This window comes from Gemmatimonas sp. (genome assembly GCF_036405635.1).
Lineage (GTDB): Bacteria > Gemmatimonadota > Gemmatimonadetes > Gemmatimonadales > Gemmatimonadaceae > Gemmatimonas.
Genome location: NZ_DASWXE010000184.1, coordinates 1 through 41742 on the forward strand (window position 1 = coordinate 1; position 41742 = coordinate 41742).

Below are 41742 nucleotides of genomic sequence, written 5' to 3' on the forward strand. Positions count from 1 at the left end.
ATTGCGCCGCACGAAGTGCCCACGCATGCGCACCAGCGTACCGCGCGAGGCATCGAGGGCGATATCGCCGTCGAAGAGCACCACGTCGATCTTGATATCGCTGCGTGGTTGTACTCTTACCTGCACGATCGGAATGACCCGATCGCCGGCCCGCATGGTGACTACCGTGTCACCACCCGTGAAGCGGTAGTACTGCTCACGGTCGGTGGCCAGCGGATGAATGGCAGGGAGAGTGTCTGAGCCATCGCCTCGACCCACGCGGGTGCGCCCACGGGGGCTGGGGCGCGCGTTGGCGGCTTGCGGACGAATGCGCAGACGGTTGCCGTACAACACCGGGTTGAGCCATCCCGACTGCAGCAGCGACAGCATCGACATGTTCACGCTGAGCTGCTGCGTACGATACCCGCCGATGCGCTGTTCGTAGCCACCGGCGCGGTTCCACTTCATGGTGCTCGCCACCTGCTCGATGGCGGCGACCATCTCGGTGCCCTCTTCGCGGCGCAGCAGTGTGGAGATCTCCGTCTCCACACGCGCGCGGTACGACATCAGACTGTCGGGCAGCTTGTTGCGCTGACTCGCGTCATCGAGCAACTGGCGAAGCGGCACGGTGGCAGATTGCGCGGCCAATGCTGTCGGAAACAGCAGCATGGCCGCGGTCCGCATCACGACCGCGCGCACCGCGCCGCGCCACATCATTTGGCGGCGCCTATCAACTGTACCCGTTCGGCCGCCACACCCCAGTCGTGCATGGCCTGCTCCAGTGACTCCCGCGCTTCGTCGAGCTCTTTGCCCAGCTGCGCCGCCTTCTGCACGCCGGCGGGCGTGTCATACAGCGTGGAGTTGTCCAGCTGTGCACTGAGATCTTCGATCTTGCCTTCGAGCACCGAGACCAGCAGTTCCGTATCGGCCAGCGCCTTCTGTGCGGCGCGCTGTTCGCGGCGCAGGTCGGCCGGTGAGAGACTGGCCACCGGTGACGCCTTGCTGTTCTTCTGCCGCGCCTGCTGCTCCTCGCGTTCACGCTGCTTGGCGGTGCGTTCGGCTTCCTTCTGTGCTTCGGCGCGCGCGCCGGCCCGTGCTTCCTTGTCCTCACGTTCGAGGCGCTCCGCACGCAGCTCTTCCCACTCCACGAAGGTGCCCGGGAACACCTTGAACTCCTGATCCCGTAGCTCCCATACCTGCGTCGCCAGACCGCGCAGCACGGCGCGATCGTGACTCACGATGAGCACACTGCCATCGTACGCTTCCACCGCGTCTTCGAGCACCTCGATGCTCTCCACGTCGAGGTGGTTGGTGGGCTCGTCGAGAATGAGCAGGTTGTTCGTGGACAGCGTGAGCAGTGCCATGGCCACGCGTGCGCGCTCACCACCTGACAACGTGCCGATGGTGCGCTGCACTTCATCGCCGCTGTAGCCAAAACGGCCCAGATGCCCCTGCACCTGACGGCGTTCCCACAACGGTCGCTGGTCGGCGATGGCATCGTAGATCGCGAGGTCGAGCGGCAGGTGGGCGAGGTCCTGACGATAGTACGCTACAGTGGTACTTGGCCCCGTCTTCACTTCCCCGCCAAACGGTTCCAACTCGCCGATGAGCGTTTTGATCAGCGTGCTCTTGCCGGCGCCATTGGGACCCACGAGGGCCACCACTTCGTTGCGCTCCAGCACGACGTTCACATCCTTCACGAGCGTACGCGGGCCTTCAGGAGTCGGCACGCCCACCGTGACATGCTGCGCTTCGATGACACGATCACCACTGCGACTGCCCGCTTCGAGGCGCAGCGCCATGACGCCATCGGCACCAATCGGCGCAGACAGACGCGGCATACGTTCGAGACGCTTGCGGCGCCCCTTGGCTTGCGCCGTGTTCTGGCCGGCGATGTTGCGCGCGATGTAGTCGCTTTCAGCCGCGATCACCTTCTGCTGTTTGTCGAACTGCCGCAGCTGGGTGAGACGGCGTTCTTCGCGCTGCTGCACGAACGATGCGTAACTGCCGGTGTACGCGAACGCGGTGCCGCCCTCGAAGTGCAGCACATGGTCGGCAATCGCGGCCAGGAAAGCCCGATCGTGACTGATGCAGATGACCGTGCGATCGCTCGAGGCGAGGTGCTGTTCCAGCCACGCCGTCGTTTCGAGATCGAGGTGGTTGGTTGGCTCGTCCAGCAGCAGCAGGTCGGACGGCGTGGCGAGCTGACGGGCCAGTGCCACGCGTCCACGTTCACCACCGCTCAGCGTGCCGATGCGCGTTTGCCGCGCGGCGTCGGGATCGAAGCCGACGCCCATGAGCACACTGTCCACCTTGGCGGCCATCTGGTAACCACCGTCGCGCTCGAATCGCTCGAGATCGCGGCCGTAGCGCTCCATCGCGGCTTCGCTGTGATCATGCTCGAGATTGGCCGCCTGCTGAGCCAGCGAGCGTTCCAGCGTGCGCAGTTCGCCAAACGCATCGGCGACGATATCCCACAGCGACTGGTCTTCCGGGAAACGGCGATGCTGATCCATCAACGCCACGCGCAGGCCGGGCATGCGGGCCGTGTTGCCGCGCGTGGGCGCGAGGTCGCCGGTGATGAGGCGAATCAGCGTGGACTTTCCGGTGCCATTGCGTCCAACGACGGCCCATCGGTCACCGGCGGCGACGGTGAACGAGATGTCGCGGAAGATCTCGCTGGCGCCAAAATCGACGCCTGCATTACCGATCGAAATGAGAGTCATGCCTGCTGCGAACCTGCTGAGGGACTGCGAGAATCTGCACTGCGGGATTGATGAGGCAGTTTAATCGAATCCGGAGGTGAATCCGGGTCGGATTCAGTCCACAGTGCCACGAGCGACACATATGCCGTGGCCAGTCGCTGCCGTTCGGCCACGGGCCAGGCCCGCACCCGCGCCATGAAGCGCGCGCGGCGCCACCGATGACGCCAGGCCACTGCCCAATCTCCCAGCCGCGGCGCGAGCAGCAGGAAGGGCACAGCCCACCACGCGCTGATGCCCCCAGCATGGAAACCAATGCCCAGCAGCGCGGTGAGCATCAGGTACCAGATCAGCACCAGGTACAGGCCGGGCAAATAGGTGAGCGCGATCAGGTCGACGGGAGCCTTGGCGAGTTTGCGTGCCAACCGCCAGACGACAGCGAACACCGGCCCGTGAACGAGCCAACCGGCGGCGGCGATGGGCGCGGTCGTCCAGAGCATACCGGCGCCCATTGTGGCGGTGCCTTCGAGCGCGCCCCGCAGGTCGGCATGATCGCGAGCGGAGGTGCCGATGCCGCCAGCGCGTTCGACGGCGGTACTCAGGTCGTCGGCAATCGTTTGCATACGAACCGGAAGCGCCCACGTGCTGCCCGGGTCATCGGGCGCAGCAAGCGCTTCTGCATGACACACGAGTCCGATGGCGTTGGCGAGCGGGTCCCGAGCTCCTTGCCCGGCCGCCACCGCCGCGATCACCCGGTCACGGGCTTCGGCCGCTGACCAGGTCGGCGCATTGCGGGTGACCGCGCGCAACGCCTCGTGCAACGTCGCGGCCAGATCCGCAGCGTGGGCGCGAGGACGGTTCGGGTCCGCCGCACTCTCGGCATCACGCTGACCAGCCATCTGATCCGCGTCCCGCCGCCACTCCCCCAGCGAAAACGGTCTGCCGATCACCGCACAACAGTCGCTGCCCGGGCGATGCGGTGATTCGTATTGCACTCCAAACGACACGATCGTCACATCTTTCGCGCCATCAATGGGATATTCCAGCAGCATCCTCACAACACCGGCACGCGGTTTGCCCACGTACGGCACATTGTGCACGCCACCCTCGGGGAACACCCCCACCGCATGGCCAGCACTCAACGCCTCGGCAACCAGATTCCCCGCCGCGGCGTTCACGGCTTTCATATCCGTGCCCTTCCTGCGCTCGGCCCGGGCATCCCGGACGCGCACCACCGGAATCACCCCCAGCCCTTCATAGATCTTGCGGGCGGGCCAGCTGGACGCCGCCGAGAGCGTGGCGATGTACCGGAGCGGCCGCGGAGTGACGAAGAACCCCTGCAGCACATCGGGCAGGTCATTCGGATGGTTGCCAATGAGCAGCAGCGGTCCATCGGTCGGAATGCGTTCGGCGCCGAACACCCGCACATCGCGGAATGACCAGTGCAGGCAGCGATGGGCAAGACGGTGCACCAGCCAGCGAATGGCGGGCGAGCCTTCCGACGGCGTCTTCGGGGTCGTTGGCGCGGAGGCGCGCGGCGGCCGGGACTCGCTCATGGCGGCGTAAGAAAACGCCGGGTAGCGGCGCTGACAACGCGATCGCAGAATCACGCCATGCGCCTGTTCATGCAGATGTCCACGAAACTGTGCGCGGCACTGCTTCCCATCAGCCTTGGCATGTCGCTGAACGCCGAAGCACAGTCGGTGTCAGCGGCCGATTTTGCGAACCTCGCCCGCTACGAGGCAGACAATGCGCGCCTTGGTGCGCCGGGGCGCGGCGAACAACGCGTGGTATTCATGGGGAACTCCATCACCGAAGGGTGGGTGAGGTACTTCCCCGCCCAATTCCCCAACAAGCCCTATATAGGGCGCGGCATCAGCGGGCAGACCACACCGCAGATGCTGCTGCGCTTCCGCCAGGACGTAATCGCGCTCAAGCCGGCCGTGGTGGTGATTCTGGCGGGCACGAACGACATCGCCGGCAACACGGGGGCATCCACGCTCGGCATGATCCAGGACAACATCGCGTCGATGGCCGAACTCGCAGCGGCCAACAACATCCGTGTGGTGCTTTGCTCGGTGCTGCCGGTGTTCGACTATCGCTGGAAACCGGGCCTCGAACCCGCGCCCAAAATCGTCGCGCTCAACGCGTGGATCCGGCAATACGCGGCCTCACACCGCCATGCGTACGTCGACTATCACACGCCCATGGCCGATGCGCGGCAAGGGCTGCGCGCCGAGTACGGCGCTGATGGCGTGCATCCCAATGAAGCAGGCTATCGCGTCATGGCACCGCTGGTGGAAGCCGGCATCCGCAAGACACTGTCGCAATAGTCAGGCAAACAGCGGGGGGAACACAGATCACACAGATTTGCAAGCAAAACGCACGGATACAAACAATAGAAAAGTTTGTATCTGTGCGTTTGTTGTTTCGATCCGTGTAATCTGTGTTCTTCCCGCTTTTTGTTGTTCCCAGATCAGCGCGGGAACGCCACCATGCTCTCCTGACCGTTGCGACCGACCGCCGCCACACCGAAGAAATAGTTGTCGATGATGACGTTCTGTACGGTGAAGTCGGTCACGTTGCCGACAAAGCGCGAACGGGTCCAGTTCACTTCGCTCGGCTTGCGCCAGTACACGCGATAGCCGATCACATCGGGCGACGGCGAGGGCTTCCAGCGCAGACGCGCGGAAGGCTGCACGGCGCCGGTGATGGTGGCCGAGTCGGGTGCGGCGGGCGCCCAGGCCAGCGAGAGCAGCGTGGCCGCGTCGAGCGCCGTCATCTTCGCAGCGTAGTCGAAGTCCACGCCTTCGAGCACGTCACCATACTTGATGCCCTTGTCGGTGCGCAGGTCCTGATGCTGACGCGTGTAGTCTTCATGCGCTTCCATCAGGCGCACGGCCGCCGCGCCAAGGTTGAAGAACGGTGTGTGGTGCCCACCGCGGCCGTAGCGATCGAGACGATAGATGATCTCGACATCGAGATTGGGGAAATAGCGATCGGCCACCGTGTCGATGTATCGCGCGAGCTGACGCGACGGCGTGTCGAGTTCACCACCGTTCGTGAGAATGCGGCGCAGTTCCGCCGCCGGCGTGTTGGCCGGCAGCCCCGGCGCAAACACACGCGCCTTCGTGTTCTCGTGCACCCCGTCGATGCCGCGTGTATTGCCCACCATGTCGTTGTTGATCACGGCATCGATGCGCCAGCCTTCGGCCTTGGCCACCTTGGCCACGATCTCGCCACCAAAGAGACCCTGTTCTTCAGCCGACAGCGCCACGAACGCCACCGATGCATTGGGACGATGCTTCGACAGCAGACGCGCCGCCTCGAGGATGGCCGCGATACCACTGGCGTTGTCGTTCGCGCCCGGGGATTCCGCTGTGGCATTCATGACATCGGACACACGAGAGTCGATGTCGCCCGTGTGCACGATGTAGCGGTTCGGCTCCGTGCGGCCGCGCAGGATGGCCACCACGTTGACCACGTTCACATCCTGCTTGATACGGCCATTCGGGTCGCCCTTCCAGATTTCCGCCACATACCGCACCTCGAGGCAGCCGTTGCACGCCTTCGAGATCTTTTCGAACTCGGCGTGAATCCAGCGACGGGCCGCGCCAATGCCACGCGTGGTGGACATGGTGTCGGACAACGTGTGCCGCGTGCCGAAGCCCACCAGCGTGCGGATATCGCTTTCGATGCGGGCCACCGACGCCGACGAGACCATCTCGTGGATGCGTGGGTCTTCGGCCGACGGTACGGGCGTGGGTGCTGCGGCCGCAGCCTGGGCACCGAGCACGGCCGGAGTGGACGCGAGGACGAAGGGCGCAGCCGCGGTGAGCAGCCTGCGCAGGGAACCGGAGCGAGTGCCGGAACGGGAGACCAAAGTGCGGAACATGAGACCGGGGTTCTGGTAGGGAGGGGTCGCCGTTCCATCTTATCGCCCCGTACGGGCTTTTGGCGCACCCTCAGGTCCCCTGATCCCGTGCGAGATGACACGTCGACGCTTGTGACGATCGGGATTTTGGCTGAGTTATAGGTCGTGCCCCCGCAGACTTCCCCCCCACCACCCGAGCACGAGGCGGCCTCCGCAGGCGCCGCGCTGTCGGATGCCATGCTGGTCCAGCAGGTGCTGGCCGGCCGTGTGGAGGCGTTTGCGACGCTGGTGGACCGGCATCATGCGCATTGCCTGCGCGTAGCTACCAATCTGCTCGGGAATGCCGACGACGCCGACGATGTCGTGCAGGAGGCGTTCGTGCGGGCCTACCGCCACATCGGACGTTACAGCGAACGCGACCGGTTTCTGGCCTGGCTGCTGCGCATCGTGGTCAACCAGTGCCGCACCCGCGCGACGAGAGAGGCGCGGTACACCGCCCTCGAACCGCATGTGCACGAGGGGCTCGTGGTGGACGGGCCCGATGCCGCACATACCGATCGCCGCGAAGAACTCGCCGTCGCGCTGGCGCAGCTCGCCCCCGAGCAGCGCGAAGCCATCGTGCTGCGCTTCGGCGAAGAACTGTCGTACGACGAGATGGCCACCGTCACCGGCGCCGGCGTATCGGCGCTCAAGATGCGGGTCCAGCGCGCCTGCTCCCGTCTCAGGACCCTGTTGTCGGAGCACCTGTCATGAGCCGTTTTCCGTTTGCCGATTCCGGCGATGCACATGCAGGCGAACCGGCTCCACCGCGCTGGATGACGGAGGCTATGCGCGCGCCCTCTGCCGAGCGGTCGGATGCACGTACCCGCATCATGGCGCGCGTGCAGGCCCTGCCGGTACCACATCGTCTCGTGGCGCCCATGCCCATGGCACGCTGGCGTCGACGGGGCACGCTGTCGGGTCTGGGTGGTGTGATGCTCACCGCCGCGTTCGCGCTCATGCTCACCGTGCGGGAAGGCGAACGCTTCACGCTCGCGTCACGCGTGCACACCGCGGCCCTCGTGCTGGGTGATTCCGCCGTGCCGGTTGCATCGCACATGGCCGATGCGGCGCATGCCCCCACCACATCGGCCACGAGCCGCATTGGGCGTCGCATCAGCGACAGCCTAAGCGCGAGCCTGAGCGCCGGCCTCGGCAACCGCTTGCTCGACACCATGCGGGTGGTGGAGCTGGTCGTGCGCGGCACTGGACTGCAGGACGTCGCCTGGCGCCGCGCCGGCGATGCACATGGACCCGCCCGCACGGTCGCCCTGGCCCGGGTGTCCTCAACTGAATGGCGCGCGCGCACGCTGGTGCCGCGTGATGCGGTGGACGTGACGTTGATCGTCAACGACGTCGCCCTCGCACCGACCCCGGTGACGCCCCCTCTGCCCTGAACATGACCGACAATTCAAGCAGCACCCTTCAGCGGCGTTCACCACTTTCGCCGCTCGGCGGAGCCGCGTGCGCCATCACGCTGATTCTCGCCGGGTTCACCAACTTGTGGTTTGGTGGCGCCGATCTTGCCTCGGTATTGCTCACCGTGGGCTACATGGTGGCCGTGCCTGCGGCACTGTGGTGGTACGGGCACAGTGATCGTTCCGCAGCACCACCGCAGGATCCCCCTCCGTACCGCATGGCGGGAGTCATCAGCGCGCTGGTGCTCGTGTTATATGTCATCACGCTCGCGCCCACCACCGCCATGTGGGATGCCAGCGAATACATCGCCGCGGCCAAGGTACTCGGCATTCCGCACCCACCCGGCAATCCGCTGTTCGTGCTGGTGGCGCACGCGTTTGCGCTCATTCCGTTTCCACTCTCGTATGCCGGCCGCGTGAACCTGCTGGCGGCGACCACCAGCGCCATCAGCGCGGGCATCTGGTTCCTGGTGGCGTACCGCACGTTGCGTGGTTGGCAGCTGCCGAACATGCCACGCCTCGTGATCGCGGCAGCGGCAGCGATATTGGGCGCCACCTGCTTCACCGTGTGGAATCAGAGTGTGGTGAATGAAAAAGTGTACACCGTCGCCATGCTCGGACTTGCCGCATCGGCGTGGTGCGCACTGCAGTGGCATGACGCGCCCGCGCACAGCCGGCGATCAGGCAGTTGGCTGCTGCTGTTCGTGTATATCTGCGCATTGGGCTACACCAATCACCCGGCCGGTTTCCTGCCGCTGCCGGCGTTTGGGGTGTACGTGCTGTGGCGCCGCATCTCCACGTTGATGCAGTGGCGCGTGTTGCTGGCGGCTGGTGGCATGCTGTGCGCTGGCCTCACGGTCTTCTTCTATCAGCCCATCCGCGCGGCGCATCACCCGGCGATGAACGTGGGCGAACCCACCGCCTGCGTTGGCGCCCCGAAGCTCTCCTGCACCTTCAGCAAGGAGACCTACCGCCTGGTGATGGCCAATGTGCAACGCGAGCAGTACGGCGGACACAAGGTGGCCGAGCGACAAGCGCCGCTCACCGCGCAGTTTGGCATGTGGTGGCAGTACTTCGAGTGGCAGATGATGCGTGATGCGGCGCAGTCCATGCCGGTGCTACAGCGCGTGCTCGCCATGTTCGCGCTGGGCCTCGGTCTCTTCGGCGGATGGACCCACTATCGTCGCGATCGCGATTCGTTTGCGTTCTTCGGTCCGCTGGTCTTCACCCTCACACCCGCGTTGATCGTCTATCTGAACTTTCGGTACGGCGCCACGCAGGCTCCGGACCTTGGTGACAGCGTGAACCGCGAAGTGCGCGACCGCGACTACTTCTTCCTGTGGAGTTTTGCCACGTGGAGTGTGTGGGTGGCGCTTGGGCTCGGCACCCTGTGGCAGGCATTGGCCGAGCGTTTTGCGAATGCGCAGCAGCCCATGCGGAGCTGGCTGGTGACGTCCGGCGTGATGCTTGCGGCCCTGGTGCCGTTGGTGGGCAATGCCGGTGCCGCGCCCCGGAATGGCGAAACCTTCACCGCCGACTGGGGGCGTGACCTGCTCGAGTCGGTGTCACCCAACGGCATCCTCGTCACCAACGGTGACAACGATTCTTTCCCCGTGTGGTATGCGCAGCTCGTGGAAGGCGTGCGCCCCGACGTGCGCATTGCTATCACGCCGTATCTCAACGCCGACTGGTTCGCACGGCATCTCGTGCCCGACGTGGCGCAGATTCCGCCCTACATCGAGCTGCAGCAGCCAGCCGTGTTCGAACACGGTGAGATTCGCGCAACCATCCCGCCCGGCCTGCACCTGCGTGACCAGCTCGTGGTGCTGCAGTTGATCAAGAACGAGTTCCCGCGCCGGCCGATTCACTTCTCCGTGGGTGGGTATCCCAACGGCATCGGACTGGAGGACTACGTGGTGAATCACGGACTCACGCAGCGCCTGCTGGAACGAAAGGCCTCGGAGTACCCGGAGTTCGTCCATGTCGCTGGCAACCACGTCGACACGGTCGTAAGTGACTCCCTCTGGACGCAGTACAAGGGTCCGTCAGCAGTGATCGCGCAGGGGCAGTGGATCGACACGCCGTCGGTGGGAATTCCGTATGCCTACGCGATCACCGGACAGCTCGCGGGTTACAGTCTGCTGGCACGCGGCGATTCGCTGAACGCCGAGCGGGTGCTGCTGCGCGCGGATTCCATCGCGCGGACCATCGGCCTCGCGCGCTAGACGTCTGCACGCGGCAACACACGGCTATCGGCGCACGTCAGGGAATCGCTTTGGCCGTGTGTCGGTAGCTGCCGTTGGGCTGCAAGGAAAAGCCGATCTCTCGCACCGGCGTGAGCAGGTTGAGCTGCGCACCGTCGGGACCAAAGAACACGAGATTGTCCCCTTCTTCGTCGCGCATGCTCACCGCCGCACCGGCGCGCACACTCGACACCCAGATGGCCTGGTAGCCCGGCAAGAAGTCCCGCACCACCTGCCCCATCGCACGCGGCAGGCTGTTGTCGTGACTGGCCAGGTAGGCTTCGCGCGCGGTAGTGAAGCGCGCACCGGTGAGCGCCTTCTTCACCTTGGGGTCATTGCCCAGAATGCGCAGGAGCCCGCGACCGGCATTGCTGCTCAGCGACAGATCGGCGATCTGCGTGGCCACCGGAAACGCATACTCGAAGATGCGCTTGGTGGCCACCATGGCCGGAAACGTTGCACTCGTGAGCGTGGTGGACTGGCCATTGAGCTGCCGATCCACGTCGATATCCAGTGTGGTCTTGAAGGCGTAGAACGTGAGCTCACCCAGCAGGGCGTCATTCATGCCCAGCGAGGTGTACACGCCACCGGCGGCTGGCTTGCCGGGCGGAATGGGAATGCTGCACGGCACAGGACGGGGACCGGTCCACCGGTAGTTGTCGTTGGTGCTGCTGCGAAAGACGGTCCGATACTTGTCCGCGCCAAGCCGTCCCTGGTCCGCCGCATCGCCGCTGCGGTACACCCGGGGGGCGCCCTTCACCGCGCGCGTTTCCACCGAAGAGAGGTGATCGCGCATGCACAGATACACAGCTTCGTAGACTTCGCGATGATTGATGGGCACGACGGGCAGCTCCAGCGAGAACGACAGGGTGGCGGTGACGGGTTTCCGATACGATTCTGAATACGGACACCGGTATTTCAAGTGACGTATCTCACGCCTTTCGGATCCACTCATGCGTTCGTACCCACGACTCTCGCGCCGTGTCACGCGCGCGGCCCTGATCGCCTCGTCCAGCGCCCTGTGGTCGACCACCCTGACCGCGCAGGCGCCCGCCGGCATGCGCGGCACACTGGTGGTCACCAACAAGACGCCCGGCACCGCCACCATCATCGATGTGGCGTCGGGACGCACGCTGGCCACGCTGCCCACCGGCCACGGCCCGCATGAAATCGTGCTCACGCGCGATGGAAAAACCGCCATCGTCACCGACTACGGCACCGGTCCACAGCCCGGCAGCACGCTCACTTTCATCGACGTGCCATCCAAGAAGGTCACGCGCACCGCACCGCTCGGTGAATACCGGCGCCCACACGGTCTCGTGCTCATGCCCGGCGATTCCATCGTCGCCGTGACCTCCGAAGCCAATCGCGCCCTGCTGCTCGTGCGCGTGTCCACGGGCGAAATCGCCAAGGTCATTCCCACCGAACAGAATGGCTCGCACATGGTGGGCATCACCGCCGACGGCAAGCGCGGCTGGACGGGCAACATCGGCAGCAACACGGTCTCGGAGCTCGACCTCGTGGCCGGCAAGTCACTGCGCACGATCGCGGTGCCGGCGCAACCCGAAGCCATCAACGTCACACCCGATGGCAGCGAAGTGTGGGTGGGCAGCAATGCCACCGGCTTCGTCAGTGTGGTCAACACGCGAAGCGGCGCGGTGAGCACCGCCGCCGAAGGCTTCGGCTGGCCGTATCGCGTGCTCTACTCGCCCGACAACCGCCTCGTGCTCATGCCCGACCTGCGCAAGGAAGAATTGCGCTTCATCGACCGCGCCTCCCGCAAGGAACTCGGTCGACTCACCCTCACCGGCAAGGCGCCTCAGGGCATCATCTTCTCGCCCGACGGCAAACACGTGTTCCTGTCGTACAGCCAGGGTGCGTCCGTGGCCATCATCGATGTGGCTGCACGAAAAGTGCTCGGCGAGATCAAGGCGGGTGAAACGCCCGACGGCGTGGTGTACACGCCGAACGTGACCACGCCGTAAGCACGACGGTCACCGAGATCGTGGCCGCGATTGCGGCCGCGATCTTTCTTTACGCGAGCCAGTCCTTGAACAGCTTCTCGTCGACGCCCACGCACAACTTGTTCTGCAGGCGCACCAGCGGCTGACGCAGCAAATACGGTTCGTCGGCGAGGATGCTGAGCCATCGCTCCTCGCCGTACATCGCAGTGCGCAATCCGAGCTCAGCGAATCGCTTCGAATCGCGATCGAGAATCGCCTCCACGCCGAACTTCTGCGTGAAGCGCTTGAGCTCCCCGAGCGATGCCGCACGCTCGGCCAAATCCACGAAATGGGTCTTCACACGACGCTCGGCAAAAAACCGGAGCGCCTTGCGTGTATCGGCACTTTTCTTGGTGCCGAAAATCTGGACCTGCAGGTCTGCGGGAGGCATGCGACAATCTTAAAACGGGTAACGTCGTGCAGCACGGCTGCCGGCCTACGCCGGTCAGCGCAGCGCCGTGCGCACCATGAGCTTGAGCCCCGACCACACCTGGTCCACCGCACACACCTTCACGTCCACCCACCCCATCGGTAGGGCGAGCTCGCGGATGATGTCCTCGCTCACATCGGTGGGCATCTTCGATGTCCGCTTGGGCCACGACACCCACAGGACGGCCGTTGGCACGAGCGTCGTGCGCATACGCGCCAGCTGCGCCTCGAGTACGGACTGCTCTGTGACGAAGAGATGTACCAGGCGTGTTTCGGCGGATGCGTCCTCGTCGATCCGCACTCCGGCCGGCATGGGATCCAACAGCTCGAGATAGTGCTCCGGCGGGTTGATGGCCGCGATGTGATCACCCGGCTTGATGCCCAGCTTCTGCACCAGGGGCGTCCCTGAGTACCCATGCGTCATACCGTGACTCCTCGCCGCATTTCTTCCTCGGCAATCACACGTTTGGTGTCATCAAAAGCGCCTTCGCTGCGCGAGACCACCAGCGTGGCCACGCCATTGCCGATCAGGTTGGTGATCGCGCGGGCTTCCGACATGAAGCGATCCACGCCCAACAGCAACGCCACACCTTCCACCGGCACGGTGCGCGTGGCCGCCAGCGTACTGGCCAGCACAATGAATCCCGATCCCGTCACACCGGCCGCGCCCTTGCTGGTGAGCATGAGAATGCCCAGCAACGTGAGCTGCTCGCCGAGGCTCAGGTCGATACCGTATACCTGCGCGATGAAGATGGCCGCCATCGACAGATAGATGCTGGTACCATCGAGATTGAACGAATAGCCCGTGGGAATCACGAGCCCCACCACCGGTCGCGCGCAGCCATATCGCTCGAGCTTTTCGAGCATGCGCGGCAGCGCCGCTTCACTGCTGGACGTGCCGAGCACGAGGAGAATCTCCTCGCGGATATAGCGCAGGAACGGCAGCAGCCGGAATCCAAAAGCGCGGCAGATGAGCCCCAGCACCACGAAGATGAACACGGCCATCGTTGCGTACACATCGAGCATGAGGCGGCCGAGCGGCAACAGCGTCTTGAGACCGAACGCACCCACGGTGTACGCCATCGCACCCAGCGCGCCGAGTGGCGCGACCTTCATGACGATGTGCACGATGCGGAAGAACACCGCCTGCAGGCGCACGAGCAGATCGATGAGATCACGACCCGCGTCACCAACAGCGGTGAGCGCCACGCCGAATAGCACGGAGAAAAACACCACCGGCAGCAACTCACCACTCGCAAACGCGGCCACGACATTGCTCGGCACGATATGCAGCATGAACTCGAGCATGCTCTGTTCCTTGCCCGCCGTCGTGTACTTGCTGACGTCACCGGTGGCCATGGCCGAGATGTCGAGTCCCGCACCAGGCTTCGTCACGTTCACGATGACGAGGCCGATCGCGAGCGCCAGCGTGGACACGATCTCGAAGTAGAGCAGGGCCTTGCCGCCCACGCGTCCGAGCTTGCGCAGATCAGCCATGCTGGCGATGCCATGCACGATCGTGAGGAAGATGATGGGCGTGATCACCATCTTCACGAGATTGATGAACGTGTCGCCGATCGGCTTGAGTGCCTTGCCGGTGTCGGGTGCCACTACGCCGATCAGTACGCCGATGGACACGGCGACGAGGACCTGGAACGTCAGATTTCTGGCGAGACGCGAGAGCACACGAGTGGGGTGTGGGGTTCGGCGAGACGTTCCGGACGGCGGCGCGTGCTCACGTCAGCTTGCGCAAGGCAAGCAATCCGAGACGCACGGTGAGCAGCCCCGCGCACAGCAGGGCCAAGCATAACACGCGCACCATGAAGTCCGCGCTGAACCACTGACCCGCCAGATAGACCGCACTGCCGGTAGCAAGCGCACTCCCCGCGATTACCAGCGGCAGTGAACCCAGGGAATCACGCAGGGTCCACGGCACGATGCCCCGGGCTTCGAGCAACGGGCGCAACACCCCATGCGCCACCGCCGCGCTGAGCACCGCCACCAACAACGCCCCCGTCAGTGCGGCGATGACGCTTCCACTGATGACGGTGGAGGCGCCCGTGGCGTCGGCCAGGGCGGACGCGGAACTCTGGAGGAGGGCGGACATGCCTACATATTGCGGGCTGCTCATGCCTGCATCCACTACCCCAGCTGCCAGTCCCGCCCGCGCGTACCGGGCCGCGTGGTGGCTCCCGGACCCGCACTCTGCCACCATCTGGGGTCGGCTCGGTCGGCGTGAACCGCAGGCACCCACTCATACTGAACGGTGGGACACGCCCGACGGCGATTTTGTGGACCTTGTGCGGCTGCCGGGCGCGCGGGGCGATACCAGCCCCCGACTGCTGTTATTGCACGGTCTCGAGGGCGGGGTGCACTCCCACTACGTGCGGGCGCTTTTCCGTGAAGCCCGAAGCCGCGGATGGGCGGCCGACCTGCTGCTCTTCCGCAGCTGTGGTTCAGAACCGAACCGTCTGCCACGGTCATACCATTCCGGGGAAACCGGCGACCCACGCTGGGTACTGAGTCAGCTGATCGCGGCCTATCCGTCAGCGCCCATTGGACTGGTCGGCGTGTCGCTGGGCGGCAATGTGCTGTGTAAGTGGCTGGGCGAGGATGGCGACGCGCTGCCGCGGCAAGTGACGGGCGCGACAGCGATCTCGGTACCGTTCGATCTCGCCCGTGCCTCGAAGAGAATCGGGCAGGGATTTGGCGCGCTGTACGAACATGTGTTCCTGCGCTCACTCAAGCCGAAGGCGCTGGCCAAGATCCGGCGCCATCCGGAACTCGCCTCGCTGGGTATAGCGGGGGTGCGCACCCTGTGGGACTTCGACGACGCATTCACGGCGCCCGTGCACGGGTTTGCCGACGCGGCCGACTACTACGCACGATCCAGTTCGCTCCCGTACCTCTCCCGTATTGCCCGGCCCACGCTGCTGCTGTCGGCGGTGGACGATCCATTCCTGCCAGCCGACGTGCTGGATGACGTGCGCCAGGCGGTGGCGGCGGCGCCCTGGGTGGAAGCCGAATTTCCGGCGCGTGGCGGTCATGTGGGGTTCACCGCCGGCGCCCGTCCGTGGGCACCATGGTACTACGCGGAATGGCGGGCAGCGGAATTCCTGCGCCCCGGGTTCGAGTCGGCCGCGTTCTAGGATAGGGATAGCCCACATCGCCGGGTGCCACGCTGCCCCGGACCGGTGTTTCTTTTGGGCATATCTGTTGTTCATCCCGTTGTCCGCTGGATCAGGTTCTGGATCAGGATTACTGTCGTGACCGCTGTCGCCCTTGGATTTCTGCTGACCGGCCTCGTGCTCGGGGTTTACGCGATGCTATATGGCACCGAGCGTTCGGTGCAGCCGGTGATCGCTCCGCACGAGCGTCGCAGTGAACACAACCCGGCCGCCGAGCCGTCGCCGACGCTGAACCTCGCCAGTCTGGCGGCGTTTGCGGTGGGGTTCGGGCTCACCGGCTACCTGCTCACGCGCACCAATGCCTGGGCGTGGTACTGGCAGCTGCTGGTGGCACTCAAGGCCGGTGGAGCGGCGTATGCGCTGCAGTCGCTGCTGATCGCGCGGTGGGCCATCCCGGGTGCGCGCGCCGATCATGTCGATGAACGTTTCCTGCTGCAGGGCACGCTGGCGCAGGTCACACAGGGTGTAGCGACCGGTGGTCGTGGACAGCTGCGTTATGCACTCGATGGCCGCGAGTATCTGCTGCCGGCGCAGCACATGGATGGCGGCGCGTTGGAAATGGGCAGCGATGTGGTGATCGATCGGGTGGAGGACGGCGTGGCCTATGCCGAACCGTGGGACGCCGTGGAGCGGCGCCTCTGATGGTCGATGCCGGAGCAACGGGCTGGACGCGGTCAGACGCGATCATTTTCATCGTCGTCATCGCGTCGCTGCAGCTCGCCATGTTCTGGCTGCTGACGAAGGTGTTCCTGGGCATGATCACGGAAGGGGATCGTTGCCCAGTGTGCGACGGTGACACGCATGCCGTGGAGCGCAACGGCTGGTGGCGCGTGATCAGCTTTGGCGAGCGCAATCGCCGGAGCTGGTGTGTGGCGTGCGGTTGGGAGGGCTTGCTGCGACGCAGCGATGCATGGGTGGCGCGTGAGCGGGAGCGTCGACGCGCATGGCGTCAGGCGAACAGCGCACGGACCGAGTCCGCGCGTGCCCGCCTGCGCACATCCAACCAGACGCGTTCAGGACGCTGAGCCGGGCGTGCGCGCGTCCATGGCGAAGAGCCGCAACCACTCGGGCCAGTTGCCACTCAGCTCGAAGAAGTCGTCGAAATAGGCGAGCCCCGATTCCTCGAGCTGCGCAATGAGATCGGTGGCGGTGTCTTCACCAACCAGCGGACCGACCGCAATGAGCTCACCTTCCACACGGAATTCGTCAGGGGTGAGGTTGAGTGCTTCATCGAACTGGGCGCGCGTCAGACCGGCGCGTTCAAAGGCGCTCTTCCGGATGATGAGCGTCGGGGCGGTGTGCGAGAGATTCAGCGGCATGCAGAAAACTACTGTCGGGAGAGGTGAGTTTTGAGTGCTCGGGACACGATCGGATCCGCCTCGGGCGCTTCGTTCGAGAGCTCGTTCGATGTGATCGTGATCGGCGGTGGCCATGCCGGCACCGAAGCCGCCGTGGCAGCGGCCCGCTCCGGCGCGCAGGTGGCGCTCATCACCGGCGCACTCGAACAACTCGGCCAGCTCTCCTGCAACCCCGCCATTGGTGGCATCGCCAAGGGCACCGTGGTACGCGAAGTCGATGCGCTGGGCGGCATCATGGCGCGCGCGACGGATATGGCCACGGTGCAGTTCCGCATGCTCAACCGCGGCAAGGGTCCTGCGGTGTGGGCACCACGCGCACAGTGCGATCGCGGATTGTATCGCCGTGCCATACGTCAATTGCTCGAAGCGCAGCCGAATCTTGTCACCATGCAGGGCATGGTCGCGCGCTTGCTGTTCGACGAAGCAGGTGACCTGAGCAGTGGTGCTGTGCGGCGTGTAGCGGGTGTGGAGACGATGGAAGGTCGTCGCTTTGGTGCGCGCGCCGTGGTGCTCACCACCGGTACGTTCGGGCGCGGCACCATGCACATCGGCACCGACACACGCATCAGTGGCGGCCGCGCAGGCGAAGCACCCTCGGTGCATCTGGGTCAGCAACTCGATGCCGAAGGACTCACCACCGAGCGATTCAAGACCGGCACACCGCCGCGCATCGATGGGCGGAGCGTGGACTACACACGCTTCGACCAACAGGACAGCGAGATCGATCTGTTCGACTATTCGTGGTCGCACTTCTGGACGACACCACGTCGCGATGCGAATGGATCGATGCGCAGTCCGGAGCAGATGCCGTGCTGGCTGGGCTGGCTCGAGGAGCCGGGCACACAGCTCATCGCCAACCATATCAATGAATCGGCGATGTACGGCGGTGCGATTGCCTCACGTGGTCCGCGTTACTGCCCGAGCGTGGAAGACAAGGTCGTGAAGTTTCCCGACAAGTCGCGCCATCAACTCTTTCTCGAGCCCGAAGGTCACGACACGAGCGAGTTGTATGTGAACGGCCTGTCGACGTCCTTGCCGGCACCCGTGCAGCTCGCGGTGCTGCGCAGCGTGGACGGACTCGCGAATGTGCGCATGACGCGACCCGGATATGCGATCGAGTACGACTACTATCCACCCACGCAGCTCTGGCCATCGCTGGGTTCGCGCGCGATTGACGGACTGTTTTTCGCAGGGCAGGTGAACGGCACCACGGGCTACGAAGAAGCGGGTGGCCAGGGTGTGATGGCAGGGCTCAATGCCGCGCGATTCACGCAGGAGCGTGAGGCCATCGTACTGGGACGCGAGTCGAGCTACATCGGCGTGCTGGTGAATGACCTGGTCACGCGCGGTGTGGACGAGCCCTATCGACTGTTCACGTCACGCAGCGAGTTCCGTCTGACGGTGCGGCAGGACAACGCGCTGTCTCGGCTGGGGCCGGTGTCCGAAGCGGCCGGGTTGTGGCAGGACGCCGAGCTGGAGGTGTTGCACACACGTTTGGGTGCGGTGCGGGAGGCGCTGCGGTTGGCCGAGTCGACGAGTATGTCGCCGGCCATTGCCGACCCGATTCTCGAAGCGGCGGGGACGCGTCCGTTGGTGCACGCGGTGCGGGCAGTGGAGCTGGCCCGCCGCAATGACGTGACCCTGCAATCGTTATTCGAAGCGGCCGGTGTGGGAGCCGCGCTGCCGCGCGATGCGGTGGTGGGCGCCGAACTGGAGATCAAATACTCCGGATACTTCGAGCGGGAGCGGATGCAGGCCGATCGGCTGGTGGCCCAGGGAGCGGTGGTACTCTCGCCCTCGCTCGATTATGCGGGGATGCGGACGCTATCGATCGAGGCCCGCCAGAAGCTGGAACGTCTCAAACCGGGAACGTTGGCCCAGGCGAGTGCGATTCCTGGAATCAGCCCGGCCGACCTCCAGAATCTCATGTTGGAATTACGGAGACGCTGATCGCTGAATGTGGAGCGGTTTTTCGCGTGTAGCGCGGCACATCTATATAGATGGTACTGAAGCGAACGGCGGTGTCCCGTGAGGGGCCCGCCGTTTTTGCCTTACGCTAGCTCTGCATATCACAGATATGACATATGTCGTGATTTGGTATAAATGGCTTACTAGTGGGTTAAATATGGCTTGATAGTGACTCATTTTTGTGATCTGCGATTCCGTTTCGTCCCAACAACTTATTGCTGTTGTGGAGCGATATGCGGAGAGCTGTAGATGAAAGCAGGGTCTCGGGATGTACGTTTCTCATGGCGCGGGATATCTGGTCGATTCGGCGAAGAACTGTCGATATCCGGCGCAGGATCTAGCGGCCTTGAAAAGATCACCAGAAACTACTGGCGACGAACTGTCCCTTTAGTGATGCATATCGCGACAGTTGTGCAAGTTTGTCTACCGGTGGCGTCTTACCGGTACAGCAGGAGATTCGTCGGATCTGGTGACACATTCCTGGTGATGGTTGGTAGGATGTGCGGCAGGATCTGTTGTCTCTCGTCGAGTACTCATCCCTCAGGGGGTTTTCATATGCGTCGTATCTGGTCGAAGCGTTCGATGGTCTCCATGACCGCCGCAGGATTTGCTTTGGTTTCGCCGCGTCTGGCAGTGGCGCAGATGCAGCCGGTTCAGCCGCCGCCGGCGATCATGGTGTCAGCTCGGGGCGAGGTGCAGGTGACGCCGGATCGCGCCCGTGTGCAGGTAGGCGTGGAGACGCAGGCCAAGACGGCCGCGATCGCCTCTCAGGAAAACAACAAGAAGCAGACGGCGATCCTGAACGCGATCCGGGCACTGGGTATTCCGGCGTCTCAGATCCAGACGCTCAACTACAGCGTCTCCCCGGTGCAGCGGTACGACGAGAAGGAGCGCCGCACGGTGATCGATGGCTACCGGGTGAGCAACATCGTGCAGGTGGAGACGGACAAGCTGGAACAGGCGGGCCAGATCATCGACGCCGGCCTGACGAACGGCGCCAATCGGGTGGCTGGTCTCGACTTCCTGGTAAAGGATCGCACCAAGGCGCAGGAGGCGGCGCTGGCTCAGGCGGTGGCGACGGCGAAGAAGCAGGCCGAAATCGCGGCGCAGGCGGCCGGCGGTCGGGTGGCTGAGCTGTTGGAGCTGTCGATCAATGAGTACGAACGCCCCGAGCCCCGCCCGATGATGGCGATGGCCAAGGCGGAGAGCTTTGATGGCGGCATGCCGACGCCGGTGGCGGAGGGCACGACCACCGTCTCCGTGAGCGTGATGACGCGCTGGCGCTTCGAGAAGCGCTGATCACATCGCCCAGGAGGGAAGGGGCCCGGTCCAGTGGACCGGGCCCCTTTTCATTGCCAGCCACCGACTGTGTGGGATTCGGTTTCACGTGAAACGGTGTGACCGAGCAGAATGGAGATGGGAGCCGGTCCGCCATTCGACCGTCGCGGCACTTCACAATCCTGTGTCGTCGACAGACATCGCCAACCGCAGAGGAACCCACAGAGCGGAACCGAAAACCACAGTTGCGGCGTTAGCGCGAGGGATCACGGGATCTCGGCCACTGAACCTATTCGGACGCTGCCACGCTCACGCCAACAGAGATGTTGAGGGAGTGTGGAAGCATCAGATCGCTCCACACTCTCCCACAATGGATTGGTTTCACGTGAAACAGTGGCAGAGAATCCTGCCGAACACGGCCATTTGAGGCGCCATCGGTGGGCCATGGCACGGATTGGTGGGGGAAATGGCCGAGCGCCATGGTCACCCGGTGGGGTTCGTCCTATACTTCGCGTCCGCGCGAACCCCCTCTAGCCAGCCCCTGTGGGACGCATCCTCGCTATTGCCAATCAGAAGGGCGGCGTCGGCAAAACGACGTCGGCCGTGAACCTCGCCGCCTCACTCGCCGTCGCCGAACAGCGCACGCTGCTCATCGACGCCGATCCGCAGGGCAATGCCACCTCCGGTTGTGGCATCAGTCGCGATGACTTCACCCTCAACACCTACGATGTGTTGTTGGGCGAGGCATCCGTCGACCAGGCGCTCGTCCGCGCCGTGCAGTTCCGGCACCTCGACGTGCTTCCCACCACGCCAGATCTCGCGGCCGTGGAAGTGGAACTGGTGGATGCGGAGGACCGCGTCACCCGGATGCGCAACGCGCTGGCGCCCATTCGCGATCGCTACGACTTCATCCTGATCGACTGCCCGCCGTCGCTGGGCCTGATCACGCTGAACATGCTCGTGGCCGCCGATGCACTGCTCATTCCCCTCCAGTGCGAGTACTACGCGCTCGAAGGGCTGAGCCAGCTCCTCAGCACCGTGCAGCGCGTGCAGGACTCGGTGAACGACAGCCTCGACGTGGATGCCGTACTGCTCACCATGTACGACGCGCGCCTCAATCTCTCGAGGCAGGTCGCTGCAGACGCCCGCGCGCACTTCGGTGACAAGGTCTTTCAGACGGTCATCCCCCGGAACATCCGGCTCGCCGAAGCCCCGAGCTTCGGAAAGCCCATCGTGGTGTACGACATTGCCTCGGTGGGTGCCCAGGCCTACATGGCCGTCGCGCGCGAAATGATCGACCGCAAGAATCCGCAGGCCTTGTAGGACCAAAGACGTACCTGCGATCTTCCCTCGAACACGGCAGTACTGCCGTCCCTGACACGCCTTCATGACACCGGAACCCCCTCGCCGACTCGGACGCGGTCTCGACGCGCTGCTGGCCCGTCGCGACCCCAAGCCCGCACCCGATACCGCGTCAGCGCCCGCTCCATCGGCTAAGACGACGGCTGCCGGCACCAGCGCGCCCGCAGCGAGTGCTCCGACCACGAGCCACGAACCGGAGCCGGTGGGCGAAGCGGGCACGCTGCGCCTGGTGTCATTGTCGCAGATTCGCGCGAACCCGTTCCAGCCCCGTCAGGAGTTCCGCCCCGAAGAGCTCGCGGATCTCGAAGGCAGTCTGCGCGTGAATGGGCTGCTCCAGCCCATCACCGTCCGCCCCGCTCCCAACGGACAGGGCTTCGAGCTCATCGCGGGCGAGCGCCGTTTCCGTGCCGCCACCCGACTTGGGTGGACCGAGATCCCCGCCCTTGTGCGCACCGTCGACGACAAGACGCTGCTGACGTTGGCGATGATCGAGAACCTGCAGCGCGCCGACCTCGATCCGATCGAAGAGGCTGATGGTTACCAGCGTCTGATCGACGATTTCGGACTGACGAATCAGGAAGTCGCCGACATCGTCGCCAAAGATCGCTCGACGGTGGCCAATGCCCTGCGCCTCCGCCAGCTCCCGGCATCGGTGCGCCGCATGCTGCAGGAGAAGCAGATCTCCGCCGGCCACGCCCGCGCCCTGCTGCCGCTGGTGACTGAGCGAGCCATCGTCGATCTCGCGCGTGAAGTAGTGGCGAACCAACTCTCGGTGCGCGAAGTCGAACGGCGGGTGCAGGCCGGCCGGCCCACGCCGCCGGCCGCTGGCCGCAAGCCGTCCACCGATTCGGACAAGGGGTTGCCGGCCGGTGCTTCGGCCGCGGTGGTCCGCCAGATCGAGGAAAAGCTGCGCCGGAAGCTGCAAACCACCGTCTCACTCAACCTGACGGCCAAGGACAAGGGCGAAGTCCGCATCGCGTTCTTCTCCAACGATGATCTCGAGCGCGTTCTCGAGATGCTGGGCGTATCACTCGAATAGCACTATCAAGCCATCATAGAGGCATACACGATGTTTCGGTCGATTGACAAGCATGCCCGCAAGACGGCACTCGTCGCCGCGGCGCTCCTGCTCACCGCCTGCGGTGGAGACAAGAGCGGCGGCGACACGGCTGCCCCCAAGCTCAAGGTCGCCCTGCTGACGCCAGGCCCGATCTCGGACAAGTCGTGGAACGGAAGCGCCTATGAAGGGCTGCTCCGCCTGCGCGATAGCCTCGGCGCCGAGATCTCGCACATTCAGACGAAGACCCCGGCCGAGTTCGAGGAGAACTTCCGGCAGTACGGGGCGCAGAACTACCGCCTCGTCTTCGGTCACGGCTTCGAATTCCAGGACGCCGCCACGCGCGTTTCGATCAGCTACCCGAACACCATCTATGTGGTGACATCAGGTCGCGTGACCGGCCCCAACCTCGCCGGCGTCGCCTTCCTGTTCGAGGAGGCATCGTACCAGGCGGGCATGATCGCCGGCGCCGTCACGAAGACCAACAAGGTGGGACTTATCGGCGGCACCGAACTGCCGCCGGTGAAGGCCAGCTTTGAGGCGTTTGCGCGCGGCGCGAAAGCGGTGAACCCGAAGGTGGAAGTCGTCACCAGCTTTATCGGCAACTGGGACGACGTGAGCGCGGGCAAGGAACAGGCACTCGCCCAGATCGCCCGCGGCGTGGACGTGATCTTCCAGAACGCCGACGCCGCGGGGCTCGGCGTCTTTCAGGCAGTGAAGGAAAAGAAGGTGCTCGCCTTTGGCACCAACGCAAACCAGAACGACATTGCGCCCGATGTCATCATCGGCAGTGTGGTGATCGACCTGCCCAAGGCGTTCATGATCATTGCCCGCGACGTGCAGCAGCAGGCCTTCGTGGGGCGCGTGATCAACCTGGGCGTGCGGGAAGATGTCGTGCGCCTCGAACTGAATGACGCGCTGGCAAGTCGCATTCCCGAAACCACGCGGGCTGCGGTGGATTCGGTGAGTGCGCAGCTCAAGGCCGGTACCTTCCGCGCGCTGTCCGATATGATTGCCGTCGACAGCTCCACGCCGGTCACGACGCCGATTCCTTCCGCAGGCAAGCCAGCTCCTGCTATCGATCCGTTCAAGCGGTGAGCGTCGAATCGTGAGCACTGAGCGTGGTGCATCGCTGCGCGACATCGTCGCGGCGCTCGATCGCGAACTGCGCATCAGTGAGGTGCCGGACTACGGCGGCGCGGTGAACGGACTGCAGGTGGCCAACCGTGGCACCGTGCACCGTGTTGCCGCCGCCGTCGACGCCTCGCGCGCCACCATCGAACAGGCGGTGGCAGCAGGCGCGGATCTGCTGCTGGTGCATCACGGCTTGTTCTGGAGCGGCGCACAGCCGCTCGTAGGCGTGAGCTACGCGAAGTATCGCGCGCTGTTCGATCACGACATCGCCGTGTATGCCTCGCACCTGCCGCTCGACCTGCACGCGACACTGGGCAACAACGCGCAGCTCGCGCAGGCGCTGGGCCTCACCCCCGATGGCGGCTTTGCACGCTACAAGACCATCGACATCGGTGTGACGGGATCCAGCAATGAACCGACGGCCGATCTCGTCGAGCGGGTGCGCACCTACGCCGCCGCGTATGGTGGTACCGTGCGCACGTCAGTGCCGGTAGCCGGACGCACCACCAAACGCTGGGCGATCTGCACCGGTGGCGGTGCGTCGTCGGAGACACTGCTCGAAGCACGTCTCAAGGGCATCGATACGCTGATCGTGGGGGAAGGTCCGCACCACACCACCGTCGAGGCCATCGAGCACGACCTGTGCGTGATCTATGCGGGGCACTACGCGACGGAGACACTGGGCGTGCAGGCCTTGGGCGCCTGGATCACGGACCGCTTCGATATCCCCTGGTCCTTCCTGAACCTGCCGACCGGATCGTGACCGCACCGACGGGCGAGACTGCGCTGCTTTCGCTCGAACGGCTCTCCCGTCGCTTCGGTGCGGTGCAGGCGCTCGACGAAGCATCGCTGCAGGTGCGCAGCGGCACGGTCCACGCCTTGCTCGGCGAGAACGGCGCCGGCAAGACCACGCTCATGCGCGTGGTGTTTGGCCTGCTGACGGCAGACCGCGGCACGATGCACTGGCGCGGCACGCCATTGCGGGTGCGTTCGCCGGCCCACGCGTTGTCGATGGGCATCGGCATGGTGCACCAGCATTTCACGTTGGTGCCGGCGATGACGGTCGCTGAGAACGTGGCGCTGGGCGGGCATGGGTTGTTCGACCGGGAAGCGGCCGCAGCGCGAGTACGCGATGTCGGTGCGCGCGCCGGGTTGTCACTCGATCCGGCCGCACGCGTGGATGCGCTGCCCGTGGGTGCGCAGCAGCGCTGCGAAATTGTGAAGGCGCTGGCGCGCGACGTCCAGCTGCTCATTCTCGATGAGCCCACCGCGGTACTGGCTCCATCGGAAGCGCGCGAATTGCTGGCCTGGGTACGGCAGTTCGCCGACGCGGGCAACGCGGTGGTGCTCATCACGCACAAGCTGCGCGACGCACTCGCCGTGGCCGATGACGTGACCGTGCTGCATCGCGGGCGCACGGTATTGTCGAAGCCCGCATCGAGCACCACCGAAACCGAGTTGGCAGAAGCGATGTTGGGTGGTGCCGGCGCGTCGACAAGTATTGTCACGCAGGTGATGGCGGCCGAGCAGGACGAGTTGGTGCCAGAGACCGAGTTGACGCCAGGGTTGGAGACGTCCGTGCAGTCTGTGGACGAGACCGTGCTGTCACTGCGTGAAGTGACGTGGCGGGATGGCCAGGGGCTGGTGCGCGTGCACCGCGCCAACATGACCGTGGGTCGCGGAGAAATTGTCGGCATTGCGGCCGTGGAGGGCGCGGGGCAGCACGAGTTGCTGCGCCTGCTCGCGGGACGGCTCACGCCGGAACAGGGCACCGTGGTGCGACCCGCCGACGTGGGCTTCGTACCCGAGGATCGTCATCGTGATGCGCTGTTGCTGGATGCGCCGTTGTTCGAGAACCTCGCTCTGCGCGGCGCGGGCCGACGTCGTGGCCGGATGGACTGGACGGCGTTTCGTACCGCCGCCGCCTCATTGATTGCGCAGTTCGATGTGCGCGCCACCGGCACCACTGTTGCGGCGCGCACGCTTTCGGGTGGCAATCAGCAGAAGTTTGTGCTGGGACGTGAATTGGCCGGCAAGCCGCCGGCGTTGGTCGTGGAGAACCCATCACGTGGTCTCGATTTCAAAGCCACGGCGGCGGTGCAGCAAGCACTGCGCACGGCGCGCGATGAAGGCACGGCGGTGGTGCTCTATAGCAGCGATCTCGATGAAGTGTTGTTGCTGGCCGATCGGGTGTATGCCGTGCACGCAGGACAGGTGATGGAAGTTGTGCCTGACCGCGATGCTGTGGGCCGTGCGATGCTGGGCACGCTGGCCGACGACGCGCCGGAGGCGCTGGGTGACGCCGACCGCACTCCCGCCGGATCGTCGGCATGAAGGGGGCCCGTACACAGGCCGCCGATGCGCTGGTGAGCAGTCCATCAACAGATCCGATTCGGCGTGTGCTGTCCGCCGTGGGTCAGGTGGGCGTGCTGCTGGCGGTGGGTCTGCTGCTGCTCACGGTGCTACTGGCCGCGACGGGGCATGCGGTGGGACCGGCGCTGGCGGCGCTGGTGCGCGGTGCCTTCGGGTCGTGGTATGCGATCACATCGGCGACGATCGTGCGCATGGTGCCGCTGGGTTTTGCCGGACTGGCCGTGGCCATCGCCTTCCGCGCCGGTGTGCTGAATGTCGGTGCAGAAGGTCAGCTGCTCATGGGCGCTGCCATCGCAACGGCACTGGCCCTGCCACTGCATGACACGTCGCCATGGCTGGCGATTCCCATCATGATTGCCGGTGGCGCGGTAGCCGGCAGTCTCTGGGCCATGATCGCTGGCGTGTTGCGCCTGCGGTTTGGGGTGCTGGAAGTGATCAGCACCATCATGCTGAACTTCGTGGCGCTCAACCTGGTTGGATGGCTGGTGCGTGGTCCTTTGCAGGAGCCGCAGCGCATCAACCCGCAGTCGTTGTCGCTGCCGCCATCGCTGCAGCTGCCCGTGCTGATGGAGGGCACGCGCCTGCACGCGGGCGTGCCGCTGCTGGTGGTGACGGCCGCCGCGCTGGGTTGGTGGCTGTTCAACACGGCCAGCGGTTTTCGCGTGCGTAGCGTGGGCGCCAATTCGCGGGCCGCGCACAGCGCCGGTGAAATCGCCGTGGGCTCCACGTTGCTGCTGACCTTCGCGCTGAGCGGTCTGCTGGCCGGCATGGGCGGCGCCGTGGAATATCTGGGTGTCACCTACGCGTTGTATGAAAACTTCTCGCCAGGCTATGGCTACACGGCCATCGCGGTGGCACTGCTGGCCCGGCTGCACCCGGTGGGCGTACTGGGCACCGCGCTGCTCTTCGGCGCGCTCGAAGCAGGCGCCAATGCCATGCAGCGTGATGCCGGCGTCCCCAATGTGGTGGTGACCGTGGTGGAGGCCGTGCTCATTCTGCTCGTGGTAGCGCTCGATCGCTGGCGTGCGCGCTCTGCGGCGGCCACGGGCAGCGCAGGGAGCAGCACATGAGCGCGCTCGACGTGGGCAGTGCCTTTCTCGAGTCGACAGTGCGCACGGCCACGCCGCTCGCCCTCGCCGCACTTGGCGAGTGCGTGAGCGAACGGGCCGGTGTCATCAATATCGGCCTCGAGGGCGCCATCATTGCCGGAGCGCTGGGTGGCACGGTGGCGGCCGGTATACTCGGCGTGGGTGGCGGGTTCGTGGTGGGCGCACTGGCTGGCATGGCCATCGCGGCCCTGTTCGCCTGGTTCACCGTGGGCATGCGCGCCGATCAGATCATCACTGGCACGGCGGTCACGCTGTTTGCGCTGGGACTCACCGGCACGCTGTATCGCTCGGTGTTCGGCGATGCCGGCGTGGCGCTCACCACGCCCACGGCCGGGGATATCGCGATTCCCGGTCTCTCGCACATCCCGCTGATTGGCCAGGCGTTTTTTGCCCAGCCCGTCATGACCTACGTGGCCATGCTGATGGCGCTGCTGCTGGGATGGTGGATGCGCCACACACACGCCGGACTGGCTCTGCGCGCCGTCGGGGAATATCCCGAGGCAGCCGTGGCGGCCGGCATCGCGCCGCGTCGTGTGCAGGCGCTCGCCGTGCTGTTTGCCGGGGCGATGGCTGGTCTCGCCGGTGCCACCCTCGTGCTCGCCCAGGCCGGCACATTCGTAGAAGGCATGTCGGCGGGACGAGGCTTCATCGCGATCGCCATTGTCGTACTGGGGCGCTGGCAGCCGCTGGGTGTTGCGGCGGCCGCGCTGCTCTTCGGCGCCGCCAATTCACTGCAGACCCTGTTTCAGGCGATGGGGTGGGTGGGCGTTCCCTATCAGCTATTCCTCGCGCTGCCGTACGTGCTCACGCTGCTGGTACTGGCCGGCGCGAGCGGACGCGCCGCCGCACCGGCCGCGCTCGGCAGGCGTGACTGAAAACACACCCGCGTGGTGCGGATCGCGACGTCAGCGGCGCACGACGATCAGCCGTATCGTTCTCGAAGGCGTGACCACTCACCAACATCGAACATGACGACATCCCGTACGGCATTCCGTGCGTTCCGGCCGGCCCTCGCGCTGGCGCCGCTCTCCCTGCTCTCGGCCGCCGTGCTGAGCGCACAGTCGGGCAAGCCCGTCACCGACGAAGCCACCGTGCAGGCGACAGCCAAGGCCATCCAGGCCAAGGTGCTGTCCCTCGACACGCACGTCGACATCTCGCCGGCCAATTTCACCGAGTCGGGTCCCAACTACGCGACCAAGCTGCCGCGTACGCAGGTGGACCTGACGAAGATGGAAGAGGGCGGGCTCGCCGGCGCGTTCCTGGTGGTGTACGTGGGCCAGGCGGCGACGCTCGACGAGGCCAGCTTCGCGAAGGCGAACGCGCAGGCCATCGAGAAGTTCGAGGCCATTCATCGCCTCACCGAAAAGATCGCCCCGACGCGCGCGGAAATCGCGTACACGGCGGCCGATGCCCGTCGCATTCATGCGAGTGGTAAGCGCGTGATCTTCATCGGCGTGGAGAACGCGTTCCCCATTGGCAGCGACATCACCAACGTCAAGAAGTTCTACGACCTCGGTGGCCGTTACATGTCGCTGGCCCACAACGGTCACAGCCAGCTCTCCGATTCCAACACCGGCGAGCGTGATGGCGTGTGGCTGCACAATGGCCTCTCGCCGCTGGGCAAGCAGGTCATCGTCGAAATGAACCGCGTGGGCATGATGGTCGACGTGTCGCACCCGTCGAAGGCGTCCATGATGCAGACGGTCGCGCTGAGCAAGGCACCGATCATCGGTTCGCACTCGGGCGTGCGCGCGATCTGCAACCACAGCCGCAACATGGACGACGAGCAGATCGACGCCATGAAGAAGAACGGTGGCGTGATTCAGCTCGTGGCGTTCAACAGCTACGTGAAGTGCGACCCCAAGCGCGACGTGCCGCGTGAGCAGGCGCGTGCGGCGGCCACCGAGCAGCTGCGCAAGGAATTCGGCATCACGGCCACGAGCCGCCAGGAACAGCAGGCGCAGATCCAGGCGCTGCCGAACGACAAGCGCAATGACTATCTCGCCAAGCAGGAAGACATCACCGCGCGCCGCTACCCGAGCGATCCGCCGGCCACGGTGAAGGACTTCGTCGACCACATCGACTACGTGGTGAAGCGCATTGGTATCAATCATGTCGGCATCAGCTCCGACTTCGACGGCGGTGGCGGCGTGGACGGCTGGCGCAACGCGAGCGAGACGGTGAACGTGACGGCCGAACTCGTGCGTCGTGGCTATACGCAGGCCGAGATCGACAAGATCTGGGGCGGCAACCTGCTGCGCGTGCTGGAGCAGGTCGAGAAGGTGGCGGGGAAGAAGTAAGACGTCTCGCGCTGCATAGCTTCTCTTGAACAACACAAAGGGGTGAGGCCATCGCGGCCTCACCCCTTTGTCTTTCTCCACCCGCCGATCCGCTACACCGCTTCGGACAGTGACGTGAAGTTGAAGTCACGCGCGCGAATGGACGGCATCACCACATCGCCGCCCTGTTCAGTGCCGGCGAGGCGTTCGGCGCGTCCAAGCTCTTCGAGGTTGTTGAGCAGGAACAGCGGCGATTCGTTGAAGCGGAAGTTGCGGAGTGCCTTGGTGATCTTGCCATTCTCCACGAGGAACGTGCCATCGCGCGTGAGACCCGTGTAGAGAATCGTGCGTGGATCCACTTCACGCAGATACCACAGGCGCGTGACGAGCACCCCGCGCGTGGTTTCCTTGATCAGGTCGTCCACCGACTTGGTGCCACCGGCCATCTTGAACGTGCTCGGCCCACCCGTGGCCGTCTTGCCTTGCTTCTTCGCCCAGAAGCGTGAGTAGATGAGTTGCTTGAGCACGCCCTTCTCGATCCAGGTCTGCCGACCCAGAGGCATGCCTTCGAAGTCCCACGGGCGGCCGAGCATTTGGGGATCGGCCGGATCGGAGAAGATGGTGACCCGATCGTCGAGGATCTTCTCACCGACTTTGTTGCCACCGCCCTGCTTCACGAACGGGCTGCGTCCTTCGTCGGCGCTGCGCGCGTCGGCATAGTTGCCGATGAGTTGCACGAGATCGCCCACGGCTTGCGGCTCGAGAATCACCGTGTAGCGGCCAGGTTCAATCGCTACGGGATTGCGGGAGAGGCGCGCTTTCTCCACGGCGGTGTTAGCCACGCGCACCGCATCGAGCTGCGACCAGTCGGCGTGATCGGCGGCGGCCCAGCCGGAGCCGGTACCATCGGCCGTGCGTACCGTGAGTGTGTAATTCGCGTTGGTGCCACGATGGTAGGCGAACATGCCCGTGCTGTTACCAATGGCCAGCGCCCCGGCGGTGGTGACCAGATAGCCGGCCGCCTTGAGGTCACCCGCCTTGCGCGCGAGTTCGAGTGCCGTGAGGGCGGCCTTGGCGCGATCTTCGGCGCTGAGATTGGCCGTGCTCTCGAACCACGCGTTCACCGGTGTGTACTGCTGCGCGCCCAACTGCGGCATCGACTCCGGATCGTCCGGTGCAAGCTTTGCGAGACGCTCGCTTTCACGCACCGCACGTTCGATGGCCGCGTCGGAGAGATCGTTGGTGGTGACGACGGCGTGCTTGGGCCCGAATGCGCTCTGAATGCCCAGCTGCGCATCGGTGGTGGAACCCGCGGTGCTGACCTGATTGTCCGCGAAGCGGATGTTGCCGCGTGTGTAGGTGTTCACCTGCACGTCGATCGCTTCGGCCTTGGAGAGCTTCAGCGCCTTCTCGACGATGGCCTGCGCCTGTTCCCGCGTGAGGATGGCGCTGTTGTCGGCATTCGGCATCAGCCCTTCCTCCCCGTGTTGATGACATTGACGTTGCGGAAGCGTGCGGGTGGCGAGCCATGACTCACCGCATTCACCTGCGACGGTTGTCCCTTGCCGTCGAAGAATGAGCCGCCGAGCTGATAGCTGCGCTTGCCGCCGATCATGTCCATGCTGTTCCAGAAGTCCGGCGTACGGATCTGATAGGCCACGTCCTTCAGCACGCCGACCACCTTGCCGCCCTTGATCTCGTGATAGAGCTGGCCGCCAAACTGCGCGTTGTAGCGCTGCTGGTCGATGGAGAACGAGCCGTCGCCCTGAATGAGAATGCCACGGTCGGTGGCCGCGATGAGGTCGTCCATCATGAGATCCTTCTCACCCGGCATGAGCGACACGTTGGGCATGCGCTGGAACTGCACGTTGTCCCACCCCTGCGCATACGCACAGCCGTGTGAGCGCACCGGCCGATTGTTCTTCTCGTACCACCAGCGCAGCCAGGGGGCCTGTTCGCGCGTGGTTTGATAGTCGTTGAACATGCCGTTCTTCACGATCAGGAACTCGTCGGGCTTCACGCCATCGTCGTCCCAGCCGATGGTGGAGAGACCGCCTTCCTGCGAGCGATCGCCCTGCACGTTCATGAGCGACGGACCGTACTTGAGCGTGCCCAGCATCTTGTCGGGCGGCGCGATGAAGCTGGTGCCGGCGAAGTTCGCTTCGTAACCCATCGCGCGATCGAGCTCGGTGGGGTGTCCGATACTTTCGTGAATGGTGAGCCAGAGATTCATCGGGTCGAGCACCAGGTCGTAGCGACCCACTTCCACCGGCTTGCCGGTGAGCTTGGCCGCCGCTTCCTCGCCCCACTTCTGCGCGTTGCCAATGAGATCGTTCTGCAACACGTACTCCCAGCCACGCGCCATGGGCGCGACCATGTTGCTGCGGTTCTGGAAGTCCGTGAAGTCGGCACTCACCGCAGTGATCTGCATGGTGGGCCAGGTGCGCACCGTGTCCTGCTTGGTGACCGTGCCGTCGGTATTGGCGTAGTTGCGCTCGTCCTTCACGAAGAAGAAGCCCGAGAAGATGTACTTCACGTTCTTCGCCTTGAGCGCATTTGCATTGGCCTTGAGCAACAACTCGGCCTTCTGCTCTACGGGAATGTCGAACGGATCCTGCGTGTAGGCGCCCTTCCATACGCCATTCGCGACCACGGGCGCCGGCAGCCATTCGATGGGCTTGGCGCGGGCAATGCGCGAAGCCTTGGCGATGGCCACGGCCTCACGCGCGGCCAATGCGGCACCGTCGGTGGTGAGCAGGCGCGTGGCGGCGAAGCCCCATGTGCCGTCCACCAGCGCGCGGACCCCGATGCCCACGGTATCGGTATCGACCACCTGCTGGATCTGCTGTTCGCGCGTGAACACGAAGTTCTGCCGCTGACGACTGCAGCGCACATCGGCGTAGGTGGCGCCCGCCATCTTCGCGGCGTTGAGGGCGGCGTTCATGAGTTCACGGACATTGGCGATGTCGGTGAACGTCTCGAGCGCGCGCGGGTCGGGCGCGGGTGCGGCCGCGAGCATGCGCGGGATGCCAGCCAGAGCACTGCCGGCCAGCAAGGAGGCACCCATGGACGCGCCGAGGGCGGTTCCGCCCTGCTTGAGGAAATCGCGTCGGGAAGTCATTGGGGAGGGGTGACGGGAACACATGGCGCCGCCAAGGGAGGAAACGGCGGTGCAGACGGCGAGGGCCTTACTGTAGGTTCGGAGACCCGGTTTCGATAGACCGGAGGGGCGAGGCGGTGCCTCAGCGGTTCGTCCCGTCCGTCGATGGGCTCCGTGGCGGGTCCTGAATCCCTCGCCGGCACTGGGCGTAGAGAGGGTATGGACCGCGATCGATGGAAGACTCTGCTCTCGCGCGCATTTGGCGCGTTGTCCGTCATCGCAGCAGCCGGCACAGCGTCGCTCGTGGTGCTCGATTGGCCGCGCGGCGATCACCAGCTGCTGATCTGGGCCACCGCGGCGCACGCCGTCACGACCGCGTTCTGCGCAGCGGCTTTCAAACGCGGCACCCGTTCGGCGGTGGGACGTGCACTGACGGGGTTGCTGGCCTCAGGCTCCGGGCTCGTGGGCGCGATGGCGCTCACCTTTCATCCGGGCAATCGATACTGGCTGATCAGTGCAGGGGCGTTTGCCTTCTGGGTGGTGGCCGCGCGATGGCTCACGTTGCAATTCGACAACCCGGCACCGGACGCAACCGAACCGGGAGTCGCATTGAATGCAGCGAATGCAGCGAATGCAGCGAATGAAACAAACCTCAGTGCCCGTATTGATCCGCCCGCCGAACTCCCCCCTCCTCAACCGCAACAGCCACCCATGGTAAGTCCGGCCGTTCACGACGCGCCGTCCAGGTGAGCGTGATCGGCTCGTTCGCCCGCAACGTGATGGACTGCGTGGCCTGATTGGGCGCGCGCAGCTTGAGATTGTCGGTGCGGAGCGCGATGCGACGCACACCAGCGCCAGTCAGCGTCAGCCGCAACGTGACATCACCGTTGGGCGCGGTGCTGCTCGTGAGTGCAAACGTATTGGCGGCCGCCGACAGCGTGTAGCGCGGCAGCAGATCCTCCATCAACCACAGCCAGCGGTTGTTGGAGTGCACCCACACTTCCTTGTACACATACATGTTCTGCGACGGGTAGTACGGCAGGTCGCTGGTGCCACGGCTCTGCATGCCCACCGGCAACGTGCCCACCATGTCACCCGACGACACGCTGTACTGCTGCGCCCAGTCGTAGCCTTCACCATACATGGTGCTCTGGCTGAACGGATTGCGCCCCACCACCCACTCGGCCTGCCGCGTGGCGAGTTCGAGCCCCTCGCGATCACCGCGCATGCGTGACGCTGCCGACAGGCCCTTCGCCTGCGACAGCAGCACGCCGTAGTTGCCGCGACGCTGAAACCACACGGGGAATGTGCGCAGATACCAGCCGTCACCCATCGACGTGCCGGCCCGCACCTGTTCGGCGTATTCCTTGCGCGACTCGAGATAGCGACCGCCCGAATCGGGCACCTGCACGCTGTCGGCCAAACGATACACGTACGCGGGCAACACCTCGTACGGCGCCGTCACGCGCGACGACTGCTTCTGGTATTCGGCGTAGCGCACCACGGTCGCATACCACGACATCCAATCCGTGTGATCGGGCAGCGCGTCGATGAGTTGCGTGAGGGCCACCACCGGCGCCTGGTCGGCAGCGCGGTGGAACTGGTGAAAGATCGTGTCGCGATCGGGGCCGGTGTAGAAGAACCCGGCCAGCGGCATCGTGCTGCCCACGCGTGCCACCTGCTGCGACGCCATCACGGTGCGCGCGAGCTCCACGGCCTTGTCGCGATACTGGGCCTCGCGGGTGGCACGCCACAGCTCGATCGACGCCGTGATACCAATGCCGGCCAGCTCCATGCGCGACGCCGAAAACGCCGGCGTATGCCAGGTGGACGGACCTTCAATGCCCACGATCGCGTGCTTCCAGTCATCCCGCGCAATGCGCAGTGCTTCCGCGGCGCGCACCGGATCACGCGTGCGGAGCACCCGCGCCGCAATCGCACCGGCGGCGGCCGCGATGTAGTTGGCATTGGGGTTGTTCTTCGCTTCCACGAAACGATCATCACCGTCACCGGCAATGTTGTTCGACCAGAAGTTGTGCGCGCCAAAGCCCACGCGATATCCGCCGTCGAAGCGCACACGCAGCACCCAGTCGAGTCCCCACGACGCTTCTTCGATCAATCGATCCACCAGCGCGGGATGCTGCCCCTGGGCTGCCAATCGTTCGGCCAGGGCGAACATCGCATACGAGCCTTCGCCGGTGTTGATCACGCCCTGCGACAAGTCGCCCGCGTCGTGCCAGCCCCCACTCATGGTGAGGCGCTTGTCACCCAGCGTGGCAAACCAGTCGAGATGATCGATGCCATGCACACCCGGCACGTCGAACCCGCAGCGGTTGCCGTAGTAGAAGTTGAGCGACTTGGTGATGGACGGCAGCCACGCGGTATCGCTCACCACGAACGGCTTGCTGATCTGTGCCCCGGCGCGCAGCACATAACGCCCTTCAGCGGTGAGTTCGGAGAAGTCGAGCTGCTGATGTGTGCCGGTGGGTGTGGTGATCTGCTGCATCGGCTTGCGCAGCACGGTCTCGCCAAACGCGATGTCGCCCACGCGCACCACATCGAAGTGCGTGCCGGTGAGCCCGTTCGCGATGGCCGACTTGCGGCTGTCCAGCTGATAGCCGCTGTGGCTGAACGCAAACTTGCCCGACCCGACGCTCCAACCGGTGTGCACATCGGCGTCCACCTTCTGCAGTTCGATACGACCGATCTCGAAGCCCACCCGATCGTCGGGATTGGCGATCATGCGATTCACGAAGTAGCCGATCTCGAGCAACGTGACCCGATCACGCGCCAGTGGCTCAATCTCCCACATCACCGGCTGCCACCCCTGACGGGCCAGCGTGACGAAGTGCGTGCCTTCACGATTGTAGCGATCGGGCACCTTCACCGATCCCGCACTGTGCATCGCGATCTGCAGCGGCAGCACCGGCACGCCCACAAAGTCCGGCTTGATCCAGATGACGATCCGGTTGTAGCCGCTCCAGTCTTCATTGGCCACCGCGCGCCGCAGGTTCACCGCGGGCAGACGCATGCGCTCGGGCAGATTGGGCGGCCGATGCAACTGCATGTCCACGCGCAGCGCCCGCATATCGCCGAGGCGTGGCGCATCGGGAAAGGACATGGTACCGGCGCCGGAGAACTTCCAGTTGGCGGGCTGCGTCATGTCATCGAGCACACGACTCGCATGCACCGGCTTGGCCAGCCAGCCGTATTCGGCGGAGTTGGTGAAGTCGATGGGCAGCATCGTGCGCGGCGGGGCCGCGGACTGCGCATCGAGCACTCCGGCCAGAAAAACCTGCCCAACCGCGCTCATCGCGGCGAGCCCAATGAAAAATCTCCGCAGCATGTCCATAGGAGCGAAAACATGGACGGCTGCGGAGATTTTTGCGAGACGACCGCGACAGACAGCGCCGATCAGATGCACCGACCGGCGATGTCTGACACCCTTACTTGAAGCGAATCCCGTTCGGCGCGACAGACCCCTTGGTGGGCACGAACGGCTTGGCGGCCGGAGCCGCCGGACGTGACGGACCACGGTTGCCGGGGCGTCCACCATCCCGCGTGTTGCGGTTGTTGTCCTGCACATCGCGGCGCGTGCCACCTTCGCCCGCGCTCCCTGCGCGCGCGCCGCTGGTGCCGCCATCACTGCGCATGCTGAGCGCGATGCGATTGCGCGGCAGGTCGACGTTCTGCACGGTGACCTTCACCTTCTGCCCCACCTTCACCGCGTCGTTGGGGTCCTTGATGTAGCGATCGGACAGCTGGCTCACGTGCACCAGTCCATCCTGGTGCACGCCGATGTCCACAAAGGCGCCAAACGCCACGATGTTGGTCACCACGCCTTCCAGCACCATGCCCGGCAACAGATCACTGGGCTTCTGGATGTCGTCGCGGAAGGCAGGCGGCTCGAATGCGGCACGCGGGTCACGACCGGGCTTCTTGAGCTCGGCCGCGATATCTCGCAGCGTCGGCATGCCCACATCGTCACTCACATACTTGGTCAGCTCGATGCGATCGACCAGCGTGTCCGACCCGATGAACTCGGTCACGTTCACGCTCAGATCCTTGGCCATGCGCTCCACCAGCGCGTAGCGCTCGGGGTGCACTGCACTGCTGTCCAGCGGATGCGCACCACCGCGCACGCGCAGGAAGCCGGCTGACTGCTCGAACGCCTTGGCGCCCAGTCGCGGCACATCCTTGAGATCGGCGCGCGCCTTGAAGCCACCCTTGCTGTCACGCAGCGTCACGATGGCCTGGGCCAGTGACGGACCGATGCCGGCCACATAACCCAGCAGCGCGGCGGATGCGGTGTTCACTTCCACACCCACGCGGTTTACGGCGCTTTCCACCGTGTCGTCGAGTCGCTGCTTAAGACGCGACTGGTTCACGTCGTGCTGGTACTGCCCCACGCCGATGCTCTTGGGGTCGATCTTCACCAGTTCGGCCAGCGGATCCTGCAGTCGGCGCGCGATGCTCACCGCGCCACGCAGCGACACGTCGAGCTCCGGAAACTCAGCGCGGGCCAGATCACTCGCCGAGTAGACCGACGCGCCGGCTTCGTTCACCACCACCACCTGCGGACGCGGCGCGTCCATTTCGCGCAGCGCGGCCTTGGTGAGCGTTTCGGTCTCGCGGCTGGCCGTGCCATTGCCAATGGCGATGAGCTCAGGCTTGAAGCGCTCCACCATCGCGCGTACCGCACCGGCAAACCGGTCTTCCTGGTGCAGGTACAGCGTGTCGGTGTGCACCAGTGCGCCCGTGGCACTCACCACCGCCACCTTCACGCCCGTGCGGAAACCCGGGTCGAGACCAATGACGCGCTTTTCACCAGCCGGCGACGCCAGCAGCAGCTGCTCCAGGTTGCGGCCGAAGATGGTGATGGCTTCATCGTCGGCGCGTGTCTTGAGCTCCACACGCAGTTCCACTTCGATGGCCGGCGCGAGCAGGCGCTTGTACGCATCGGCGGCGACCAGCGTGAGCTGCTGCGTGGCCTTGCGGCTGCCGATTACGTCCCCGGCCAGGCGCGCATTGATGTCTTCCACCGGCGCTTCGACACGCCACAGCAACTCGCCTTCGGTCTCGCCGCGGCGAATGGCCAGCATGCGATGGCTGGGAATGGTGCCCAGCGACTCCGAGAACTCGAAGTAATCCTTGAACTTCGATTCGTCGCTCTTCTTGTCGGTGAGCACGCTGCTCTTCACCACACCCTTCGCGCGTGTGACTTCACGCACCCAGCCGCGCACCACGGCGTCTTCCGCCACCTGCTCGGAGATGATATCGCGCGCGCCCTGCAGCGCCGCATCGGCGGTGGGCACTTCCGACGGCTTGCCGTCCACTTCCGGCAGCACGAACTCCGCTGCCTTCGTCGCCATATCGGCATCGGTGAGTGCACCGTCCCACAGCGCCTCGGCCAACGGACCGAGACCACGCTCACGCGCAATCATGGCACGCGTGCGGCGCTTGGGCTTGTACGGCAGGTAGAGATCCTCGAGCGCCTGCTTGGTGTCGGCCGCGAGAATGGACTTCTTCAGTGTGTCATCGAGCTTTCCCTGCTCCTCGACGCTCTTGAGGATGGCCGCGCGGCGATCCTCGAGCTCCGTGAGATACTCGGCGCGCTCACGCACATCGCGGAGCTGCACTTCATCGAGACCGCCGGTGACTTCCTTGCGGTATCGGGCAATGAAGGGAAGAGTCGCGCCCTCGGCAAAGAGCGTGAGGGTGCGCTGAACCTGTTGCGGGTTCAGCGAGAGTTCAGTGGCGACGCGCGCGACAAGCATGGCGTCGGTGGTCGATGCGGCGGGGGCTGTCATGGCGTCAAACTAGGGCCGCATGCGCGCGAAAAGGAGGACTTGAAAAACGGCCCTCAGTCGCAGCCAGCCACCGCACTTTCCCACAACACGCGCCACGTCCCGGCCTTGCGCGTGAGCACGGCTGCGCCGAGCGCCACACCATCGTCCCGACCGAACAGCAGATGCAAGTCCGACGAGCGCGCCGTGCGGAATGCGAGCAGCGGCTCCGCCACCACGAGCTCTTCTTCGTGACCAGCCGCACGTTCATGCCAGGCCACGTTCCATGTGGCGGCATCGGACGAGCCGGTATTCACGACGATGACCAGGCGTTCTTCTTTCGGCGCGTCTTCCTGGTTCACACGGCGCACCAACGTGGCCACCACAAATCCGCTGTCGGCGCTGGATGTGCGCCACGCGCGCAGTACCACATACGGCAGTGTGCGGAATGTTCGGCTGGTGTCGTCGGGCAGCCCCGAGGCGAGGCGCGTGAGGTCGGCCGCGAGACGCGCGGAATCCCGCACCGCGAGCCCCTCGATGGAGTCGAGCGGTACCGGCGTGACCCGGCCCGCCATGAACGCCGCTGTCCACGGGGTGGCCACCGATCCGCCATCGATGGCGAGGCGCGCCACCGGCCAGGCCGTGCAACCCGGCTCGGTCTTGGGCGCCGCTTCGACCGACAGCAGGGCGGTCCCAATCTTTCCACCGCGGGCAAAAAGTTCGATCCGGCGATCGTCCATGACCGCCCCGATGCCGGCCGTATCGGCGACCGTGAGCTCGGTGGCTTCCGGGCGCAGCAACGAACCGGCCACCATGCCCCCGTCGACCGTGGGCAGCACCAGCAGTCCGCCGGCCGATGGGTCCCAGCCGCTGTTGGCGATGGCCACATCGCGGTCGGTGCCGGTGGTGGTGCCGGTCGACGTGGCAGTCGAGTCGTCGGGGGACGCCGAGCGTGAACGGTCGCACGCCACGAACGCAGCCGAAAACAGTGTGAGGAGCAACGCGGCGGGACGCGCTGCACGCCATGTGCGCATCATGGACTGGTACCGAACTGGTGGAGTGATCGCGGCCACCGCACTGGACAGCCGCGATGCCGATCCTGACGTTTCCGGATCGTCGTCTCAATCTGCCGCAACGGGCGCGAAATGGCAGCAGTGAACGTGCCGAACGCCCCAACTCCGGATCGTGTCATGGCTGCAGCTGCTTCCCCTGCCCCTTCATCGTCCCGTGGCGTGCTCAACGCACTGGGGCTCCATCGACCGGAGCTGCGGGCGTGGGCGATGTACGATTGGGCAGTATCGGCCATGCAGACGGTGATCATGACGGCCGTCTTCCCGATCTACTTCATTTCGGTAGCTGGCGATGGCCGCCCGCCGGAAGCCGCCACGCAGGCACTGGCCAACGCCAACACCATCGCCGCCGTGTTCATTGCGGTGCTTGGCCCCATCCTCGGCGCAATTGCCGACTACAAGGCCGCCAAGAAGCGATTCCTGACCGTCTTCATGCTGATCGGCGTGTTCAGCACGCTCGGCATGTTCTTCATCATGCAGGGCGACCTGTTGCTCGCCTCGACGCTGTTTGTGCTGTCGATGGCCGGTGCGACGGGCAGCATGACGTTCTACGAATCGCTGTTGCCGCACATTGCCGATGAACGGGAAATCGATCGCGTGTCGACGGCGGCGTACGCGATGGGTTATGTGGGTGGCGGCGTGTTGCTGGCGCTCAATCTGGCGTGGATCACCAACCCGGGACTGATCGGGCTGCCGAGTGGCGAAGGGCTGACGCCGTCCCAGGCCACGCTGCCTGTGCGTCTGGCGTTTGTGTCGGTGGGTATCTGGTGGCTGCTGTTCAGCCTGCCCGTCCTGCGCCGCGTGCCCGAACCCCAGCGCGCGCTTGAGGCGGACGAAGGGACATCGGCCAATCCGTTCGCGGTGGCGTTCACACGACTCGGAGAAACGTTGCGGGAACTGCGGCACTATCGGCAGGCGTTCCTGGCGATGCTGGCCTTCACCATCTACAACGATGGTATTCAGACCATCATCAAGATGGCCACCGCGTATGGCACCGAAATCGGCATTGAGCGGTCGGATCTGATCACCGCCATTCTCATTGTGCAATTCGTGGGCATCCCGTTTGCGTTTGCTTTCGGGTCGCTGGCGGGCAAGCTGGGCGCCAAGCTGTCCATTCTGCTGGGGCTCGCGGTGTACACGGGCATTTGTGTGTTCGCCTACGGCATCAGCACCGCGCGTGAGTTCTACATCCTGGCCATTCTCGTAGGCATGGTGCAAGGCGGCACACAGGCGCTCAGCCGCTCGCTGTTCGCCAGCATGGTGCCCAAGCACAAGAGCGGCGAGTTCTTCGGCTTCTACTCCGTCTTCGAGAAGTTCGGCGGCATTCTGGGCCCGCTCATGTTCAGCATCGCCATCGGACAGACGGGCAGCAGCCGCAGTGCCATCCTGTGGGTGATCGGCTTCTTCGTGGTGGGCGGTGCGCTGCTGATGCTGGTCAACACCAAGGAAGGCGAAGCGATGGCGCGCGAAGCCAACGCGCGCACGCACACGGCATAGGCACAGCGTTCAGACCCGTGACCGTGCCGCACGAGCCGCCCTCGCCGCTCTACACGTTGCTCAAGCCCATCGCCGGCGTGGCCCTGCGCTGGTACTACCGCAGCATCACGGTGATGGGCATCGAGCGTGTACCGCGCGAAGGCCCGTTGTTTCTCGCGGTGAACCATCCCAACGCCTTGGTCGACGCGCTGGTGGTGGGATGGAGCATGCCACGCCGCGTGCGCTTCACGGCCAAAGCCACGATTTTTGCCAACGCGATGGCGGCGCGATTCTTCACCGCGGTGGGCGTGGTGCCGCTGCGTCGCGCGTCAGACGAACACAAGGCGCTGGGCAGCGACGCACCCATCGATCCGACACGCAACGTCGCCGCGTTCGACGCAGTGGCAGAGGCTCTCGCGGAGCAGGCGGCCGTCGTCGTCTTTCCTGAAGGCAAAAGCCACGACGATCCGCACCTCGCACCATTGCGCACCGGGCTCGCGCGCATGGCGCTGCATGC

36 protein-coding genes are annotated in these 41742 nt (G+C 65.0%); 20 read left to right on the forward strand and 16 right to left on the reverse strand.

The genetic code is table 11. The annotated features are described in order from the left end of the window. From VGE27_RS14515 to VGE27_RS14525, 3 genes are all read right to left on the reverse strand, one after another. Positions 1 to 648 (reverse strand): hypothetical protein (locus VGE27_RS14515; RefSeq protein ID WP_331050386.1); only part of this gene is annotated, 648 nt, incomplete at its 3' end. Positions 649 to 692: 44 nt separating this feature from the next. Beyond that, entirely contained in the window at positions 693 to 2705 is a 2013-nt protein-coding gene (locus VGE27_RS14520) for an ABC-F family ATP-binding cassette domain-containing protein (protein WP_331050387.1), read from the reverse strand. Continuing rightward, entirely contained in the window at positions 2702 to 4237 is a 1536-nt protein-coding gene (locus tag VGE27_RS14525) for a lysophospholipid acyltransferase family protein (RefSeq protein ID WP_331050388.1), read from the reverse strand. The genes VGE27_RS14520 and VGE27_RS14525 overlap by 4 nt, the downstream gene beginning before the upstream one ends. Before the next feature lie 120 nt (positions 4238 to 4357). Here VGE27_RS14525 and VGE27_RS14530 point away from each other — a divergent pair, with 120 nt between their 5' ends. Further along, a complete protein-coding gene (locus VGE27_RS14530; RefSeq protein WP_345788028.1) occupies positions 4358 to 5014 on the forward strand; it encodes an SGNH/GDSL hydrolase family protein in 657 nt (218 codons plus the stop codon). 143 nt (positions 5015 to 5157) lie between these two features. On the opposite strand, the gene VGE27_RS14535 is transcribed toward VGE27_RS14530, so the two are convergent. Continuing rightward, positions 5158 to 6576, reverse strand: a complete 1419-nt coding sequence (locus VGE27_RS14535) for a M20/M25/M40 family metallo-hydrolase (protein WP_331050390.1) — start codon at positions 6574 to 6576, stop codon at positions 5158 to 5160. A gap of 144 nt (positions 6577 to 6720) precedes the next feature. Between VGE27_RS14535 and VGE27_RS14540 the strand changes: the two genes are divergently transcribed. The 3 genes from VGE27_RS14540 to VGE27_RS14550 are packed head-to-tail and all read left to right on the forward strand — an operon-like array spanning position 6721 to position 10237. After that, the gene (locus tag VGE27_RS14540) at positions 6721 to 7308 is read left to right on the forward strand and encodes an RNA polymerase sigma factor (RefSeq protein WP_331050391.1); all 588 of its coding nucleotides are present in this window, start codon (positions 6721 to 6723) and stop codon (positions 7306 to 7308) included. Continuing rightward, on the forward strand, positions 7305 to 7991 hold the full coding sequence (locus VGE27_RS14545; protein ID WP_331050392.1) for a hypothetical protein: 687 nt from the start codon (positions 7305 to 7307) through the stop codon (positions 7989 to 7991). The genes VGE27_RS14540 and VGE27_RS14545 overlap by 4 nt, the downstream gene beginning before the upstream one ends. A 2-nt stretch (positions 7992 to 7993) precedes the next feature. Beyond that, positions 7994 to 10237 carry a DUF2723 domain-containing protein gene (locus tag VGE27_RS14550; protein ID WP_331050393.1) on the forward strand — a complete coding sequence of 748 codons (2244 nt, stop codon included), beginning with the start codon at positions 7994 to 7996 and terminating at the stop codon, positions 10235 to 10237. Between the two features lie 37 nt (positions 10238 to 10274). Here the strand turns inward: VGE27_RS14550 and VGE27_RS14555 are convergent, their stop codons facing one another. After that, positions 10275 to 11096 carry a hypothetical protein gene (locus VGE27_RS14555; protein ID WP_331050394.1) on the reverse strand — a complete coding sequence of 274 codons (822 nt, stop codon included), beginning with the start codon at positions 11094 to 11096 and terminating at the stop codon, positions 10275 to 10277. A gap of 112 nt (positions 11097 to 11208) precedes the next feature. On the opposite strand from VGE27_RS14555, the gene VGE27_RS14560 reads away from it, so the two are divergent. Continuing rightward, the gene (locus tag VGE27_RS14560; protein WP_331050395.1) at positions 11209 to 12240 is read left to right on the forward strand and encodes a hypothetical protein; all 1032 of its coding nucleotides are present in this window, start codon (positions 11209 to 11211) and stop codon (positions 12238 to 12240) included. A 49-nt stretch (positions 12241 to 12289) separates the two neighbouring features. On the opposite strand, the gene VGE27_RS14565 is transcribed toward VGE27_RS14560, so the two are convergent. From VGE27_RS14565 to VGE27_RS14580, 4 genes are read right to left on the reverse strand one after another with little or no spacing between them, the layout of a single operon-like run. Continuing rightward, the gene (locus tag VGE27_RS14565) at positions 12290 to 12649 is read right to left on the reverse strand and encodes an arsenate reductase family protein (protein ID WP_331050396.1); all 360 of its coding nucleotides are present in this window, start codon (positions 12647 to 12649) and stop codon (positions 12290 to 12292) included. A gap of 54 nt (positions 12650 to 12703) precedes the next feature. After that, on the reverse strand, positions 12704 to 13111 hold the full coding sequence (locus VGE27_RS14570) for a DUF3052 domain-containing protein (protein WP_331050397.1): 408 nt from the start codon (positions 13109 to 13111) through the stop codon (positions 12704 to 12706). After that, the gene (locus VGE27_RS14575) at positions 13108 to 14373 is read right to left on the reverse strand and encodes a dicarboxylate/amino acid:cation symporter (RefSeq protein WP_331050398.1); all 1266 of its coding nucleotides are present in this window, start codon (positions 14371 to 14373) and stop codon (positions 13108 to 13110) included. Before VGE27_RS14575 ends, VGE27_RS14570 begins: the two co-directional genes overlap by 4 nt. Before the next feature lie 49 nt (positions 14374 to 14422). Next, the gene (locus tag VGE27_RS14580; protein ID WP_331050399.1) at positions 14423 to 14794 is read right to left on the reverse strand and encodes a hypothetical protein; all 372 of its coding nucleotides are present in this window, start codon (positions 14792 to 14794) and stop codon (positions 14423 to 14425) included. Between VGE27_RS14580 and VGE27_RS14585 the strand changes: the two genes are divergently transcribed. The 3 genes from VGE27_RS14585 (at position 14793) to VGE27_RS14595 (ending at position 16900) form a co-directional block, all read left to right on the forward strand. Beyond that, a complete protein-coding gene (locus tag VGE27_RS14585; RefSeq protein WP_331050400.1) occupies positions 14793 to 15836 on the forward strand; it encodes a YheT family hydrolase in 1044 nt (347 codons plus the stop codon). The two genes, VGE27_RS14580 and VGE27_RS14585, sit on opposite strands and share 2 nt — an antisense overlap. A 117-nt stretch (positions 15837 to 15953) precedes the next feature. Next, positions 15954 to 16517 (forward strand): hypothetical protein, encoded by a 564-nt coding sequence (locus tag VGE27_RS14590; protein ID WP_331050401.1) that lies wholly within the window; start codon positions 15954 to 15956, stop codon positions 16515 to 16517. Beyond that, positions 16517 to 16900, forward strand: coding sequence for a hypothetical protein (locus VGE27_RS14595; RefSeq protein ID WP_331050402.1), 384 nt, complete (start codon positions 16517 to 16519; stop codon positions 16898 to 16900). The genes VGE27_RS14590 and VGE27_RS14595 overlap by 1 nt, the downstream gene beginning before the upstream one ends. On the opposite strand, the gene VGE27_RS14600 is transcribed toward VGE27_RS14595, so the two are convergent. Continuing rightward, positions 16889 to 17194, reverse strand: a complete 306-nt coding sequence (locus VGE27_RS14600; RefSeq protein WP_331050403.1) for a hypothetical protein — start codon at positions 17192 to 17194, stop codon at positions 16889 to 16891. The genes VGE27_RS14595 and VGE27_RS14600 overlap by 12 nt on opposite strands. A gap of 30 nt (positions 17195 to 17224) precedes the next feature. Between VGE27_RS14600 and mnmG the strand changes: the two genes are divergently transcribed. The 10 genes from mnmG to VGE27_RS14650 all read left to right on the forward strand — a co-directional run bounded on the left by mnmG (position 17225) and on the right by VGE27_RS14650 (position 29814). Continuing rightward, positions 17225 to 19183 carry a tRNA uridine-5-carboxymethylaminomethyl(34) synthesis enzyme MnmG gene (mnmG, locus tag VGE27_RS14605; RefSeq protein WP_331050404.1) on the forward strand — a complete coding sequence of 653 codons (1959 nt, stop codon included), beginning with the start codon at positions 17225 to 17227 and terminating at the stop codon, positions 19181 to 19183. Between the two features lie 573 nt (positions 19184 to 19756). Then, complete coding sequence (locus VGE27_RS14610; protein ID WP_331050405.1) at positions 19757 to 20500, forward strand: SIMPL domain-containing protein; 744 nt, start codon at positions 19757 to 19759, stop codon at positions 20498 to 20500. Positions 20501 to 21022: 522 nt separating this feature from the next. Further along, positions 21023 to 21802: an AAA family ATPase gene (locus VGE27_RS14615; protein ID WP_331050406.1), complete on the forward strand. Its 780-nt coding sequence runs from the start codon at positions 21023 to 21025 to the stop codon at positions 21800 to 21802. A 64-nt stretch (positions 21803 to 21866) separates the two neighbouring features. Then, positions 21867 to 22880, forward strand: coding sequence for a ParB/RepB/Spo0J family partition protein (locus VGE27_RS14620; RefSeq protein ID WP_331050407.1), 1014 nt, complete (start codon positions 21867 to 21869; stop codon positions 22878 to 22880). 30 nt (positions 22881 to 22910) lie between these two features. Further along, positions 22911 to 23996, forward strand: a complete 1086-nt coding sequence (locus tag VGE27_RS14625) for a BMP family protein (protein WP_331050408.1) — start codon at positions 22911 to 22913, stop codon at positions 23994 to 23996. Between the two features lie 10 nt (positions 23997 to 24006). Continuing rightward, on the forward strand, positions 24007 to 24795 hold the full coding sequence (locus tag VGE27_RS14630; RefSeq protein ID WP_331050409.1) for a Nif3-like dinuclear metal center hexameric protein: 789 nt from the start codon (positions 24007 to 24009) through the stop codon (positions 24793 to 24795). Continuing rightward, positions 24792 to 26366, forward strand: a complete 1575-nt coding sequence (locus tag VGE27_RS14635) for an ABC transporter ATP-binding protein (protein ID WP_331050410.1) — start codon at positions 24792 to 24794, stop codon at positions 26364 to 26366. The genes VGE27_RS14630 and VGE27_RS14635 overlap by 4 nt, the downstream gene beginning before the upstream one ends. Further along, positions 26363 to 27475, forward strand: coding sequence for an ABC transporter permease (locus VGE27_RS14640; protein WP_331050411.1), 1113 nt, complete (start codon positions 26363 to 26365; stop codon positions 27473 to 27475). Before VGE27_RS14635 ends, VGE27_RS14640 begins: the two co-directional genes overlap by 4 nt. After that, positions 27472 to 28389: an ABC transporter permease gene (locus tag VGE27_RS14645; protein WP_331050412.1), complete on the forward strand. Its 918-nt coding sequence runs from the start codon at positions 27472 to 27474 to the stop codon at positions 28387 to 28389. The genes VGE27_RS14640 and VGE27_RS14645 overlap by 4 nt, the downstream gene beginning before the upstream one ends. Positions 28390 to 28482: 93 nt before the next feature. Next, positions 28483 to 29814, forward strand: coding sequence for a dipeptidase (locus VGE27_RS14650; protein WP_331050413.1), 1332 nt, complete (start codon positions 28483 to 28485; stop codon positions 29812 to 29814). Between the two features lie 92 nt (positions 29815 to 29906). Here the strand turns inward: VGE27_RS14650 and VGE27_RS14655 are convergent, their stop codons facing one another. The 6 genes from VGE27_RS14655 to VGE27_RS14680 form a co-directional block, all read right to left on the reverse strand. Next, positions 29907 to 31262, reverse strand: a complete 1356-nt coding sequence (locus VGE27_RS14655; protein ID WP_331050414.1) for a TldD/PmbA family protein — start codon at positions 31260 to 31262, stop codon at positions 29907 to 29909. Further along, positions 31262 to 32914 (reverse strand): TldD/PmbA family protein, encoded by a 1653-nt coding sequence (locus tag VGE27_RS14660; protein ID WP_331050415.1) that lies wholly within the window; start codon positions 32912 to 32914, stop codon positions 31262 to 31264. The genes VGE27_RS14655 and VGE27_RS14660 overlap by 1 nt, the downstream gene beginning before the upstream one ends. 308 nt (positions 32915 to 33222) lie before the next feature. Continuing rightward, a complete protein-coding gene (locus tag VGE27_RS14665; protein ID WP_331050416.1) occupies positions 33223 to 33375 on the reverse strand; it encodes a hypothetical protein in 153 nt (50 codons plus the stop codon). A gap of 170 nt (positions 33376 to 33545) precedes the next feature. Next, a complete protein-coding gene (locus VGE27_RS14670; protein WP_331050417.1) occupies positions 33546 to 36206 on the reverse strand; it encodes a glycoside hydrolase family 9 protein in 2661 nt (886 codons plus the stop codon). Between the two features lie 133 nt (positions 36207 to 36339). Then, a complete protein-coding gene (locus VGE27_RS14675; protein WP_331050418.1) occupies positions 36340 to 38703 on the reverse strand; it encodes a Tex family protein in 2364 nt (787 codons plus the stop codon). 53 nt (positions 38704 to 38756) lie between these two features. After that, a complete protein-coding gene (locus tag VGE27_RS14680; protein WP_331050419.1) occupies positions 38757 to 39716 on the reverse strand; it encodes a hypothetical protein in 960 nt (319 codons plus the stop codon). Between the two features lie 153 nt (positions 39717 to 39869). Between VGE27_RS14680 and VGE27_RS14685 the strand changes: the two genes are divergently transcribed. Together VGE27_RS14685 and VGE27_RS14690 are read left to right on the forward strand one after the other, a co-directional pair. Then, a complete protein-coding gene (locus VGE27_RS14685) occupies positions 39870 to 41246 on the forward strand; it encodes an MFS transporter (protein ID WP_331050420.1) in 1377 nt (458 codons plus the stop codon). Between the two features lie 17 nt (positions 41247 to 41263). Then, positions 41264 to 41742: 1-acyl-sn-glycerol-3-phosphate acyltransferase (locus VGE27_RS14690; RefSeq protein ID WP_331050421.1), on the forward strand; the 479-nt coding region annotated here is incomplete at its 3' end.

Bases quoted from the DNA above. Each gene is read 5' to 3' on its own strand.
- VGE27_RS14520 (WP_331050387.1), bottom strand. From the start codon at position 2,705: ATGACTCTCATTTCGATCGGTAATGCAGGCGTCGATTTTGGCGCCAGC.
- VGE27_RS14525 (WP_331050388.1), bottom strand. From the start codon at position 4,237: ATGAGCGAGTCCCGGCCGCCGCGCGCCTCCGCGCCAACGACCCCGAAG.
- VGE27_RS14530 (WP_345788028.1), top strand. From the start codon at position 4,358: ATGTCGCTGAACGCCGAAGCACAGTCGGTGTCAGCGGCCGATTTTGCG.
- VGE27_RS14535 (WP_331050390.1), bottom strand. From the start codon at position 6,576: ATGTTCCGCACTTTGGTCTCCCGTTCCGGCACTCGCTCCGGTTCCCTG.
- VGE27_RS14545 (WP_331050392.1), top strand. From the start codon at position 7,305: ATGAGCCGTTTTCCGTTTGCCGATTCCGGCGATGCACATGCAGGCGAA.
- VGE27_RS14550 (WP_331050393.1), top strand. From the start codon at position 7,994: ATGACCGACAATTCAAGCAGCACCCTTCAGCGGCGTTCACCACTTTCG.
- VGE27_RS14560 (WP_331050395.1), top strand. From the start codon at position 11,209: ATGCGTTCGTACCCACGACTCTCGCGCCGTGTCACGCGCGCGGCCCTG.
- VGE27_RS14565 (WP_331050396.1), bottom strand. From the start codon at position 12,649: ATGCCTCCCGCAGACCTGCAGGTCCAGATTTTCGGCACCAAGAAAAGT.
- VGE27_RS14570 (WP_331050397.1), bottom strand. From the start codon at position 13,111: ATGACGCATGGGTACTCAGGGACGCCCCTGGTGCAGAAGCTGGGCATC.
- VGE27_RS14585 (WP_331050400.1), top strand. From the start codon at position 14,793: ATGCCTACATATTGCGGGCTGCTCATGCCTGCATCCACTACCCCAGCT.
- VGE27_RS14580 (WP_331050399.1), bottom strand. From the start codon at position 14,794: ATGTCCGCCCTCCTCCAGAGTTCCGCGTCCGCCCTGGCCGACGCCACG.
- VGE27_RS14595 (WP_331050402.1), top strand. From the start codon at position 16,517: ATGGTCGATGCCGGAGCAACGGGCTGGACGCGGTCAGACGCGATCATT.
- VGE27_RS14600 (WP_331050403.1), bottom strand. From the start codon at position 17,194: ATGCCGCTGAATCTCTCGCACACCGCCCCGACGCTCATCATCCGGAAG.
- VGE27_RS14610 (WP_331050405.1), top strand. From the start codon at position 19,757: ATGCGTCGTATCTGGTCGAAGCGTTCGATGGTCTCCATGACCGCCGCA.
- VGE27_RS14620 (WP_331050407.1), top strand. From the start codon at position 21,867: ATGACACCGGAACCCCCTCGCCGACTCGGACGCGGTCTCGACGCGCTG.
- VGE27_RS14625 (WP_331050408.1), top strand. From the start codon at position 22,911: ATGTTTCGGTCGATTGACAAGCATGCCCGCAAGACGGCACTCGTCGCC.
- VGE27_RS14640 (WP_331050411.1), top strand. From the start codon at position 26,363: ATGAAGGGGGCCCGTACACAGGCCGCCGATGCGCTGGTGAGCAGTCCA.
- VGE27_RS14645 (WP_331050412.1), top strand. From the start codon at position 27,472: ATGAGCGCGCTCGACGTGGGCAGTGCCTTTCTCGAGTCGACAGTGCGC.
- VGE27_RS14650 (WP_331050413.1), top strand. From the start codon at position 28,483: ATGACGACATCCCGTACGGCATTCCGTGCGTTCCGGCCGGCCCTCGCG.
- VGE27_RS14655 (WP_331050414.1), bottom strand. From the start codon at position 31,262: ATGCCGAATGCCGACAACAGCGCCATCCTCACGCGGGAACAGGCGCAG.
- VGE27_RS14660 (WP_331050415.1), bottom strand. From the start codon at position 32,914: ATGACTTCCCGACGCGATTTCCTCAAGCAGGGCGGAACCGCCCTCGGC.
- VGE27_RS14670 (WP_331050417.1), bottom strand. From the start codon at position 36,206: ATGAGCGCGGTTGGGCAGGTTTTTCTGGCCGGAGTGCTCGATGCGCAG.
- VGE27_RS14675 (WP_331050418.1), bottom strand. From the start codon at position 38,703: ATGACAGCCCCCGCCGCATCGACCACCGACGCCATGCTTGTCGCGCGC.
- VGE27_RS14680 (WP_331050419.1), bottom strand. From the start codon at position 39,716: ATGATGCGCACATGGCGTGCAGCGCGTCCCGCCGCGTTGCTCCTCACA.
- VGE27_RS14685 (WP_331050420.1), top strand. From the start codon at position 39,870: ATGGCTGCAGCTGCTTCCCCTGCCCCTTCATCGTCCCGTGGCGTGCTC.